Annotated in this window: 54 protein-coding genes and 1 tRNA gene (1 of these 55 cut by a window edge); 33 read left to right on the forward strand and 22 right to left on the reverse strand. The window is 68.6% G+C overall.

Annotation, left to right across the window (positions count from 1 at the left end):
- Positions 1-124: 124 nt before the first annotated feature.
- A tRNA-Ser gene (locus L8H00_RS15405) sits at positions 125-215 on the reverse strand.
- A 92-nt stretch (positions 216-307) separates the two neighbouring features.
- Here L8H00_RS15405 and L8H00_RS15410 point away from each other — a divergent pair.
- The 4 genes from L8H00_RS15410 to L8H00_RS15425 all read left to right on the forward strand — a co-directional run bounded on the left by L8H00_RS15410 (position 308) and on the right by L8H00_RS15425 (position 3,513).
- Positions 308-1,255 (forward strand): peptidylprolyl isomerase, encoded by a 948-nt coding sequence (locus tag L8H00_RS15410; RefSeq protein WP_242098193.1) that lies wholly within the window; start codon positions 308-310, stop codon positions 1,253-1,255.
- A 57-nt stretch (positions 1,256-1,312) separates the two neighbouring features.
- Complete coding sequence (locus L8H00_RS15415) at positions 1,313-1,717, forward strand: LysR family transcriptional regulator (protein ID WP_242098194.1); 405 nt, start codon at positions 1,313-1,315, stop codon at positions 1,715-1,717.
- Positions 1,718-1,771: 54 nt separating this feature from the next.
- Complete coding sequence (locus L8H00_RS15420) at positions 1,772-3,232, forward strand: NAD-dependent succinate-semialdehyde dehydrogenase (RefSeq protein ID WP_242098195.1); 1,461 nt, start codon at positions 1,772-1,774, stop codon at positions 3,230-3,232.
- 134 nt (positions 3,233-3,366) lie between these two features.
- On the forward strand, positions 3,367-3,513 hold the full coding sequence (locus L8H00_RS15425) for a lmo0937 family membrane protein (RefSeq protein WP_242098196.1): 147 nt from the start codon (positions 3,367-3,369) through the stop codon (positions 3,511-3,513).
- A 52-nt stretch (positions 3,514-3,565) separates the two neighbouring features.
- On the opposite strand, the gene L8H00_RS15430 is transcribed toward L8H00_RS15425, so the two are convergent.
- Positions 3,566-6,421 carry a M16 family metallopeptidase gene (locus L8H00_RS15430; RefSeq protein WP_242098197.1) on the reverse strand — a complete coding sequence of 952 codons (2,856 nt, stop codon included), beginning with the start codon at positions 6,419-6,421 and terminating at the stop codon, positions 3,566-3,568.
- Positions 6,418-6,993, reverse strand: coding sequence for a cytochrome b (locus L8H00_RS15435; RefSeq protein WP_242098198.1), 576 nt, complete (start codon positions 6,991-6,993; stop codon positions 6,418-6,420). The genes L8H00_RS15430 and L8H00_RS15435 overlap by 4 nt, the downstream gene beginning before the upstream one ends.
- Positions 6,994-7,076: 83 nt before the next feature.
- Between L8H00_RS15435 and L8H00_RS15440 the strand changes: the two genes are divergently transcribed.
- On the forward strand, positions 7,077-8,513 hold the full coding sequence (locus L8H00_RS15440; protein WP_242098199.1) for a glycosyltransferase: 1,437 nt from the start codon (positions 7,077-7,079) through the stop codon (positions 8,511-8,513).
- 306 nt (positions 8,514-8,819) lie between these two features.
- On the opposite strand, the gene L8H00_RS15445 is transcribed toward L8H00_RS15440, so the two are convergent.
- Both L8H00_RS15445 and L8H00_RS15450 read right to left on the reverse strand, forming a co-directional pair.
- Positions 8,820-9,716, reverse strand: a complete 897-nt coding sequence (locus tag L8H00_RS15445; RefSeq protein WP_242098200.1) for a glycosidase — start codon at positions 9,714-9,716, stop codon at positions 8,820-8,822.
- On the reverse strand, positions 9,713-10,480 hold the full coding sequence (locus tag L8H00_RS15450) for an SDR family oxidoreductase (protein WP_242098201.1): 768 nt from the start codon (positions 10,478-10,480) through the stop codon (positions 9,713-9,715). The genes L8H00_RS15445 and L8H00_RS15450 overlap by 4 nt, the downstream gene beginning before the upstream one ends.
- 135 nt (positions 10,481-10,615) lie before the next feature.
- On the opposite strand from L8H00_RS15450, the gene L8H00_RS15455 reads away from it, so the two are divergent.
- From L8H00_RS15455 to hslU, 4 genes are all read left to right on the forward strand, one after another.
- Positions 10,616-11,155 (forward strand): N-acetylmuramidase, encoded by a 540-nt coding sequence (locus L8H00_RS15455; protein ID WP_242098202.1) that lies wholly within the window; start codon positions 10,616-10,618, stop codon positions 11,153-11,155.
- 59 nt (positions 11,156-11,214) lie between these two features.
- On the forward strand, positions 11,215-11,481 hold the full coding sequence (locus L8H00_RS15460) for a 3TM-type holin (protein ID WP_242098203.1): 267 nt from the start codon (positions 11,215-11,217) through the stop codon (positions 11,479-11,481).
- 42 nt (positions 11,482-11,523) lie between these two features.
- Positions 11,524-12,087 carry an ATP-dependent protease subunit HslV gene (hslV, locus tag L8H00_RS15465; RefSeq protein ID WP_242098204.1) on the forward strand — a complete coding sequence of 188 codons (564 nt, stop codon included), beginning with the start codon at positions 11,524-11,526 and terminating at the stop codon, positions 12,085-12,087.
- Positions 12,088-12,168: 81 nt separating this feature from the next.
- The gene (gene hslU, locus L8H00_RS15470; protein ID WP_242098205.1) at positions 12,169-13,464 is read left to right on the forward strand and encodes an ATP-dependent protease ATPase subunit HslU; all 1,296 of its coding nucleotides are present in this window, start codon (positions 12,169-12,171) and stop codon (positions 13,462-13,464) included.
- 134 nt (positions 13,465-13,598) lie between these two features.
- Here the strand turns inward: hslU and L8H00_RS15475 are convergent, their stop codons facing one another.
- From L8H00_RS15475 to L8H00_RS15515, 9 genes are all read right to left on the reverse strand, one after another.
- The gene (locus L8H00_RS15475; RefSeq protein WP_242098206.1) at positions 13,599-14,009 is read right to left on the reverse strand and encodes a hypothetical protein; all 411 of its coding nucleotides are present in this window, start codon (positions 14,007-14,009) and stop codon (positions 13,599-13,601) included.
- Positions 14,010-14,034: 25 nt separating this feature from the next.
- Positions 14,035-14,769, reverse strand: a complete 735-nt coding sequence (gene gloB / locus L8H00_RS15480) for a hydroxyacylglutathione hydrolase (RefSeq protein ID WP_242098207.1) — start codon at positions 14,767-14,769, stop codon at positions 14,035-14,037.
- Entirely contained in the window at positions 14,769-15,203 is a 435-nt protein-coding gene (locus L8H00_RS15485) for a VOC family protein (protein WP_242098208.1), read from the reverse strand. The genes gloB and L8H00_RS15485 overlap by 1 nt, the downstream gene beginning before the upstream one ends.
- Before the next feature lie 91 nt (positions 15,204-15,294).
- Positions 15,295-16,086, reverse strand: a complete 792-nt coding sequence (locus L8H00_RS15490; protein ID WP_242098209.1) for a tetratricopeptide repeat protein — start codon at positions 16,084-16,086, stop codon at positions 15,295-15,297.
- Positions 16,083-16,805 carry an alpha/beta hydrolase gene (locus L8H00_RS15495; protein WP_242098210.1) on the reverse strand — a complete coding sequence of 241 codons (723 nt, stop codon included), beginning with the start codon at positions 16,803-16,805 and terminating at the stop codon, positions 16,083-16,085. Before L8H00_RS15495 ends, L8H00_RS15490 begins: the two co-directional genes overlap by 4 nt.
- Positions 16,806-16,826: 21 nt before the next feature.
- Positions 16,827-17,030 carry a helix-turn-helix transcriptional regulator gene (locus L8H00_RS15500; RefSeq protein WP_242098211.1) on the reverse strand — a complete coding sequence of 68 codons (204 nt, stop codon included), beginning with the start codon at positions 17,028-17,030 and terminating at the stop codon, positions 16,827-16,829.
- Entirely contained in the window at positions 17,027-17,431 is a 405-nt protein-coding gene (locus tag L8H00_RS15505) for a hypothetical protein (RefSeq protein ID WP_242098212.1), read from the reverse strand. The genes L8H00_RS15500 and L8H00_RS15505 overlap by 4 nt, the downstream gene beginning before the upstream one ends.
- 70 nt (positions 17,432-17,501) lie before the next feature.
- Entirely contained in the window at positions 17,502-17,756 is a 255-nt protein-coding gene (locus L8H00_RS15510; RefSeq protein ID WP_242098213.1) for a DUF6356 family protein, read from the reverse strand.
- A 34-nt stretch (positions 17,757-17,790) separates the two neighbouring features.
- Positions 17,791-19,221 carry a Mur ligase family protein gene (locus L8H00_RS15515; RefSeq protein ID WP_242098214.1) on the reverse strand — a complete coding sequence of 477 codons (1,431 nt, stop codon included), beginning with the start codon at positions 19,219-19,221 and terminating at the stop codon, positions 17,791-17,793.
- A 52-nt stretch (positions 19,222-19,273) separates the two neighbouring features.
- On the opposite strand from L8H00_RS15515, the gene L8H00_RS15520 reads away from it, so the two are divergent.
- The 4 genes from L8H00_RS15520 to L8H00_RS15535 all read left to right on the forward strand — a co-directional run bounded on the left by L8H00_RS15520 (position 19,274) and on the right by L8H00_RS15535 (position 26,342).
- Positions 19,274-20,092 (forward strand): LD-carboxypeptidase, encoded by an 819-nt coding sequence (locus tag L8H00_RS15520; RefSeq protein WP_242098215.1) that lies wholly within the window; start codon positions 19,274-19,276, stop codon positions 20,090-20,092.
- 498 nt (positions 20,093-20,590) lie between these two features.
- Complete coding sequence (gene thrS, locus L8H00_RS15525) at positions 20,591-22,597, forward strand: threonine--tRNA ligase (protein ID WP_242098216.1); 2,007 nt, start codon at positions 20,591-20,593, stop codon at positions 22,595-22,597.
- Between the two features lie 97 nt (positions 22,598-22,694).
- Positions 22,695-23,228 (forward strand): translation initiation factor IF-3, encoded by a 534-nt coding sequence (infC, locus tag L8H00_RS15530; protein WP_242098217.1) that lies wholly within the window; start codon positions 22,695-22,697, stop codon positions 23,226-23,228.
- A 237-nt stretch (positions 23,229-23,465) separates the two neighbouring features.
- Complete coding sequence (locus tag L8H00_RS15535) at positions 23,466-26,342, forward strand: TonB-dependent receptor (protein WP_242098218.1); 2,877 nt, start codon at positions 23,466-23,468, stop codon at positions 26,340-26,342.
- A gap of 24 nt (positions 26,343-26,366) precedes the next feature.
- On the opposite strand, the gene L8H00_RS15540 is transcribed toward L8H00_RS15535, so the two are convergent.
- From L8H00_RS15540 to mutS, 3 genes are all read right to left on the reverse strand, one after another.
- Positions 26,367-29,114, reverse strand: coding sequence for a [protein-PII] uridylyltransferase (locus L8H00_RS15540; protein WP_242098219.1), 2,748 nt, complete (start codon positions 29,112-29,114; stop codon positions 26,367-26,369).
- Between the two features lie 44 nt (positions 29,115-29,158).
- Positions 29,159-29,314, reverse strand: a complete 156-nt coding sequence (locus L8H00_RS15545; RefSeq protein ID WP_242098220.1) for a hypothetical protein — start codon at positions 29,312-29,314, stop codon at positions 29,159-29,161.
- Between the two features lie 111 nt (positions 29,315-29,425).
- Entirely contained in the window at positions 29,426-32,011 is a 2,586-nt protein-coding gene (mutS, locus tag L8H00_RS15550) for a DNA mismatch repair protein MutS (protein ID WP_242098259.1), read from the reverse strand.
- 146 nt (positions 32,012-32,157) lie between these two features.
- On the opposite strand from mutS, the gene L8H00_RS15555 reads away from it, so the two are divergent.
- The 3 genes from L8H00_RS15555 to L8H00_RS15565 are packed head-to-tail and all read left to right on the forward strand — an operon-like array spanning position 32,158 to position 35,139.
- Entirely contained in the window at positions 32,158-34,416 is a 2,259-nt protein-coding gene (locus tag L8H00_RS15555) for an NADP-dependent malic enzyme (protein ID WP_242098221.1), read from the forward strand.
- A 46-nt stretch (positions 34,417-34,462) separates the two neighbouring features.
- Positions 34,463-34,708 (forward strand): type II toxin-antitoxin system prevent-host-death family antitoxin, encoded by a 246-nt coding sequence (locus L8H00_RS15560; protein ID WP_242098222.1) that lies wholly within the window; start codon positions 34,463-34,465, stop codon positions 34,706-34,708.
- Entirely contained in the window at positions 34,708-35,139 is a 432-nt protein-coding gene (locus tag L8H00_RS15565) for a type II toxin-antitoxin system VapC family toxin (RefSeq protein WP_242098223.1), read from the forward strand. Before L8H00_RS15560 ends, L8H00_RS15565 begins: the two co-directional genes overlap by 1 nt.
- Positions 35,140-35,142: 3 nt before the next feature.
- On the opposite strand, the gene L8H00_RS15570 is transcribed toward L8H00_RS15565, so the two are convergent.
- Positions 35,143-35,931, reverse strand: coding sequence for an SDR family oxidoreductase (locus L8H00_RS15570; protein ID WP_242098224.1), 789 nt, complete (start codon positions 35,929-35,931; stop codon positions 35,143-35,145).
- Between the two features lie 10 nt (positions 35,932-35,941).
- Positions 35,942-37,102 carry an acyl-CoA dehydrogenase family protein gene (locus L8H00_RS15575; RefSeq protein ID WP_242098225.1) on the reverse strand — a complete coding sequence of 387 codons (1,161 nt, stop codon included), beginning with the start codon at positions 37,100-37,102 and terminating at the stop codon, positions 35,942-35,944.
- A gap of 137 nt (positions 37,103-37,239) precedes the next feature.
- On the opposite strand from L8H00_RS15575, the gene L8H00_RS15580 reads away from it, so the two are divergent.
- Both L8H00_RS15580 and L8H00_RS15585 read left to right on the forward strand, forming a co-directional pair.
- Positions 37,240-38,067 carry an SDR family oxidoreductase gene (locus L8H00_RS15580; RefSeq protein ID WP_242098226.1) on the forward strand — a complete coding sequence of 276 codons (828 nt, stop codon included), beginning with the start codon at positions 37,240-37,242 and terminating at the stop codon, positions 38,065-38,067.
- Between the two features lie 177 nt (positions 38,068-38,244).
- Positions 38,245-38,796 (forward strand): CHAP domain-containing protein, encoded by a 552-nt coding sequence (locus L8H00_RS15585; RefSeq protein WP_242098227.1) that lies wholly within the window; start codon positions 38,245-38,247, stop codon positions 38,794-38,796.
- Positions 38,797-38,848: 52 nt separating this feature from the next.
- On the opposite strand, the gene L8H00_RS15590 is transcribed toward L8H00_RS15585, so the two are convergent.
- From L8H00_RS15590 to L8H00_RS15600, 3 genes are all read right to left on the reverse strand, one after another.
- The gene (locus tag L8H00_RS15590) at positions 38,849-39,751 is read right to left on the reverse strand and encodes an alpha/beta hydrolase (RefSeq protein WP_242098228.1); all 903 of its coding nucleotides are present in this window, start codon (positions 39,749-39,751) and stop codon (positions 38,849-38,851) included.
- Positions 39,752-39,753: 2 nt separating this feature from the next.
- Positions 39,754-40,131 carry a putative quinol monooxygenase gene (locus tag L8H00_RS15595; RefSeq protein ID WP_242098229.1) on the reverse strand — a complete coding sequence of 126 codons (378 nt, stop codon included), beginning with the start codon at positions 40,129-40,131 and terminating at the stop codon, positions 39,754-39,756.
- Between the two features lie 101 nt (positions 40,132-40,232).
- Positions 40,233-41,690: an ATP-binding protein gene (locus L8H00_RS15600; protein WP_242098230.1), complete on the reverse strand. Its 1,458-nt coding sequence runs from the start codon at positions 41,688-41,690 to the stop codon at positions 40,233-40,235.
- A 99-nt stretch (positions 41,691-41,789) separates the two neighbouring features.
- Here L8H00_RS15600 and L8H00_RS15605 point away from each other — a divergent pair, with 99 nt between their 5' ends.
- The 15 genes from L8H00_RS15605 to L8H00_RS15675 all read left to right on the forward strand — a co-directional run.
- On the forward strand, positions 41,790-42,347 hold the full coding sequence (locus tag L8H00_RS15605) for a DUF1003 domain-containing protein (RefSeq protein ID WP_242098231.1): 558 nt from the start codon (positions 41,790-41,792) through the stop codon (positions 42,345-42,347).
- A gap of 27 nt (positions 42,348-42,374) precedes the next feature.
- Positions 42,375-43,118 carry a YebC/PmpR family DNA-binding transcriptional regulator gene (locus L8H00_RS15610; RefSeq protein ID WP_242098232.1) on the forward strand — a complete coding sequence of 248 codons (744 nt, stop codon included), beginning with the start codon at positions 42,375-42,377 and terminating at the stop codon, positions 43,116-43,118.
- A gap of 34 nt (positions 43,119-43,152) precedes the next feature.
- Positions 43,153-43,659: a crossover junction endodeoxyribonuclease RuvC gene (ruvC, locus tag L8H00_RS15615; protein ID WP_242098233.1), complete on the forward strand. Its 507-nt coding sequence runs from the start codon at positions 43,153-43,155 to the stop codon at positions 43,657-43,659.
- Positions 43,656-44,255, forward strand: coding sequence for a Holliday junction branch migration protein RuvA (ruvA, locus tag L8H00_RS15620; RefSeq protein ID WP_242098234.1), 600 nt, complete (start codon positions 43,656-43,658; stop codon positions 44,253-44,255). Before ruvC ends, ruvA begins: the two co-directional genes overlap by 4 nt.
- Positions 44,256-44,296: 41 nt before the next feature.
- Entirely contained in the window at positions 44,297-44,548 is a 252-nt protein-coding gene (locus tag L8H00_RS15625) for a type II toxin-antitoxin system ParD family antitoxin (RefSeq protein ID WP_242098235.1), read from the forward strand.
- Positions 44,541-44,849 carry a type II toxin-antitoxin system RelE/ParE family toxin gene (locus L8H00_RS15630; protein WP_277924499.1) on the forward strand — a complete coding sequence of 103 codons (309 nt, stop codon included), beginning with the start codon at positions 44,541-44,543 and terminating at the stop codon, positions 44,847-44,849. Before L8H00_RS15625 ends, L8H00_RS15630 begins: the two co-directional genes overlap by 8 nt.
- Positions 44,846-45,865 (forward strand): Holliday junction branch migration DNA helicase RuvB, encoded by a 1,020-nt coding sequence (ruvB, locus tag L8H00_RS15635; RefSeq protein ID WP_242098237.1) that lies wholly within the window; start codon positions 44,846-44,848, stop codon positions 45,863-45,865. The genes L8H00_RS15630 and ruvB overlap by 4 nt, the downstream gene beginning before the upstream one ends.
- Before the next feature lie 155 nt (positions 45,866-46,020).
- Complete coding sequence (locus L8H00_RS15640; RefSeq protein ID WP_242098238.1) at positions 46,021-46,500, forward strand: Hsp20 family protein; 480 nt, start codon at positions 46,021-46,023, stop codon at positions 46,498-46,500.
- A gap of 144 nt (positions 46,501-46,644) precedes the next feature.
- The gene (gene ptsP, locus L8H00_RS15645; RefSeq protein ID WP_242098239.1) at positions 46,645-48,918 is read left to right on the forward strand and encodes a phosphoenolpyruvate--protein phosphotransferase; all 2,274 of its coding nucleotides are present in this window, start codon (positions 46,645-46,647) and stop codon (positions 48,916-48,918) included.
- 85 nt (positions 48,919-49,003) lie between these two features.
- The gene (locus L8H00_RS15650) at positions 49,004-49,969 is read left to right on the forward strand and encodes a helix-turn-helix domain-containing protein (protein ID WP_242098240.1); all 966 of its coding nucleotides are present in this window, start codon (positions 49,004-49,006) and stop codon (positions 49,967-49,969) included.
- Positions 49,970-50,052: 83 nt separating this feature from the next.
- Positions 50,053-51,069: a hypothetical protein gene (locus tag L8H00_RS15655; protein WP_242098241.1), complete on the forward strand. Its 1,017-nt coding sequence runs from the start codon at positions 50,053-50,055 to the stop codon at positions 51,067-51,069.
- A gap of 16 nt (positions 51,070-51,085) precedes the next feature.
- Positions 51,086-52,051 (forward strand): tRNA lysidine(34) synthetase TilS, encoded by a 966-nt coding sequence (gene tilS, locus L8H00_RS15660; protein WP_242098242.1) that lies wholly within the window; start codon positions 51,086-51,088, stop codon positions 52,049-52,051.
- A 74-nt stretch (positions 52,052-52,125) separates the two neighbouring features.
- On the forward strand, positions 52,126-54,093 hold the full coding sequence (gene ftsH, locus L8H00_RS15665; RefSeq protein ID WP_277924500.1) for an ATP-dependent zinc metalloprotease FtsH: 1,968 nt from the start codon (positions 52,126-52,128) through the stop codon (positions 54,091-54,093).
- 66 nt (positions 54,094-54,159) lie between these two features.
- Positions 54,160-54,525, forward strand: a complete 366-nt coding sequence (locus L8H00_RS15670; protein WP_242098243.1) for a hypothetical protein — start codon at positions 54,160-54,162, stop codon at positions 54,523-54,525.
- 32 nt (positions 54,526-54,557) lie between these two features.
- Positions 54,558-55,618, forward strand: partial view of a glutamate-5-semialdehyde dehydrogenase gene (locus L8H00_RS15675; RefSeq protein ID WP_242098244.1) — the 5' portion only. 193 nt of this gene lie beyond the right edge of the window; the window shows 1,061 of its 1,254 coding nt (coding positions 1-1,061); it begins with the start codon at positions 54,558-54,560; the stop codon falls past the right edge of the window.

Raw genomic sequence — 55,618 nt, forward strand, 5'->3', positions numbered from 1 at the left:
ACTCTTACGGGCAATGTTTCACCAGATATGGAACTCTCGCCAGTACCGAATGGGCGCGCAAATGCCGCCAAATCGCGCGAGAATATGGTCGGTTCTCTGATCGGCGTCGTATGTTGTGTCTGAGTGGCGGAGCGGGAGGGATTCGAACCCTCGATACGCTTTTGGCGTATACTCACTTTCCAGGCGAGCGCCTTCGACCACTCGGCCACCGCTCCGCATTGTCATGCCCGGAAGGGGCGCACCTAGAGCGGGCGGTCGCCGAGCGCAAGCGGTTGCTTGGGGGGCGTGGGTGGGGCAGGTTGCGCGGATGATCCATCCCCGCCTGCTCGCCGCCGCCGCGGTCGTCACCGCCGCCGCCGCCATCGGTGGCGCGACGGCGGCCGTCACGGCCATCACCGCCGCGGCCGCACCCGCCCCGCCGCCCGTCCAGACGCCCCCGGTCGCCGCCGCGACGCCCGCCGATCCGGTGACGGCGGATTGGGTGGCGATCCCCGACGACGAACTGCTGGTGATGACGCTGGCGGGGAACCGCAGCGTGGCGATCCGATTGGCACCGCGGCAGGCGCCGACGCATGTCGCCAATGTCCGCGCGCTGGCGAAGGCGCGCTGGTGGGACGGGCTGAGCGTGTACCGCGTGCAGGAAAACTGGGTGACGCAGTGGGGCGACCAGAGCGAGGCCAAGCCGATGCCCGCCGGCGTCGCCGCGCGGCCCGCGGCCGAATATGACGCGGCGGCAGCGTTCGCGCCGGCGCAGCGTCTGGCGCGCGGCGACGCCTATGCGGCGGCCAGCGGGATCACCGCGGATGGCTGGCCGATCGCCACCGACGGCCGGGGCACGGTGTGGACGCCGCATTGCTATGGCACGGTGGGGGTGGCGCGCGACACGTCGCCCGATACGGGGACGGGCGCCGAGCTGTTCATGCCGATCGGCGGTTCGGCGCGGCGGCTCGATCGCAACTACACGATCGTCGGTCGCGTGATCGAGGGCGCGCAATGGCTCTCCGGCCTGCCGCGCAGCGACGCGCCGCTGGGCATGTACGCCAGCGCCGCCGAGCGGCTGCCGATCCTGTCGGTGCGGCTCGCGAGCGACATGCCGGCGGCCGAGCGGCCGCATTTCCAGTATCGCGCCGCCGACAATGCGCGCTTCGCCGCGATGATCGCCGCGCGCGCAAATCCGAAGCCGCCGATGGTGGGGCTGGGCGGCGTCGACGTGTGCGACGTGCCGCTCGCGGTGCGCCATGCGCCCGCCGGCTGAGCGCGCGGGGCGGGCGACCATGCGGTGCGCCCGTGCCCCGTTCCTGGCGGTCGCGCCATGATCGCCGGGCCGCTGAAGCTGAACGTCCAGATCCTGCGCGGCGCCGCGCCCGCGATCGGGCCCGGCAAGGCGATGGTGCTGGAGGCGATCGCGCGCACCGGCTCGATCTCGGCGGCGGGGCGCGATCTGGGCATGAGCTATCGCCGGATCTGGCTGCTGGTCGACAGTCTCAACCATGACTGGGTCGAGCGCGTGGTGGAGACGCGCGACGGCGAGGGATCGAAGCGCGGCGCGCGGCTCACCCCGTTCGGCCGGCGGCTGCTCGAGACGTACCGCGCGGTCGAGGCGCGGATGCTGGCGGCGGCGGCGGGCGAGGGGCTCGACTGGCTGCTGGCGATGATCCCGGCCGACGACCGCCACGCCGTTGCGGAGAAGGCATCGCCGCGCGCCGATCCCGCCTGACGCGGCGCCCCGCAGCGGCTATGAGGCGCGGCGAAGGGGCGACCGGAGGATATCATGACGGCATATGATGCGAGGCTCGGCCTCTATATCGCGGGCCAATGGCTGGGCGCGGAGGGCCGCGAGACTCAGCCCGTGCGCAATCCCGCGACCGGCGAGACGCTCGCCGATCTGCCGCTGGCAAATGCGGCGGATCTGGATGCGGCGCTGGCGGCGGCGGACCGCGGCTTTCGCGCCTGGCGCGCGACCGCGCCCGACGCGCGCGCGGCGGTGCTGATCCGCACCGCGCAACTGCTGCGCGAGCGCGGCGACCGGCTGGCGCGGATCGCGACGCTGGAGCAGGGCAAGATCCTCGCCGAGGCGAAGGGCGAGGTGGCGTTCGCGGCGCAGTTGCTCGAATTTCACGCGGGCGAGGCGCAGCGCATCTATGGCCGCGTGCTGCAGCGGCCGGCGGGCACGCGCAGCCTGGTGCTGCACCAGCCGGTCGGCCCGGTGGCGGCGTTCTGCGCATGGAATTTCCCGATCATGAACGTGGTGCGCAAGATCGCGCCGGCGCTCGCGGCAGGCTGTTCGATCGTCATCAAGCCGAGCGAGGAAACGGCGGGTTCCGCGGTCGAGGTGCTGCGCTGCTTCCAGGATGCGGGGCTGCCGAGCGACGTCGCGCAATGCGTGTTCGGCGTGCCGGACATGGTGTCGCGCCGGCTGCTCGCCTCGCCGGTGACGCGCAAGCTGAGCTTCACCGGATCGGTGCCGGTCGGCAAGCATCTGGCGAAGCTGGCCGCGGATACGATGATGGCGACGACGATGGAGCTGGGCGGGCACGGGCCCGTGCTGGTGTTCGACGATTGCGATCTGGAGAAGACGCTCGACACGCTCGTCGCGCACAAATTTCGCAACGCCGGGCAGGTGTGCGTCGCGCCCACGCGCTTCCATGTGCAGGAGGGGATCTACGACGCTTTCGCGCACGGCTTTGCCGAGCGGACGAAGCGGCTGCGCGTCGGCGACGGCTTGCGCGCGGAGACGCAGATGGGCCCGATGGCCAATCCGCGCCGGCCCGAGGCGATCGCGGCGATGGTGGCCGATGCGCGCGGGCATGGCGCGCGCGTGCTGGCCGGTGGCGAGACGGACAGGGGCGGAAACGGGCATGAGAACGGGAGCGAGGGCGGCTTCTTCTTCTCGCCCACCGTGCTGGCCGACGTGCCGCTGGAGGCGCTGGCGATGAACGAGGAGCCGTTCGGCCCGATCGCGCTGCTGCGCCCCTTCGCCACCGTGGACGACGCGATCGAACAGGCCAACCGGCTGCCCTTCGGCCTGGCCGCCTATTGCTTTACCGAGAATGGCCGGCGGCAGAACCTGCTCGGCGATTCGATCGAGGCGGGCATGGTGGCGATCAACTCGGTGCGGTTGAGCTGGCCCGACAGCCCGTTCGGCGGCGTGAAGGATTCGGGCCATGGTTCGGAGGACGGGCCCGAGGGCGTCGCCGCGCATCTCGTCACGAAGACGATCCACATGATGTGAGCGCCGCGCCGCGCCGCGCCGGGATCGTCCGCGCCGATGTGACGCTATCGTGTCACCTGCGGAACGTGTCCGCATCGCTGGCGTTTGTTCCGAGAGCCCGGCGCGGTCGCCCGGCGTAAAAGGGGAGCAATCCGATGCTTTGGACCATTGCCGTTATCCTGCTGATCCTCTGGCTGCTGGGGTTCGCGTTCCACGTCGCCGGTGGCCTGATCCACATCCTGCTGGTGATCGCGGTGGTCGTGGTGATCTTCCAGTTCATCACCGGGCGTCGCGGGGTCTGACGCGCCTGTTCCCCGACGGGCATCCGGTCCGTCGGGGAACGCCGCCCGCGCCCTATTTCGCGCTCTGGGGCAGCACCCGGATCGTGAAGCTCCTGCGCAGCGGCACCAGATAGCGCGCCACCGCCGCCTGAACCTGCGCCGCGGTCACCGCCGCGCGGGACGAGACGTAGCCGCGGATCGCCGCCAGCCGCGCGGGATCGTCCAGATCGCCGCGCAACACCGCCTGCCATCGCGCATTGTCGGTCATCGCCCGTTCCGCGGCGCTGACGCTGGTCGCCTTTGCGCGGGCCATCTGGTCGGCGCCGGGGCCATGCACGGCGATGTCGGTCAGGATCCGCGCCAGCGCCGCCTCGAAATCCGCGATCCGCCCGACCTGAAGCTGCGCGCCCGCGATCATCATGCCATAATGCGCGAGCGCCGGGGGCTGCGAATGGGTGACGAAGGGTGAATAGGTGCCGCCCTGCTGCTCGCGAAATTCCTCGGTCAACCGCGTCTGGACGATCGTGGCGGCCAGATCGAGCGCGCGGGCGGTCGGCACGTCGTCGAGGAACCCGGCGGTGGGCCAGGCGCGCGCGACGAACGCCTGATCCGCCGCGCCGCGGTGGCGAAGGACGATCGGTGCCCCCGGCGGCGCCTTGGCCACGATCGCGGGGCCGGGGAGCGGCACGTCGGTGCGCGGCGGCAGCCGCCCGAGCGTCGCGCCCACCGCCGCCACCAGCGCGTCGCGGTCCAGATCGCCGACCGCGCTCACCCGGATCGGCCCTTGCGCCAACGCGCCCGTCCAGAATCGTTCGAACGCGGGCAGGTCGAGCGCCGCGATCTCGGTGGGCGAGGGCAGGCCGCGAAAGCGCGCGTCGCCGCCATAGAGATCGGCGGTGCCGAACGCACCGAAGACGCTCGCCGGCTGGCTGTACGCGGTCTGGTAGCTTGCGGTCAGCCCATCCTTTAGCCGCTCGACCGGATTGGCGCGAAACCGGGGCTGGGTGAGGAACCCGGCGACCAGCTTCAGCGCCTGGCGCAGCTCGCTGCGCTGCGTCGGTCCCGACAGCAGCAGCGCGTCGGCGGTGGGCTGGACCCCGAACCCCACCTGATGCCCCGCCGTGGCGCGCGCGAGTTCGTCCGCGCTGAACGGCCCGATCCCGCCGGCCAGCAGCGCCGGCGCCGTCCAGAACAGGCCGGGGTCGCCGGGGCGATCGCTGAGCAGCCCATGGCCGACGCGCACGTCGAGCCGGATCCGATCCTTCTCGAACGCGGTCTTCTTCATGTCGAGCGTCACGCCGTTGCTGAAGCGGACGCGTTCGATGCCCAGATCGGCGATCATGGTGGACGAAACGACAGTCGCAGGCGTACCGGTGAGGACGAGATCGTCGAGCGACACCGGGCGCAGCCGTTCGGCCGCGACCGGCCCCACCGCGCGCGCGGCGGCCAGCGCTTGCACCACCGTCGCGGTTCCGCCCGTTACCGGCGTGGAGGACAGGAGCAGCAGCCGCGGATCGGGCGCGAGCAGCCGGCGGATCGCCGCGCCCACCACATCCGGGGTGAGCGTGCGGCGCTCGGCTGCGAACAGGTCGCGGTAGAAGCTGCGCGGGCCGCTCACGTCGCCGGCATCCACGTCGTTCACGAAGCCGGTGGCGAGCGCGGCCGAACCGATGGTCGGCGCGGTCGCGACCAACTGGTTCAGCACGCCCATCAGCGAGATCGCCTGCTGGTTGATCTCGGCCGGATCGGGCGGGCTGGCGGCCAGCGTGTTGAGCACGCCCATCGTCTCGTCGAGCGCCGCCTTCCACGCGCCGGGCCGCGGCGTGATCGCGATGCCGAGCTGATCCTCGACATGCGACCGGCTCGACAGGCCGACCGACGCGCCGATCAGTGCGCCGCCGCTCTGCGCCGCGGCGCCCAGGCGCTGGCGGATCACGCCCGCTGCCACCGCGTCGAGATATTGGCGCTGCTGGCGCGCGACCGTCCAGGGCCGGGCGTCATGCGGCGTCACATAGACGATCGCGGCGCTGTTGGGCGCCTGGGGATCGGACACCAGGGCGGCGGGCGCGGGCGGTTTTATGGGCGATCCATAATTGGGCTCGGCGGGTGGCGGTCCGGCGGCGGCCCAGCCGCCGAACGCGTCGCGCACGCCCTGTTCGAGCAATGCGGGATCGGCATCGCCCACCACCACGACCACCGCGCGCGACGGCCGATACCAGGTGCGATAAAAGGCCTTGAGCGCGGGCGCGGTGGCGCCGCCGAGCGTGGCCGCGGTGCCGCCCACGTCGCGCGTCGCCGCCTTGGTGCCGGCGAAGAGCAAGGGCTGGCTCGCCGCCTCGATCTTCATGGCGAGTGGCGGTTTGCGCTGCGCCAGTTCGGCGAGCACGACGCGCCGTTCGGTCGCGAGCAGCGCGGGGTCGATCGTGGCGCTGCGCATCATCTCGGCCAGCACGTCCATCGCCCGGCCGTAGGAGCGCGCATCCGCCTTCGGCAGATCGAGGAAATAGGTGGTCGCGCCGAGCGTGGTGAAGGCGTTGGTATCGCTGCCGAAGCTTGCTCCCAGCCGTTGCCACAGCCGGATGCCCTCGCCATCGGGATAATGGTCGGTGCCGCGGAACACCATATGCTCCAGCAGGTGCGTCCAGCCTTGTTGCGCATCGCGTTCCATCAGCGCGCCGGCATCGATCCGCACCCGCACCGAGACGCTGCCCGGCGGCGTGGTGCCGCGCCGCACCGCATAGCGCAGCCCGTTGGCGAGCGTGCCGGTGCGCCACGCCGGATCGGCGGGAATGTCGCTGCCCACGGACTGCCACGATGCGGCGGGCGCGGCGACCACCGGCGCCGGGCCGGCGACGGGCGGCGTCTGCGCGGTCGCGCCGACGGGAAGCGCGGCGCCGGCAAGCAGCAATGCGAAGCGCCGATGCCTCACAGGATCGGCTCGCGCCCCGGCCACATCCGCTGCAGCTCGCGGTGGCGATCGACGAACTGGTGCTTCAGCGCGCCCGCGACATGCAACCCGACCAGCGCATAGAGCGCCCATGCCGCATAGGAGTGAGTCGCGCCGAACAGGTCGTGGACGCGCAGCTTGGTCGCGGGATCGAGCGCCATGACCGCACCGATCCGCGGCCACGGCACCAGCCCGAACAGCGCCATCGGATGCGTGGCGGCATCCTTATAGGCCGAATCCATGATCCACCCGCTGAGCGGCATCACGAAGATCAGCAGATACAGCGCGCCGTGCACGATGCCCGACACGCGCCGCTCCCAATCCTGATAGCGCGTGGGAAAGGCGGGCGGCACATGGGTCAGCCGCCACAGCACGCGCAGGATCGCAAGGCCGAGGATCGTGATGCCGATCGACTTGTGCGTGTCGATCGCCGGCCGCACCGACGAATCGCCGAGATACGGCCACACCCAGGCGAGCGTCACGTTGGCGACGATCCCGGCTGCGATCACCCAGTGGAACAGCATCGCGATCCTTGTGTAGCGTCCGTCCGTCATCGCTGCCCCTCGCTGGCGCCCCATGGCCGGGGCGGCTAAGGGCCAGCCATACCGGGTTCAGCAGGAAATGGTAAAGCGCGCCGATGACCAGCCTCGCCGCCACGCTTCACGCCCGATCCCCGCGCCACTCGCCGCCCGCGGTGCCGCTCGCCAGCCGGTTGATCGGGGCGGTGGGGCCGATCCTGTTCTGCGCGCTGATCGTGCAGGCGTTCCTGCGCCAGGGGTTGGCGGTGTGGTCGATCGGCATCGTCTATATCCTTTACGACACCGCGCTGCTCGCCTTTACCGCGGTGAAGATCGCGCCGCTGCGCCACGGCCTGCCGGCGCGCGCCTCGGCGGCGGCGGTGCGGCCGACGCTCGCGGTCATCGTGGCGGCGCATAACGAGGCGGGCGTGCTCGCCGCCACGATCGCGCGGCTGGCGGGTCAGGCGGAGGCGCCCGATACCATCCTGATCGCCGACGACGGTTCGAGCGACGCCACGCCGCAGCTCTTCGCCAGCCGCTATGGCCTCGCCACCCCGCGCTATGGCGAGACGATGCGCGGGGGCACCGAGCCGAGCCTCGTCTGGCTGCGGCTGCGCCATGGCGGCAAGGCGCGCGCGCTGAACGCGGCGATGCTCGCCACCGACGCCGCGATCGTGCTGACGGTGGATGCCGACACACTGCTGGAGCCCGGCGCGATCGCCGCGATGCGCGCCGCCTTCGCCGCCGAACCCGAACTCGTCGCCGCCACCGGCGTGCTCGCCCCGATCTGCGGGCCGCATCTGTCGGGCCGGTTGTTCCAGTGGTTCCAGAGCTTCGAATACGTCCGCAACTTCCTGTCGCGCCATGCCTGGGAACAGCCCGGCTGCCTGTTGCTGATCTCGGGCGCGTTCGCCGCGTTCCGGCGCGACGCGGTGGTGGCGGTCGGCGGGTTCGATCCCGATTGCCTCGTCGAGGATTACGAGCTGATCCACCGGCTGCACCGCCATGCGGCCGAGGCACGGCTCGACTGGCGCGTGCGCGTGGTGGGCGGCGCGCTCGCGCGGACTGATGCGCCCGCCAGCATCCCCGCCTTCCTGAAGCAGCGCCGCCGCTGGTTCGGCGGGTTCCTCCAGACGCAGCACTGGAACCGCGACATGGTCGGCGATCGCCGCTTCGGCGCGCTCGGCACCGCGATGATGCCGGTGAAGACGCTCGACACGCTCCAGCCCATCTATGGCCTTGCCGCCTTTGCGATCCTGATCGGGCTGGTGGTGACGGGGCGTTTCGCGATCGCGCTGCCCATCCTGCTGGTGATGATCGCCAAGATCGCGGTCGACCTGACCTTCCATCTCTGGTCGCTCGGCATCTACAAGCGCTGGACCGGGCAGCGCGAGGGGCTGGGGATCGGCGCGGCACTAATCGCCGCGATCCTGGAGCCGTTCAGCTTCCAGCTGCTCCGTCATGCCGGCGCGGTGTGGGGCTGGCACGCGTTCCTGACGGGCCGCGGCGGCTGGGGCGTGCAGCGGCGCACCGCGATCGCGGGCGAGGGGGCGTGACCTTGGTTGTCGCGCGGGGCCGCTACGATGGGTGCCGGACGGCGGAGGGCTTTTCGCGCTAAGACGCTAAGACGCGAAGAGGGAACGCGGCATGGGTGTCGTCACATCATCTTGGAGCATGATGACCCCTCAGGCCGTTCGGGCTGAGCTTGTCGAAGCACCTTCTCCGCAGTCCCGCGTGCGTGTGCGAGACAGGCCCTTCGACAAGCTCAGGGCGAACGGAGTAGGGGAAGGTTTCCAAACCCAACCTCTTGGCGTCTTCGCGCGAACACCCCGCACCCGGCACCCCGCAACCCGCACCGCCCCTCAGCTCCGCCGCACCGAAGCCCGCGCCAGCTTGCGGTCCTCCAGCGAATAATAGAGCCAGGTCGTCCCGTCGGTGACGATCGCCGAGGCCGCAAAGGCGATGTCGGTGGCGCCGCGATCGGCGGCGGGGGGCGGCGTGATGAGCGGTTGCAGCCCGCGCGCCACCACCTTGGTGATGTCCCGGTCGAACGCCACCCAGCCGATCCGCCAGCGCGCGTCACGCGTCGCGCCATTGTAGAACATCACCGGCATCTCGGGATCGCTCATCAGCATCGGCCCCGTCGACAGATGCCAGTCGTCCCACGAATCCGCGCGCGGCTGGAACGGCGGCGTCTGCTCGGTCCACGCCTCGCCGACGCCCGCGCCCGTCGCCATGCCGACGCGCGACGCCTCGTCCGCGGCATATTCGTAGAACAGCCGCCAAGATCCGTCCGGCGCCTGCGCCAGCGTCGCTTCCTTGGTGTTGCCCTCCGAATCGCTGGAGGCGAGCGCCACGCCGGTCTTCGTCAACGAATGGATGTCCGGCCCTTCGGCGCGCGACAATTCGCCATGCGCCATGTCGGCGGTCACCGCGGTGTAGAGCACCGCATAGGAGCCGTCTTCGCGGCGCAGCACGGTCGGATCCTCGACGCCGCCGATGTCCACCGGCTCGGGGCCGGGCACGATGCACGGCGCGTCGTCCATCTGGAAGGTGCGGCCGTCCTGGCTCCAGCCCGCCCAGATCACGCCCGTGTCGGTGCGCGCCATCGTGGCCGAGGGCACCGCGCGCACCATGATGCCGAGCCGCCCGTCGGGTTCGGCCCAGACGAACGGGCTCATGTGATCGCGCTCGAGCAGCGCGGGCGGCCCGAGCAGCGTGACGGGCTCGATCGCCTCGGCGTTGAAATCGACGCTCATGCGCCCAGCGCCTGCATCAGCGACAGCCCACCATCGATCACGATGCGCGCGCCGGTGATATAGGTCGCCTGGTCCGACGACAGCCACACCGCCAGCGCGGCGACCTCGGCCGGGGTGCCGGCGCGCTTCATCGGGATGTTCGCCTCCAGCGACTGGCGATAGGCGGCGTCGGTCATCGCGCGTTCGTTCATCGGTGTCAGGATCATGCCCGGCTCGATCGCGTTGACGCGCATGCCGTTCGGCGCCTCCTCGATCGCCATCGTCTCGACGAGGTTGGTGAGTCCGCCCTTGGCCGCGCAATAATCCGCCCCGCCCGAGCGCACCGCATAGGCGTGGATCGACGAGATGTGGATGATCGAACCCGCGACATCGGGCTTGCGCGCGGTGATGAAGCGGCGCGAGGTGAGGAACGCGCCGGTCAGGTCGGTGTCGAGCATCCGCTGCCACTGGGCGAGCGTCATGTCGCGCACCTTCACGCCCGCCATGTTCAGCCCGGCGGAATTGACCAGCACCGAGGCCGGGCCGAACGCCTGTTCCACCGCGGTGAAGGCCCGCTCGACCGAATGTTCGTCGTTCACGTCCGCCTGCACCGTGATCGCGCGGCCGCCACCGGCGCGGACCGCATCCGCGGTGACGTCGGCAGCCTTGTCGTCCGAATGGTAGAGCACCGCGACATCGTCCTGCACCGCACCGAAGGCGGTCGCACATCCCGCGCCGATCCCCGATTCCGCCCCCGTCACCACCACGCACCTGCCAGCCATCATCATCTCCTCGTTTGACCATCGTAACGATCCGCGCGCGGCGCGGTTTCGTGGGCGGTGCCGGATGACGGATAATTCACCCTGCCCTACAGCGAACCGATATGGTTCATCATGACCGGTTTTTGCAGGAGACAGGCCATGGACGTGAATCAGGCGATCGACGCGATCATCGCGCGTGAGGGCGGTTATGGGAACGACCCGCGCGACCGGGGCGGCGCGACCCGATTCGGCATCACCCAGGCGACCGCGCGGGCCTGCGGCTATGCCGGCGACCTGCGCGTGCTGCCGCGCGAGACCGCGGTGGCGATCTACCGGACGTTCTATTGGTCGCGGCCGGGTCTGGACCGGGTGGCGACGCGCGCGCCCGATCTGGCGGTGACGCTGTTCGACACGGCGGTCAACATGGGCGTGGCCGTCGCGATCGGCTTCCTGCAACGCGCGCTGAACGCGCTCAACCGGGGCGCGGCGGACTATCCCGACGTCGCACCCGACGGCCAACTGGGGCCAGCGACGCTGGCGGCGCTCGACGGCTTTCTCGCGCATCGCGGCACGGGCGGGGCGGCGGTGCTCGGCAAGGCGGTCGAGGCGCTGAAGGGCGCGCGCTACGTGTCGCTCGCCGAGCAGCGGCCGGCGGACGAGGCGTTCCTCTATGGCTGGCTCGCGAACCGGATGGGATAGCGATCCTGCCTCCACTTCCTCCACTTCCTCCACTTCACCCCTGTCCGAAAGGCACGACGATGGACGATACCGACCCCGCCGACACCGATCGCTGGACCCGCCGCGCGCGGCCGAGCTTTCTCTACGTGATGTACGCGCTGCTGCTCTGGGCGATCCCGATGGGGTTCGTCGCCGCGGTGCGTCCCGCCATGGCCACGGCGATCGCGCGCGGCATGGCCGCCTATTGGGCGGCGATCCCAGAGCCGCTCTATGCGCTCTTCGGCACCGGCTATCTCGGCTATACCGTGGCGCGGACCTGGGGGAAGGCGGTGGGCGCCGAGAAGTGACGCGGTGTTGCACGGCGGCGGGCGCGTCCTACATCGCGGGGCATGAGTGAGAACAACCATGCCGCGCCCGTCTGGCACGGCACCACCATCCTGTCGGTCCGGCGCGGCGGCAAGGTCGTCGTGATCGGCGACGGCCAGGTCTCGATGGGCCAGACGGTGATGAAGCCCAATGCGCGCAAGGTGCGGCGGCTCGGCGACGGCAGCGTGATCGGCGGTTTCGCGGGTGCGACCGCGGACGCGTTCACGCTGTTCGAGCGGCTGGAGCGCAAGCTGGAACAGCATCGCGGCCAGTTGCTGCGCGCCGCGGTCGAGCTGGCCAAGGATTGGCGCACCGACAAATATCTGCGCAACCTGGAGGCGATGATGATCGTCGCCGACAAGGACGTGACGCTGATCCTGACCGGCAATGGCGACGTGCTGGAGCCCGAGGCGGGCGTGGCGGCGATCGGCTCGGGCGGCAATTACGCGCTCGCCGCCGCCCGCGCGCTGGTCGATTACGAGGCGGATGCCGAGACGATCTGCCGCAAGGCGATGGCGATCGCCGCCGAGGTGTGCGTCTATACCAACGACCGCTTGACCGTGGAAACGCTGGACAGCGTGACCTGAGCCTTCCCCCGGTCAGCCTCGGCGGGCGGCCTCCCTCTGCCGCAGCCGATTTCGACCTTGCCCGAAACGAACGGTAATCTGATGAACGAAGCCCTCACCCCCAAGGCCATCGTCGCAGCGCTCGATGCGCACATCATCGGCCAGGCCGACGCCAAGCGCGCGGTCGCGGTCGCGATGCGCAACCGCTGGCGCCGTCAGCAGCTCTCCGCCGACCTGCGCGACGAGGTGACGCCCAAGAACATCCTGATGATCGGGCCCACCGGCTGCGGCAAGACCGAGATCAGCCGCCGTCTGGCGAAGCTCGCCGACGCGCCGTTCGTGAAGGTGGAGGCGACCAAGTTCACCGAGGTCGGCTATGTCGGCCGCGACGTGGAGCAGATCGCGCGCGACTTGGTGGAGGAAGCGATCCGGCTTGAGCGCGAGCGCCGCCGCGCCGCGGTGAAGGACAAGGCGGAGGAGGCGGCGATGAAGCGGCTGCTCGACGCGCTGGTCGGCAAGGATTCGAGCGCCGCCACGCGCGAGAGCTTCAAGCAGCGCTTCGCCGACGGTCATCTCGATTCGACCGAGATCGAGATCGAGGTGGAACAGGCCCAGTCCACGCCGTTCGAGATCCCCGGCGGCGCGCCGCAGATGATAAACCTCGGCGAGATGATGAAGTCGTTCGGCGGTGGCCAGCCGCTGAAGCGCCGCAAGCTGACCGTGCCCTCGGCGTGGGAGAAGCTGGTGGAGGAGGAGGCGGACAAGCGCCTCGACCAGGACGACGTCGCGCGCACCGCCTTGGCCGATGCCGAGGCGAACGGGATCGTGTTCCTCGACGAGATCGACAAGATCGCGGTGAGCGACGTGCGCGGCGGATCGGTCAGCCGCGAGGGCGTCCAGCGCGACCTGCTGCCGCTGATCGAGGGCACCACCGTCGCCACCAAATATGGGCCGATGAAGACCGACCACATCCTCTTCATCGCCAGCGGCGCGTTCCACGTCGCCAAGCCCAGCGACCTGCTGCCCGAGCTTCAGGGCCGCCTGCCGATCCGCGTCGAGCTGAAGGGCCTGACCGAGAGCGATTTCGTGGCGATCCTGTCGGACACCAAGGCGTCGCTGCCCGCGCAGTACAAGGCGCTGATCGCGACCGAGGGTGTCCGCGTCGATTTCACCGAGGACGGCATCGCCGCGATCGCGCGCATCGCCGCCGAGGTGAACGCCGATATCGAGAATATCGGCGCGCGCCGGCTGCAGACGGTGATGGAGAAGCTGCTCGAGGAGGTGAGCTTCGATGCCGAAGACCGGCAGGGCACGCAGGTGACGGTGGACGGCGCCTATGTCGACGCGCAACTCGCCGCCCTCGCGCGCAACACCGATCTCAGCCGCTTCGTGCTCTAGGATGGGATCACGTCACCCTGTTCCGGTCGCCCCGAGCCCGTGTTGCAGGATAAGGCTCGGCCGCGGAGAGCGTGCTTCGACAAGCTCGGCACGAACGGAGGTCAGGGGATCAAACGAACGTCGTCCCCTGAACGTCACCGCCGATAGGGGATGAACGCGCCGAAGCTGCAACTGCCGTTCGGAAAGCGGCTGGTGCGGTCAACGGTGCGGGCGATGTCGCCGCGGCACAATTGGGTGGTGGGCGTGCTGGTGATGAGGATGTCGTCGTTGCCGACGCCCTCGCAGCCGCCTGCCGTATCCGTGCGGTATTTCAACCGAGGGCTGACCGTGTAGACGAGCGTCGATCCATAGGCCTGCACGTTGCTGCCCGAGCGCAACTGGATCTGGTCGATGCAGCTCGTGGGTTCGCCGGGGGTGAGGCCCGCCAGCGCGGTCGCGAGCTTCTGCTGCTGCGCCGCCTGATCCTGCGCGGCGCGTGCGCGCTCGCCGGGTGTCTGGACGCAGGCCGCGAGGCCGAGAAGGGGGAGCAAGACCATGGTTTTCATCGCAAACTCCTGTTCCCCCTCGCGCTCAACCCTTGAAGTCGTCCTTGGCTGCACGCAGCTCGGCAAATCGCTCGGGCGTCGTCGCGCGCAGGAACGGATTGGTCGTGCGTTCCAGCCCCATCGTCGTCGGGATCGTCGCCTCGCCCTCGGCACGCATCCCGTCGACCGCGATCCGGCGTTCGGCGATCGCGGCATTGTCGGGCTCCGCCGTCACCGCGAAGGCGGCGTTGGAGGCGGTATATTCATGCCCGCAATAGACCTTGGTGTCATCGGGCAGCGCGGCATAGCGCTGGAAATTGGCGAACATCTGCTCGGCCGTGCCCTCGAACAGCCGGCCGCAGCCCATCGCGAACAGCGTGTCGCCGGTGAACAGCGCGCCGAGTTCCTCGAAATGGAAGGCGATGTGTCCCGCCGTGTGGCCCGGCACCGCCATCACCTTGCCGGTGAAGGTGCCGAGACGGACGACATCGCCTTCGCCGATCATCGTGTCGAGCGTCGGGATCTTGGCCGCCTCGGCGCGCGGGCCGGTGACGGTGGCGCCCGCCGCCTTCATCGCCGCGTTGCCGTCGGTATGGTCGGGGTGCCAATGCGTCGTCCACACCTGCGAGACGTGCCAGCCGCGCGCCTTGGCCTCGGCGAGCACCGGGCCCGCGTCGCCCGGATCGACGACGGCGGCATCCGCGGTCGTCGGATCGTAGATCAGCCAGGCATAATTGTCCGCCAGCACGGGGACGCGGACGATCTCCAGATCCTTGGCCATCACCATTCCCCCGTGTTGGGCATCGACGACCAGGGCTCGGCGGGTTCGAGCACGCCGTCCTGCAGCAGCTCGATCGAGATGCCGTCGGGCGTGCGGACGAACGCCATATGGCCGTCGCGCGGCGGACGGTTGATCGTCTCGCCGGCGTCCATCAGCCGCTGGCAGGTCTCGTAGATATTCTCCACGCGGTACGCCAGATGGCCGAAGTTGCGGCCACCCGAATAGCTTTCGGGGTCCCAATTGTGGGTCAGCTCCACCTCGGCGTTCGCGCGCTCGCCCGGCGCGTTCATGTCCTCGGGCGTGGCGAGGAAGATCAGCGTGAAGCGGCCCTTCTCGTTCTCCATCCGCCGCACCTCCTTCAGCCCGAGCAGCGTGAAGAAGCGGATCGTCGCGTCCGGATCGGTGACGCGGATCATGGTGTGGAGATATTTCATGCACGAACTCCGGTTGGTCGAATCCGGAGTTAGGGAGCGCGGGGGTGCGATGCCAGCGAGCGGCGCGGATTTTGTGCGCTCAGCGCGTCGCCTAGGGCTTCGCCGCGGGGGTCGCGGCGGCTGCGGGAGCGACGGGCGCGGGGTTCGCGGCGGTGGCCGCGGGCACGTCGAACTGGCGCAGCGCCACCACCGCGCTGCGCCCGGCGGGGCCGTTGGGCTGGATCCGCGCCGCCTGCGCCCAGGCCTCGCGCGCTGCCGCCTCGTCATGGCCGAGCGCGGCGATGTTGCCCGCCTCGAGCTGGACCGAGGCGTCGTCCGCGGCGCGGCGCAGCGCCTGCGCGATATCCGCCCTGGCGCGCGGCAGATTGTCCATCCGCCGCGCGAGCGTGGCCGACAACAGCCAGGCCAGCGGATCGTCGCCGGCGTTCACCAGCGCGCGGTCGATATCGTCGCGCGCGGCCTCCGGATCGTTCGCGGCGACCAGCGCGCGGGCGCGGTCGAGCTGCGCCTCGCCCAATGCAAGCCCGGTGAGCGTGCCGGCATCCAGCGCCGCGTTCAGATCGGCGCGCGCCTTGTCGGGCGCGCCCGCCGCGAGCCACGCATTGCCCGCCTCGGCGCGGAAGGTGGCGGTGCGGGCGTCCCTGGCGAGATCGGCCGCCGCTTCGAATTCCGCCGCCGCCGCCGCCCAGTTCTTCTCGGCGGCAAAAGCGAGCCCCGCGCAGCCCCTGGCCGCGGCGCCCCCGCTCGCCCGCCAGCGCAGCGCCTCGGCGCGCGCGGCAGCGGGATCGGTCCGCGCCAGATCGACGCAGCGCTCGTACCGGTCGGCATGGGTGGCGAGCGGACCCGCCTGAAGCGCGGCGGCGGCGAGGATCGGGAATATCATGGGCGCGGCGTCACATCCTCGACCGCCCGGATGAGCATCGCGCGATCGGCGTCGCGCGACAGGCGGTGGTCGCCGTCCTTGACCAGCCACGTCTGCACATCCGCTGAACGGATCATCTCGGCGAGCCGCACCGTGCGCGCCCAGGGCACGTCGCGATCCTGCATTCCCTGGAGCAGCCGCACCGGACCGTCGAACGCGATGTCGCCGAACATCAGCCGGTTCGCCTCGCCCGACGACCAGAAGGCGCGGGTGTAGAGCGTCGGCTCGGGGCCATAAGGGTTCTCGCGTTCGAGCCGCCCCTCGGTCAGCAGCCGCATCTTCTCGTCGGTGGTGAAGCCCCAATCGGTGAAATCGGGCGCGGGCGCGATCCCGACGAGCGCCGCGATCCGCTCGGGGCGCGCCTTGGCCGCCAGCAGCATCAGCCACCCGCCCATCGACGATCCGACCAGCACCACCGGCCCCTCGACGAGTTCGTCGATCGCCGCGAGCACATCGTCGCGCCATCCCGCCAGCGTCTGGTCGGCGAAATCGCCCTCGCTCTGCCCGCAGCCGCCATAATCGAAGCGCAGAAAGGCGCGCCCCTCGGCCTTCGCCCAGGCCTCCAGCGCCAGCGCCTTCGCCCCCTGCATGTCGGAGGCATAGCCCGGCAGGAAGATGACGGTCGGGCCGGTGCCCGGGGTGAGGCGATAGGCGAGGCGGGGGCGGGGCGTGTCGGTCATGCAGCCGCCCTTAGCCGATCGTCAGCCCGCCGCCGAGGGGCTGACGAACACCTGTTCGATCGGGCGCCCGAACAGTTCGGCGATGCGAAAGGCGAGGGGGAGCGAGGGATCGTAGCGCCCCGTTTCGATCGCGTTGACGCTCTGGCGCGACACATCGAGCCGTTCGGCCAGGTCGCCTTGGCTCCAGCCGCGTTCGGCGCGGAGCTGTTTTAGATGATTGGTCATCGCGCGCGTCGCTCGATCGCGATGTTGATCCCCGCACCGATCCCGAGCCCTGCGAACCAGATGATCGGCCAGGTATAGGCGTACAGGTGCGGAACCAGCGCGAATCCTTCGAGAAAGCCCCAGATGGTGGAGATCGTCAGCGCGATGCCCGTGGCGATCAGCAATTGGCGTGCTTGCAGCATGCGGAGATATTCGTCGCGTTCCTCGACCAGATAGCGCGCCATGAGCCAGAAGAATCCCGACACCGCCAGGGCGGGAAGCACGCCGACGACATAGGCGATCGGCCCCGCGACGAGCCCGTGGCCGATCAGATAGATGGCGGGAAACAGCAGCGCGACATAGATGAGACTGAGCAGCAGCACACGTTGATTATAGCGTCGCTGGGCGGGGGAAAAGCGCATCACGGCCTCCTTCGTTGTGAAGGAGGCTTTACAGTCAAGCACGCTTGTCAGTCAAGCAGGCTTTCCACCGTCAGATGATATATTCCACCGTCTTCATCTGCGTCTGGTCGGCGCGCACCGCGCCGCGCTTGGCGACCATGCGGGCGTGGAGTTCGGCGACGGTGCGGCTGCCGCTCGTCTTGCAGAGCGCGGGGACGAAGGCGTGGAGCAGCGCGCCCGCGCCACCGACGATCATCTTCGCGCCGAAGCCGCTCGCCACCATGAAATGTTCGGTGAAGGTCTCGCCGACGGTTTCCGGATGGTCGAGGAACAGGCGGCGGAACATCGGCGGACCCTTTCGTTGGCGGGCCGCCACCCTATCACGGACGCGCGGATTCGCCACCCTTCGCGGCAAGCGCGGCCAGCATGTCGGCCGCCAGCAGCGGCAGCGTGTCGTCGCGCGCGCCCATCACCACGATGCGGTCGCCCGGCCGCGCCGCGGCGACCAGCGCGGCGGCGGCGGCGGCGCGGTCCGCGATGTGGCGCGCGTCGCCGCCGGCGCCCGTAATATCGGCGGCGATGTCCGCGCTGGTCACGTCGCGCGCGACGGTGCCGCCCTGATAGACCGGATCGGGCAGCACCAGCCGGTCGCCCGCCGCCATCCCGTCCACGAACGTCGCCACCAGCTCGCGGCGCATCGTGCGCAGCGGGCCATAGCCATGCGGCTGGAACAGCAGCAGCAGCCGGCCGGGAAAGGCGTGGAGCGTGGCAAGCGTCGCGGCGATCTTGTCCGGATTATGCCCGAAATCATCGATCACCGACACGCCGCCGGCATCGCCGACATGATCGAACCGCCGCCTGAGCCCGGTGAACCCCGCGATCGCGCCGACCGCCACGGCGAGCGGCACGCCCGCCGCGCGCGCCGCGCCCAGCGCGACCAGCGCGTTGGCGACGTTGTGGCGGCCGGGCACCGCAAGCGTCACGCGGTGCCGTTCGTCCCCGGCGACCAGATCGAACGCGATCGCGAACGGGGCCGGCACGAGCCGTTCGGCGACCAGATCGGCGGGCGCGTCGATCGCCACGCTCACCAGCGACTCCGCGGCCACCGTCTCCGCGATCCGCGCGGCCTCCGCGTCGCCGATATTGACCACCGCCACCACCGCCTTGCGAACGAAATCGCCGAAGAGCTGGCGCAACTCGTCCAGCCCCTTGTGGTCGAGGCTGACATTGTTGAGCGCGGCGATCGTCGGACGGTAGAGCGCGATCGATCCGTCGCTCTCGTCCACTTCGCTGACGAACGCCTCCCCCCGGCCGACGAGCGCGCTGGCGAACGGCGCGTCGGCGCTCGCGAAATTCTTCATCACCGCGCCGTTCATCACCGTCGGATCGCGGCCCGCTGCGTGAAGGATCCAGCCGATCATCCCGGTGACGGTCGATTTGCCGCTGGTGCCCGCCACGCCGATCGGCACCGCGCTCGCACCGAACAGCGCGGCCAGCGTCTCGGCACGGGTCGCGCGCGCGCAGCCGAGCGCGTCCGCGGCGACGATGTCGGGCACGCTCGCCTCCACCGCGGCGGAGGCGATCACGCGCTGGTCGGGCGAGGCCACGCCGCTGCCGTCCTGCGGAAAGAGTGCGATGCCGGCGGCGCGCAACGCGTCGAACTTGGCCGGCACGCGGCCCTGGTCGAGCCCGCGATCCGACCCCGCGACGACGGCGCCGCGCGCGCGCAGGATCATCGCCAGCGGCATCATCCCCGATCCGCCGATGCCGACGAGGAAACAGGAGGTGCCGGAAAGATTGCCGTCATGCATCGCGCTGCGCTATCGCGCGGCCGGGGCGCGGGCAAGTCGTGGGGATGGTGACATGAGGATCGGCATCGTCGCGCCCGCCAAGGCGATCCTGCCGATCGTCGAACCGCGCACGCTGGCGTTCGCCGCGATCACCTGTCCCGACGCGGAGATCGTCTTCCACCCGCAATGTTTCGAAAGCGACGGCGGCCATTTCGCCGGGCCCGACGCGCGCCGCGCCGCGGCCTTTCTCGAATACGCGAACGATCCGGGCTTCGACGCGATCTGGTTCGCGCGCGGCGGCTACGGGTCGAACCGCATCCTCGCCGAAGTCATGCCGCGCCTGGGGCCGGCGGCGCGCACCAAGACCTATATGGGCTATTCGGACATGGGGTTCCTGCTCGGTGCGCTCTATGCCGCGCGGATCGGTCGGCCGGTGCACGGGCCGATGCCGGTCGATATCGATCGCGACGGCGGCGATGTGTGCCTGGCGCGCGCGCTCGGCTGGCTGACGGCGCGCGACCGGCAGGGGCTGGAGCCGGGGCTGGGCACGCGGCCGGCGGCGGCATTCAACCTGTCGATCCTCGCCGCGCTGATCGGCACGCCCTATCTGCCCGACCTAACCGACCATGTGCTGCTGATCGAAGAGGTATCCGAGCCGCTGTACCGCATCGACCGGATGCTGTTCACGATGGCGCATGCGACGCAGTTGAAGGGGATCGCCGGCGTGCGGCTGGGCGCGATCAGCGAGGTGGTGGCGAACGACCCGCCCTGGGCCGAGACGCCCGAGACGATGATCCGCCGCTGGTGCGCCGAGATGCGCGTGCCGTTTCTGGGGAGCGCGGTGGTGGGGCATAGCAACATCAACCGGGTGGTGCCGTTCGGGGTGGCGTGAGCGACATGACATTAGCTTGATCGGATCACCAAATCCGTTCGTGCTGAGCCTGTCGAAGCACGCGCTCCCCGCGGGTGCCTTCGCAGTCGGTACAGGCCCTTCGACAAGCTCAGGGCGAACGGATCGAAGTAACGTCATCGGACTCTAAGGGGCGCCAGCGCAACCGTTCCCCGGCGAAGGCCGGGGCCCAGTTGGGAAGGCCATCGTGACGAAGCGCGCCCGTAGACACATCAAGTCCCCCAGATGGGCCCCGGCCTTCCCCGGGGAACGGTGGATCGGGGCTGTCCTACACGGCCGGTTTCCGTCAGGCTCCACCCATGAGCCCGTACCGAGTCCTTCCCGCCGCCGCCCCGCCCGCGCGAAGTGGAAACACCGTTTCCACGCCTCCACTTCCTCCACTTCGCGTCCTCCGCTTGGGGTCGTGACCGCGCGGCAATCCTTGCGTATACGACCCCGCGGCATCTGGCCGCACCGCAATCCCGATCACGAAAGTCCGTCATGTCCGCCCAATTGGCCGAGTTGTTCCGCATCACGCTGCCCGACGGTTCCGTCCGCGAAGTGGCGCCGGGAACCACCCCGGCGGACGTGGCCGCCGCGATCGGGCCGGGGCTCGCCAAGGCCGCGCTGGCCGCGCGCATCGACGGGCAGGTGCGCGACCTGAACCGTCCGTTCGAAGGCGACACGCAGCTCGCGCTCGTCACCGCCAGGGACGAGGCCGATGCGCTCGAACTCGTCCGCCACGATCTGGCGCACGTCATGGCCGAGGCGGTGCAGCATCTGTTTCCGGGCACGCAGATCACCTTCGGCCCGGCGACCGACGACGGATTCTATTACGACTTCGCCCCCAAGGACCGCCCCTTCACCGACGAGGATCTGCCCGCAATCGAGGCGGAGATGCGCGCGATCATCGCCCGCAACGAACCCTTCGTGCGCGAAGTGTGGAGCCGGCAGCAACTGATCGGCCGCTGGACCGAACAGGGCGAGCGCTTCAAGGCCGAATGGGCCGCCGAGCTGCCCGAGGGCGAGGAGCTGACGATCTACCGCCAGGGCGAATGGCTCGACATGTGCCGCGGCCCCCATATGGTCTCGACGGGCAAGCTCGATCCGCAGGCGTTCAAGCTGACGCGCGTCAGCGGCGCCTATTGGCGCGGCGACCAGAAGAACGCGATGCTCAGCCGCATCTACGGCACCGGCTGGCTGAACAAGAAGCAGCTCGACGCGCATCTGACGATGCTGGAGGAGGCCGCCAAGCGCGATCACCGCAAGATCGGGCAGGAGATGGACCTGTTCCACCTGCAGAGCGAGGCGCAGGGCTCGGTGTTCTGGCATCCCAAGGGTTTCGTCCTGTGGCGCCAGCTCGAGGCCTATATGCGCCGCCGGCTCGACGCTGCGGGCTATGAGGAGGTGAAGACGCCCCAGCTCATGGACGCGCGCCAGTGGGAACAGTCTGGCCATTGGGGCAAATATCGCGAGAACATGTTCGTCGTTCCCGACGAGATCCCCAATCCCGAGGACGAGGGTGCGATCCTGACCGGCGACGCCGATCTGATGGCGCTGAAGCCGATGAACTGCCCCGCGCACGTCCTGATCTTCCGCCAGGGGATCAAGTCCTATCGCGACCTGCCGCTGCGCCTGGCCGAATTCGGCTGCTGCCACCGCAACGAGCCGCACGGCGCGCTGCACGGCATCATGCGCGTGCGCCAGTTCACGCAGGACGACGCGCACATCTTCACCGCGGAGGACCAGCTCGTCGGCGAGGTGCAGGCGTTCTGCGAGCTGCTCGACAGCGTCTATCGCGATCTCGGCTTCGAGGATTATGCGGTGAAGCTGGCGCTGCGCCCCGAGAAGCGGTTCGGCTCCGATGCGATGTGGGACAAGGCGGAGGCCGAGCTGCGCGAGGCGGTGCTGGGCTCCAACCTGTCCGACGCGATCAAGGCGAAGTTCGAGGAACTGCCGGGCGAGGGGGCCTTCTATGCGCCCAAGCTCGAATTCCACCTGACCGACGCGATCGGGCGGACATGGCAGGTCGGCACGATCCAGTCCGATCGCGTGCTGCCCGAACGGCTCGATGCGAGCTATGTCGGCGCGGATGGCGAGCGGCATCGGCCGGTGATGCTGCACCGCGCGATCCTCGGCACGTTCGAACGCTTCATCGGCATCCTGATCGAGCATCATGCCGGGCGCTTCCCGCTCTGGCTGGCGCCAGTGCAGGTGGTGGTGGCGACGATCGTGTCGGATGCGGACGATTATGCCGGGCAGGTGGCGGCCGAGCTGCGCGCGGCGGGGCTGCGCGTCGAAACCGATCTGCGCAACGAGAAGATCAACTACAAGGTGCGCGAGCACAGCCTGGCGAAGGTGCCGGTGCTGCTCGTGGTCGGCAAGCGCGAGGCGGACGAGGGAACGGTCGCGGTGCGCCGGCTGGGCAGCCAGGGGCAGGAGATGCTGACGCTCGCGGCGGCGACGGCGCGCCTTGCGGACGAGGCCCGCGCCCCCGATATGCGATGAGGCGACGGCGCGGCTATCCGGAGCGCCCATTTTCGGCTATGGCTGCGCCCAAATACCAGTGTGAACAACCACAGGAGCAGAACCCATACGTCCTCCCATGATGCGCCGGCCGATGCAGGCCCCTGCCATGAACGGCCCGCGATTCAACGAATTCATCGTCAGCCCCAAAGTCCGCGTGATCGATCACGAGGGTGAGAATCTGGGCGTGATGTACACGCGCGAGGCGATCGAGCAGGCGGCCGAGCACGGCCTGGACCTGGTCGAGGTGTCGCCCAACGCCGATCCGCCCGTTGCCAAGTTCCTCGACGTCGGCAAGTTCAAATACGAGGCGCAGAAAAAGGCGAATCTCGCCCGCAAGTCGCAGAAGACGCAGGAGATCAAGGAGATCAAGATGCGTCCGAACATCGACGACCATGATTACGACACCAAGATGAAGAAGGTGAACGACTTCATCGGCGAGGGTGACAAGGTGAAGATCACCCTGCGCTTCCGCGGTCGCGAACTGTCGCACGGCCAGCTCGGCATGAACCTGCTGAAGCGCGTGCAGGACGACGTGGCGGAGGTCGCGAAGGTCGAGGCCTATCCGCGCATGGAAGGCCGTCAGATGCTGATGGTGCTCGCACCCAAGTGATACGCCGGGCCTGCGGCGATTCGCTGCGGGCCTGCAGAGCCTCGTTGTGATGGACGAAAAAACCCGCGGCGCGCGCGTGCCGCGGGTTTTTCGCGCTTGGCGGCCGGCATGTTGCATCCTTGCAACAATGGCTGGCAAATGACGGCTTCATGAAGTATTTGTCATGGACTAATAGGGCTAGCGTGGTCAGGGTCTCTCCAAACCGATAATTCAAAAAATACCGGGGAGCCTGAAACGATGCGAACGACCGCCCTTCTTCTGTCTGCGGCCACGATGGCGATTGCCGTACCGGCTTTCGCACAAGACGTTCCCTCGTCGCCGGCGCAGCCGCAGACGCAGCCCGTGTCGCCCACCGACGTGACGACCGCCGGCAATGTCGACCCCGCCGCGCCGTCGCGCTCGGTCAACGAAGGGGACATCATCGTGACCGCGACACGCCGGTCCGAGCGGCTGTCGAACGTGCCAATCGCAGTGTCCGCGGTGGGCCAGGCGGCGCTCCAGAATTCGGGCGGCAACGACATCCGCTCGCTGAACCAGCTCGCGCCGTCGCTGCTGATCTCGTCCACCGGCAGCGAATCGAATGCATCGGCGCGCATCCGCGGCATCGGCACCGTCGGCGACAATCCGGGCCTCGAAAGCTCGGTCGCGGTGTTCATCGACGGCGTCTATCGCAGCCGCACCGGCGTCGGCCTCAACGAGCTGGGCGAGATCGACCGGGTCGAGGTGCTACGCGGGCCCCAGGGCACACTGTTCGGCCGCAATGCATCGGCCGGCCTCATCAACATCATCACGCGCGCGCCGGAGTTCGACTGGCACGGCAACGGCGAATTCACCTACGGCAACTACAACCAGTTCCGCGAGGCCGCCGGCATCACCGGGCCGATCATCAAGGACGTGCTCGCGTTCCGCCTGGACGGCGTGGCCGTCAACCGCGACGGCTTCTACCGCAACGTCACCGCCGCCAATGGCAGCGAGGCCCGGATCAACGATCGCAACCGCTATTTCGTCCGCGGCCAATTGCTCTTCAAACCCACGGACTCGCTCAGCTTCCGCGTGATCGGCGACTATTCGCGGCGCAACGAAAGCTGCTGCGGCGCGGTCTATTACAGCCAGGCGGAAACCACCGACCCGACCGCGAACGCCGCGGGCGTCGCGCCCTATTTCGCCACGACCAACGCCGACCATGCGGTGGTGACCAACGCGTCGAACCGCATCGTCGACATCCTGCGCCGCCAGGGCGCGGCCTACCCGCTGGCCGGCAGCACCAGCAACCCGTTCAACCGCGAGGTCGCGGTGACGCCCGGCCAGACCTATCGGAACGTCACCAAGGATTATGGCGGATCGGTGCAGGCCGATTGGGATCTGGGCGGCGCGACGCTCACTTCGATCACCGCCTACCGCGAATACAAGGCCGGCAACGCCAGCGACATCGACTACACCAATATCGATCTCACGCACCGTGCCGCGGACGGGAATGCGTATCGCCAGTTCCATACGTTCACGCAGGAGGCGCGGCTCCAGGGTTCGCTGTTCTCGGGCAAGCTCGACTGGCTCGTCGGCGGCTTCTATTCGAAGGAGAATCTGAAGCTCGTCGACAATGCGGTCTTCGGTTCGCAATATGGTCAGTTCGCGGCCTGCCGCCTCGTGGCGACAGTCAGCCCCGTGGTGGCGCTCCAGAACCAGAACGCGCCGGGCTGCCTCAGCGCAGCGGGCCGGGCGACGCTCACCGGCGCGTTCGGCGCGGCGGGCGGGCTCATCACCTCGGCGCTCGACCGGCTGACGGGTGGTCCCGGCCTCGGCGGCGGCGTGAACAATGTCGGCGATTCGGGCTCGATCTACCGGCAGGACAGCGAGAATTATGCGTTCTTCACGCACAACATCCTCCACATCACCGACACGCTGTCGATCACCGGGGGGCTGCGCTACACGCACGAGCGCAAGGCGTTCAGCGCGAAGTTCAACAACAACAACACCGTCTGCCCGATCCAGCAGGCCGCACTCGCCCCGCTCACCATGTCGCAGAGCGGCGCGACCGCGTTCGCGCAAGGCATCGTGACGCTCACCTGCACGGGCAATTCGAGTTCGGCGCTGAACGCGCTCAATCCGTCCGACAGCTTCGGCGACGGCGAATTCACGGGCACCGCGGTGCTGTCGTGGAAGCCGACGCCCAAGCTGCTGACCTATGTGTCCTATGCCAAGGGCTACAAGGCGGGCGGCTATAATCTCGACCGGTCCGATCTGGGCGGCGTGAACGGCGTGCTTTCGGTGCGGTCCAATGCGGACGCGCCGGGCCTGCGCTTCAATTCGGAAAAGGTGAACAATTACGAGATCGGCGCCAAGTTCAACACGCCCGGTTTCACGCTGAACGTCGCGGCGTTCCGCGAGGAGTTCAAGGATTTCCAGTTGAATACCTTCAACGGCTCGATCTTCGTCGTGCAGAATATCGAGGCGTGCAAGGACAGCCTGAACGGCGCCGACAGCGACAACGGCTTCAACCCGGTAACCGGCGCACAGACCGGCGCTTGTGCCGTGAACCGGTCGGACAAGCCGGGCGTCGTGTCGCAGGGCGTGGAACTGGAGGCGACGATCAGCCCGATCCGCCAGGTGCAGTTCACCGCGGGCTACACCTATTCGCATGCCCGGTTCAGCCGCAATCTGGTCGGCAGCTCGACCACCGGCGAACCGCTCGACCGTGCGCTGTTCCTGCTGCCGGGCAGCCAATTGTCGAACGCGCCCGACAATGTCGTCACCACCTCGTTCGCGTGGACGCCCGATCTCGGCCACAACGGCCTTTCGGGGCTTCTCTATGTCGATAGCCGCCTGACGTCGGACTATAACACGGGCTCGGATCTGGCGCCCGAGAAGAAGCAGGATGGCTTCGCGATCGTGAATGCGCGCATCGGCCTGCGCGGCAAGAACCAGATCTGGGCGCTCGAAGTCTGGGCGCAGAATGTGTTCAACCAGAACTATATCCAGGTGGCGTTCAACACCCCGTTCCAGGGTGCGGGATCGTCGGCGAACGTCGCGGCGTTCGGCGGCACGGGCAATGCGCTTTATTCGGCCTTCCTCGCCGAGCCGCGCACCTATGGCATCACGCTGCGCGGGCGGTTCTGATGCGACGCGCGCTCGCCGCCCGGATCAGGCGGCGAGCGCGGGCGGCGTGCCGGCGGCGGCCTCCAGCAGCCGTTTCTCCAGCGTCTTGAGCCGCGCCGGCGCGACGATCGGATCGCCGGTCAGGTCGGTCAGGTAGAAGGTGTCGACCGCGCGCTCGCCATAGGTGGCGACATGCGCCGAATGGATCGTGACCTTCGACTGGAACAGCGCGTTGGCGAGCTGGCTGAGCAGGGCGGGCCGGTCGCGGGCATTCACCTCGATCACCGTGAACCGGTTCGAGGCGCGGGGATCGATCAGCACGTTGGGCACGATGTCGAACGCCTCGGCGCGCTTGCGCGGCAGCGGCTTGGCGACGAGCCGGTCGGCGAGCTTGCCGCGATTGGCGAGTGCATCCGCGATCGCGGTCTTCAGCCGTTCGAGCTGCGCGGTGTCGTCGAACGGGCGGCCGACCGGATCCTGGACGAGGAAATTGTCGAGCGCCATGCCGTCGCGCGTGGTGTGGATCCGCGCATCGATGATGTTGCCCCCCGCGACATGGATGGCGCCCGCGATCCGGTAGAAGAGGCCGGGATGATCCGCGGCATGGATCGTCACCAGCGTCGCGCCGCGCTGCGGATAGACCTGCACGTCGATCGCGAGCGGCGCGTCGCCTGCGCGCGCCATGAATTGGGCATTGTGCACCAGCACGTCGTCCGGCTCGGCGACCCAATAGGGCTCGGGCAGGCGGTGGACGAGCGCGGCGAAGCGCTCGGGGTCCCAGCCCAGCGCCTGTGCGAGCGCGGCCTGTTTGGCGGCCACCCGTTCGCTGCGCCCGCGCTGCTTGTGCCCCAGCCGCAGCACCTCTTCGGCGGATTCGTAGAGATCGGCAAGAAGCTGGCGCTTCCACCCGTTCCACACGCCCGGGCCCACCGCGCGGATGTCGACGATGGTGAGCAGCAGCAGCAGCCGCAGCCGCTCGGGGCTCTGCACCACGTCGCAGAAATCGAGGATCGTCTTGAAATCCGACAGATCGCGTTTGAACGCCGTCGCCGACATCAGCAGGTGATGGCGCACCAGCCATGACACGGTTTCCGTCTCGGCCGCGGTCAGGCCGAGCCGCGGGCAGAGCCGGCAGGCGACCTCCGCGCCCAGGATGGAATGATCGCCGCCCCGTCCCTTGGCGATGTCGTGGATCAGCACGGCGACGTAGAGTACCCGACGCGACACGATCTGGCCGAAGATGTCGGACGCGAGCGGATGATCGTCGCAGAGCAGCCCGCGCTCGATCCGGCTGAGCAGCCCGATGGCGCGGATCGTGTGCTCGTCCACGGTGTAATGATGGTACATGTCGAACTGCATCTGCGCCACGACGCGCCCGAAATCGGGCACGAAGCGGCCGAACACATCGGCCTCGTTCATCCAGCGCAGCACCGTTTCCGGATCGCGGGGGGATGCCAGCACGTCGAGGAACAGCGCGTTCGCGCGTGGATCGGTGCGGATCTCGTCGGCGAGTTTGGCATCGCGCGCGGCGGCGCGCATCGTGAGCGGGTGGATCTCCAGCTCGTAGCGGTCCGCCAGCGCGAACAGCTCGATCAGCCGGACGGGATCGGCGGCGAAGAAGCCGTCGTCGGGCAGGGCAAGGCGCCCGCGATCAAGTACGAACCCGTTCAGTCGCCCCGGCGCGCGTTGCCGGTGCGGCAGGCCGAAGCGCCGCCCGCGGCTGGCAAATTTCTCGTCCAGATGCGCGAGGAACACGCCCGTCAGATTCCCAACGGCGCGCGCCTGCAGGAAATAATATTGCATGAACCGCTCGACCTTCGACTTGCCCGGCCGATCGGAGAAGCGCATCCGATCGGCGATCTCGCGCTGCATGTCGAAGGTCAGCCGATCCTCGGCCCGCCCGGACAGCGCGTGGAGGTGGCAGCGCACCGCCCAGAGGAAATTGTCGGCGCGGTGGAACAGGCGATATTCGGCCTTGGTCAGCAGCCCGGTTTCGACGAGCTGCGCGGCGCGCTGCACGTCATAGATATATTTCCCGATCCAGAACAGCGCGTGCAGGTCGCGCAGGCCGCCCTTGCCCTCCTTCACATTTGGTTCTACGACATAGCGGCTGTCGCCCATCTTGCGATGGCGCACGTCGCGCTCCGCCAGCTTGTCGGCGATGAACTTGCCGGCGGTGTCGGCCTGCACCTCCGCCTTGAAGCGACGTGCGGCGTCCGCATAGAGATCGCGGTCGCCCCAGACGTAGCGCGCCTCCAGCAGCGCGGTGCGCACCGTGATGTCGGCCTTCGCCTGACGGATCATCTCGTCCAGCGACCGGCTGGAATGGCCGATCTTCAGCCCCAGATCCCACAGCGTGTAGAGCAACGACTCGATCACCTGCTCGGCCCAGGGCGTCTGCTTGCCGGGGGTGAGAAAGCCGATGTCGACATCCGAATGCGGCGCCATCTCGCCGCGGCCATAGCCACCCACCGCGATCAGCGTCAGCCGCTCGCCGCGCGTGGGATTGGCGAGTGGATGGAGACGGGCCAGCGTGAAGTCGAGCGCGGCGCGCAGCAGCCGGTCGGTGAGATAGGCCTGCGCACCCGCGATCTCCAGCCCGCGCGAGGGATGTTCGATCAGCCGCCGCGCGATCTCGGCGCGGCCGGCGTCGAGCGCGGTCTTGAGCACCGGCACGGCGGCCCGGCGCAGCGCGACGCTACCCGGCGCATCCAGCGCGGCGAGCGTATCGGCCAGCGCGCGATGATCGACGATCGCGCGGCGGTTCGGGATCGGATCGAAACGAAGCGGCATGGCCCTGCGATAGAGGCTCCCGCGCCCGGCGTCTAATCGCCCGGTCAGGCGGGCTGCGGATAGCCGCTCGCCCCGCGCACGCGTTCCGACAGCAACGCGATCGGCATCGCCATATGCGCGACGAGCGCGGTTTCGCCGCGCTGCTCCATCAGGTCGGATGCGCGCAGCATCAGGTCGAGCGCCTGAAGATAGGTGTCCATCGGCTTGCAATCCTGAAAGAGCGTCGGCGCGCGCCTTATCGGCGTCCTCCGACGCGTCAACGGCTTAACCACGATTATGTCTGCCCGTCACCCCGCAAGGCGATGGCGGGGTCATTCGTCCCGGGCGAGCGCGCTCAGACGGTACAGCGTGTCGAGCGCCTCGCGCGGGGTGAGGGCGTCGATATCCAGCGCTTCCACCTCGCGGCGGATCGCGTCGCATTCGGACTGCGCGCTCTCGACCGCCTGCGCCGCTGCGGCGAAGAGCGGCAGGTCGTCCAGCCCCGCCGCGAGGCCGCCCGTCTTGGCACGCCCCGCCTCCAGCTTGGCGAGCACCGCCTTGGCGCGGGCGACCGCCGTGGGCGGCATTCCCGCCAGCCGCGCGACCGCGATGCCATAGCTGCGATCGGCGGGCCCCTCGGCGAGTTCGTGGAGCAGCACCAGCTCGCCCTTCCATTCGCGCGCGCGGACGTGATGGAGCGACAGCGCGTCGCAGCGCTCGGCCAGCCGGGTCAGTTCGTGATAATGCGTCGCGAACAGGCAGCGGCAGCGATTGTTCTCATGGATCGCCTCGACCACCGCCCAGGCGATCGCGAGCCCGTCATAGGTCGAGGTGCCGCGGCCGACCTCGTCCAGGATCACGAAGGATCTGGGCGTCGCCTGTGCGAGGATGGCCGCCGTTTCTACCATCTCGACCATGAAGGTGGAGCGCCCGCGTGCGAGATTGTCCGACGCGCCGACACGACTGAACAGGCGATCGACCAGCCCCAGCGTCGCGCTGGCGGCCGGGACATAGCTGCCCGCCTGCGCCAGCACCGCGATGCAGGCGTTCTGCCGCAGGAAGGTCGATTTGCCGCCCATATTGGGTCCGGTGACGAGCCACAGCCGCGACGATTCGGACAGCGTACAGTCGTTCGCCACGAAACGCCCGCCGCTGCGCGCCACCGCCGCCTCCACGACCGGGTGGCGCCCGCCCGTGATGTCGAAACAGGCGTGATCGACCAGAGCCGGGCGAGCCCAGCCGCCTTCGGTCGCCCGTTCGGCGAGGCCCGCGGCGACGTCGAGCCGGGCGAGCGCATCCGCGGTGGCGGCGATGCTCTCGCGGCTCGCCAGCGCGGCAGCGGCCAGATCCTCCAGATGCGCGGCCTCGGCGGCGAGCGCGTGCGCGCCGGCTTGCGCCACCCGCGCCGCCACGTCGTGGAGCGACGGCGTGTTGAAGCGCACCACGCCGGCCAGGGTCTGGCGGTGGGTAAAGCCGCTATCGGGCTTCATCAGCGCATCGGCGGCGCGCGCGGGTACCTCGACATGATAGCCGAGCACGCCGTTGTGGCGGATCTTGAGCACCGCGATGCCGGTGTTCGCGCGGAATTCGGCCTCGAGCGCCGCGATCGCCCGCCGCCCACCCGCGCCGGTGTCACGCAGATCGTCGAGCGCCACGTCATAGCCGCCGGCGATATAGCCGCCGTCCGACGCGTCGATCGGCGGCGCGGGTACGAGCGCGCGTTTGAGCAGGTCGATCAGGCTGCCATGGCCGCGCAGCCGGGGGACGATCGATCGCAGCAGTGCCGGCGGTTCGGCGACCCCGTCCAGCCGCTCGCCCAGCGCCCAGGCGCCGTCCAGCCCATCGCGCAACTGGCCGAGATCGCGCGGCGAGCCGCGACCGGCGGCGATCCGCCCGATCGCGCGGCCGATATCCGGCAGCGTGCGCAGCGTCGTGCGCAGCCGCTCGCGCAGGCCCGCATCGTCGTGGAGATAGGTGACGAGATCGAGCCGCGCCTCGATCGCCGCCCGGTCCATCAGCGGCGCGCCGACGTCGCCACCGAGCATCCGCGCGCCCGCACCCGTCACGGTGCGGTCGACCGCATCCAGCAGGCTGCCCTTGCGCGTGCCGCCTACCGTGCAGGTCAGCTCCAGACTCTCGCGCGTCGCGGCGTCGATCGCCATCACCTCCGCCGTGCGTGCCGCGCGCGGGGGGCGGAGAAAGGGCAGCGCGCCCTTGGCGGTATGATCCAGATAGGCGACGAGCCCGCCGGCCGCCGACAGCGCAGCGCGGCCGAACTGGCCGAAGCCGTCGAGCGTCGCCACGCCGTACAGCCGCAACAGCCGTGCCTCGCCTTGGCCGCTGTCGAAATCGGCGCGCGGGCGAAGCGTGGTGGCACGGTCCGCGCCCATGCCGCCTTCGCTGGCGATCACCTCCGCCGCACCCAGCCGAGCGAGTTCGGCGTCCAGGCCGCCGGCATCGGTCTCGACGATCTCGAACCGGCCGGTGGAAACGTCGGCGGCGGCGATCGCCACGCCGCCCGCCGCTTCGCCGATCGCCACGCACCAATTGTCGGCGCGCGAATCGAGCAGCGCCTCCTCGGTCAGCGTGCCGGCGGTGACGACGCGCACGATCGCGCGCGACACGAGCGTCTTGCCGGCGCGTTTCTTGGCCTCCGCCGGGCTTTCGGTCTGTTCGGCGATCGCGACGCGGTGGCCGGCCTTGATGAGCCGCTGGAGATAGGCGGTCGCGGCATGGACGGGCACGCCGCACATCGGGATCTTCTCGCCGTCATGTTCGCCGCGCGCGGTCAGCGCGATGTCGAGCACGGCGGCGGCCACGCGGGCATCGTCGAAGAACAGTTCGAAGAAATCGCCCATCCGGTAGAACAGCAGGCAATCCTCGGCCTCGGCCTTCAACGCCAGATACTGGGCCATCATCGGCGTGGGGGGAGGGGAGGCCATGCCCGCTGATACATCGCCCGCCCCGTCGTTCAACCCGCCACCGCCGCTACGGCTTCAGCAAGGGTGACGAAGCGGGGTGCGCGCCGTAAAGACCGTTCATCTCCCCAGCCGTGCGAGGCCCCATGTCCGACGAAAACAACCTGCAATTCTCCGAACGCGAGGCGTTGCTGTTCCATTCGGAGGGCCGCCCCGGCAAGATCGAGATCATCGCATCCAAGCCGATGGCGACGCAACGCGACCTCGCGCTCGCCTATTCGCCGGGCGTTGCGGTGCCGGTGCGCGCGATCGCCGACGATCCCGCGACCGCCTATGATTACACCGCCAAGGGCAATCTGGTCGCGGTGATCTCGAACGGCACCGCGATCCTGGGCATGGGCAATCTCGGCGCGCTGGCGTCCAAGCCGGTGATGGAGGGCAAGGCCGTGCTCTTCAAGCGCTTCGCCGACGTCGATTCGATCGATATCGAGCTGAAGACGGAGGATGTCGATCGCTTCATCGACGCGGTCGAACTGATGGAGCCGAGCTTCGGCGGCATCAACCTCGAGGACATCAAGGCGCCCGAATGTTTCATCATCGAACAGTCGCTTCGCGAGCGGATGAACATCCCGGTCTTCCATGACGACCAGCACGGCACCGCGATCATCGTCGCCGCCGGGCTCATCAACGCGTGCCGCCTGACGGGGCGGCGGCTCGACGAGATCCGGATGGTGGTGAACGGCGCGGGCGCGGCGGCGATCGCCTGTACCGAGCTCGTGAAGGCGATGGGCGTGCGCTCCGATCATGTCATCATGTGCGACAAGACGGGCGTGATCTATCAGGGCCGCGACGACGTGAACCAGTGGCAATCCGCGCATGCCGCCGCGACCACGCGTCGCACCCTGACCGAAGCGCTCGAAGGCGCCGACGTGTTCCTGGGCCTGTCCGCAGGCGGTGCGCTCAAGCCCGAGATGGTCAAGGATATGGCCAAGGCACCGATCATCTTCGCGATGGCCAATCCCGAGCCCGAGATCCGCCCCGAACTCGCGATGGCCGCGCGGCCCGACGCGATCGTGGCGACGGGCCGTTCGGATTATCCGAACCAGGTCAACAACGTGCTCTGCTTTCCCTTCATCTTCCGCGGCGCGCTCGACGTGCGCGCGACGGGCATCAACGATGCGATGAAGATCGCCGCCGCCAATGCCATCGCCGAACTGGCGCGCGAGCGCGTTCCCGAGGAGGTCGCGCTGGCTTATGGCGTCAGCCACAGCTTCGGCCCTGCCTATATCATTCCCGCACCGTTCGATCCGCGGCTGATGGAGGTCGTGTCGATGGCGGTAGCCCGCGCGGCGATGGATTCGGGTGTGGCGACCAAGCCGATTCTCGACATGGAGGCGTATCGCCAGTCGCTGCGCGCGCGCCTCAACCCCACGACATCGGTGCTGACGCTCGCCTATGAGGGTGCGCGCGCACATCCCAAGCGCGTGATCTTCGCCGAGGGCGAGGAGGAGGTGGTGCTGCGCGCCGCGATCGCGTTCCGCGAGGGCGGCTATGGCACGCCCGTGCTGGTCGGCCGCGACGATGTGCCCGATCGGCTGCGCGCGCTGGGCGTCACCGATCCCGAGAGCTTCGAGCTGCACAACAGCCGCGTCTCGCCGCTGGTGCCGCGGATGGTCGATTTCCTCTACGCCCGACTGCAGCGCCGCGGCTATCTGCGCCGCGACTGCGAGCGGATGGTGAACCAGGATCGCAACATCTTCGGCGCGCTGCTGCTGCAGCTCGGCGAAGGCGATGCGATGATAACCGGCATCACGCGCACCTATGCCGAGACGATGCGCCAGATCAAACGCGTGATCGACCCGGTGCGCGGCAAGGCGCCGTTCGGTATCCACCTGCTGGTGGGGCAGAGCCACACCGTCTTCATCGCCGACACCGCGATCAACGAGCGGCCGAGCGCCGAGGAACTCGCCGATTTCGCCGAGCAGACCGCCGCGGTCGCACGCCGAATGGGCCACGAGCCGCGCGTCGCGTTCCTCAGCTATTCCAACTTCGGCAACCCCAAGGGCTTCTGGGTCGACAATGTGCGCGATGCGGTGGGTGTGCTGGACGGGCGCCGCGTGAGCTTCGAATATGACGGCGAGATGGCGCCGGACGTGGCGCTGAATCCCAAGCAGCTCGCCAACTACCCGTTCGCGCGGCTGTCGGGGCCCGCCAACGTGCTCATCATGCCCGGCCTCCAGTCGGCGCATATCTCGGCCAAGCTGCTGCGCGAATTGGGCGGCGATTCGGTGATCGGGCCGATGCTGATCGGCATGGAAAAGCCCGTCCAGGTCGCGCCGATGACCAGCACGGCGAGCGAGCTGGTGACGCTCGCGGTGCTCGCCGCGGGAGGGATTGCGCGGTGACGGCCACGGGTCCATATCTGACTAGGTAATTGGTCAGGAGGCGGTGATGGTGACAGTGGCATTGGCCGATGCGAAGGCACGGTTGAGCGAGCTGATCGAGCGCGTCGAGGCGGGTGACACCGTGTCGATCACCAAGCGCGGCAAGCCGGTCGTTCGGCTGGTCCCGGAGACGCCCCCGCGCAAACCGATCGATTTCGAAGAGATGCGGCGGGTGCGCGCACTGTCCAAGCCTTATGTCGATCCCGACGGTCTCTCGTTCGTCTCTCGGATGCGCCTCGAAGATCGGCTTTGATGCCGCTTTATCCCGATACGTCGATCCTCGTCAGCGCGTACACCGAAGAACTATATTCGGAGATTGCGGAGAATTGGCTTCGTTCCTCGGCCGATGAAGAGATGATGGCCAGTCTCTGGTGTGAAATGGAGATGGCGTCGGCGCTGGGAGCCAAGACGCGGGCTGGCATCATCGCTCCTGCCGAACGGCAGCGGCTGTTGATGATCGTGCGCAGTCTGCTGCGCGACAGTATGACTCTGATTTCAGTCGAACCACGGCATTTCGCGTTGGCTGCGGACTTGCTCGCCCGCAGTACGAAGCCGCTGCGTGCTGCGGACGGCTTGCACTTGGCGATCGCCGCCGATGCGGGTGCCACGCTGTGGACGCTCGACGGCCCGATGGCAGCGGCCGGGCAGGCGCTTGGTCTCGACGTGCGCCTGCTCGCCCGCTGACCCTCACGCGTCGATACTTGTCCCCAGCGCCGCGTTCACCAGGCCCCCATCGACGGTGATCGTGTCGCCCACCACATAATCGCCCGCGCGGCTCGCCAGGAAGATCGCGGTGCCGGCCATATCCTCGTCCACGCCGATGCGCTTGGCGGGGATGCCCTTGGCGATCGTCTCGCCATGGTCGCGCGCGGCCTTGTTCATCTCGCTGGCAAACGCGCCGGGGGCGATCGAGGTGACGTTGATCGAATCCTGCACCAGCCGCGCCGCCATCCGCTTGGTGAGGTAGATCAATGCCGATTTGGAGGCGTGATAGCTGTACGTCTCCCACGGGTTCAGCCGCTGGCCGTCGATCGAGGTGATGTTGATGACCTTGGCCGGGCGTTCGCGCGACGCCGCCGCCTTCAGCGGCGCGTAGAGCGCCTGCGTCAGGAAGAAAGGCGATTTGACGTTCAGGTCCATCACCTTGTCCCAGCCGATCTCGGGAAAATTCTCGAACGGCTCGCCCCAGGCCGCGCCCGCATTGTTGACCAGGATGTCGAGCCCGTCCTCCACCGCCGCGAATTGCTCGGCCAGTGCCTTGCAGCCGGCGACGCTCGAGACGTCCTGGGGCAGGGGGATGCAGTTGGGTCCGAGCTGCGCGGCGGTTTCCTCGCAGGCGGCGGCCTTGCGCGACGAGATATAGACCTTCGCGCCCTGCGCGATGAAGCCCGCCGCGATCATCTTGCCGATCCCGCGCGAACCGCCGGTGACGAGCGCGACCCGGCCGTCGAGGCGGAAGAGGTTGGTCGTGTCCATGATTGCTCCTTTAGCCGCCGCGCTTGATGGTTTCGCGGGCGATGATGATCTGCTGGATCTGGCTGGTGCCTTCGTAGATGCGGAACAGCCGCACGTCGCGGTACAGCCGTTCGATGCCGTAATCGGCGATATAGCCCGCGCCCCCAAAGATCTGCACCGCGCGGTCCGCCACGCGACCGACCATCTCCGACGCGTAATATTTGGCCGCGGCGGATTCGAGCACCACGTCGCGCTCCGCATCCTTCGCCATCGCGGTTTCCAGCACCAGCGCGCGCGCGGCGAGCGCCTCGGTCTTGGAATCGGCGATCATCGCCTGAATCAGCTGGTGCTCGGCGATCGGCTTGCCGAACTGCTTGCGCTCGCTCGCATAGGCGACGCAGTCCGCGATCAGCCGCTCGGCGACGCCCACGCACACGGCCGCGATGTGCAGCCGGCCGCGATCGAGGACGCGCATCGCGATCTTGAAGCCTTCACCGTCTGCGCCCAGCCGGTTCGCAGCGGGGACGGCCACGTCGTCGAAGATGACGTCCGCGACCTTCGCGCCCTTTTGCCCCATCTTCTTTTCGGGCTCGCCGATCGACACGCCCGGCAGATCGCGGGGCACGAGAAATGCCGACACGCCGCGTGCGCCCGGTGCGTCGCCGGTGCGCGCCATCACCGTGAACAGGTCCGCCTTGTCGGCATTGGTGATGTAGCGTTTGGTGCCCGACAGGCGATAGACGTCGTTGCCTTGGGCATCCTTGGCCTTCACCGCGCGCGTCTTCACCGATCCGGAATCGGACCCGACATCGGGCTCGGTGAGCGCGAAGCTGGTGATGATCTCGCCGCTTGCGATCCGCGGCAGCCACTTAGCCTTCTGTTCGGGCGTACCCGCCATGACGAGGCCCTGGCTGCCGATGCCCACATTGGTGCCGAAAGTGGAACGAAAAGCGGGCGTCGTTCGACCCAGTTCGATCGCAACGCGTACCTCTTCGATCATGGCCAGCCCCAGGCCGCCATAATCTTCGGCGATCGACAGCCCGTACAGCCCCATGTCGCGCATCTCGGCGATCACCGCGGCGGGGATCGCGTCGTTCGCCTCCACCTCCGCCTCCAGCGGGCGGAGCCGTTCGGCGACGAAGCGGCGCACCGTGTCGATCAGCGCGTCGAAGGTTTCGGGATCAAGGGGCATGGCGGGTTCCGTGACGATGTTCCAGGGCGTGGGTAGAGCGCTGCGGGATTGCCCGCAAGCCAAACCGCACGTTCGAACGACCGCCGATTGACCGGCAGACATGCCATACTATGATTGGCAAAAGCGAGGAGAGTGGAATGCGGTTGTCGGGCAGGAACGCGGTGGTGACGGGCGGCGCATCGGGCATCGGGCGCGCCACCGCGCTCCGCTTCGTCGACGAAGGTGCGCAGGTCTTCGTCGGCGATATCGATGCGGAGGCGGGGCAGGCGCTCGCCGACGAATCGAACGGCCGGATCGTCTTCCACCGCACCGATGTGACGCAAGAAGGCGACATCGTCGCGCTGCTGGCGCTGGCCGACGCGGCGGGCGGCCTCGACATCCTGTTCAACAATGCCGGCGCCGGCGGATCGCGCGACCCGATCGATACCATCTCCGCCGACGACTGGGACCGGACGCAGGCGTTGCTGCTGCGCTCGGTGGCGCTCGGCATTCGCCACGCGGCACCGTTGATGGCCAGGCGCGGCGGCGGGGCGATCGTCAACACCTCCAGCGTGTCCGCGCTCGGCAGCGGCTATGCGCCCACCGCCTATTCGACCGCCAAGGCCGGGGTACTTCATCTGACGCGGCTGGCGGCGGCCGATCTGGCCAGGCATGCGATCCGGGTGAACGCCGTCGTCCCCGGCTTCATCGCCACCAACATCTTCACCAGCGCGCTGGGCATCGACGCCGCCGGCAAGGCCAGGGCGGACGGCGTCATCGCGCATGTCGCTGCGGACGCGCAGCCGATCCGCCGCACCGGCCGCCCTGAGGACATCGCCGCCGCGGTCGCCTATCTGGCGAGTGACGATGCGTCGTTCGTGACGGGAACGCATATCGTGATCGACGGCGGCCTGACGATCGGCACGCGCGCGAGCTGGGATGCCAGCCAGCCTTCGCTCTTCTCGATTCTGGAGAGCATCCGCTGAGATTCGACCGGTTCGGCGGGTCGGCGATACCCCGAAACAACGGTCACCCGCCTCGTTTCAACCCGGCCATCGCCCCGCAAACACGCTTCGTCGGATAAGGTTCCCGCGGGGCTTTCCAAAAAAATCGCGCGCCTCTAGCCAAAATTCATCGCTTTCACCGACCTTTCGGGGGGGTCCATGAATTTCAAGGCTTTGGCAGCGCGTTTTGCGCTGGTGGTATCGTGCGGCCTGATGACGGCCGCTCCGGCTGCCGCCCAGTTCTGGCAGTGCGCGCCCTATGCCCGCGAGATTTCGGGGATCGATATCCGCGGCAACGCGAACACCTGGTGGGGCCAGGCCGCCGGCCGCTACGATCGTGGCCATGCGCCCAAAGTCGGCGCCGTTCTCGCCTTTGCCGCCAGCCACCGGATGCGCGTCGGCCATGTCGCGATGGTGTCGAAGATCGTGAACGACCATGAGGTGCTTCTCACCCACGCCAACTGGTCGCGCCCCGGCAAGGTCGAAACCGACGTCCGTGCGGTCGACGTGTCCACCAATGGCGACTGGTCGATGGTGAAGGTCTGGTATGCGCCGCAGGGCGATCTGGGCACGAGCGCCTATCCGACCAACGGCTTCATCTATTCGGGCCATGCGCCCAAGGGCAGCGATCTCGACGCGCCCGTCGTGCTGGCGCAGCATGGGCCCACCGATCCGCGCGGCATCTTCACGCTGGCCAACACGCCCGAATAATCTGGCGAACAAGCCGGCACCGCCGCGATCGGGGCGGTGGATGCGAGCGGGGTTACCAGGGCGCGGGCATTGCGCGATCGAGGAACGCCACGCTGTCTCGCAGCACGGGGGCCTTTCCGCGAAACGGCACGGATAGCGCCATGACGACGTTCTCGTGGCTGATTCCCGGATAATCGATATGAGTCACCCGCCCGCCTAGCTGCGCGATCCGCGCGGTGAGGTTGACGGCGTTGTGCGCATGGACCTGCACGTCGTCGCCGGCCGAGATCAGCAGCATCGGCGCGGCATTACCGCGGGCGAAGTGCAGCGGCTGGGTCATCTGGGGATTGGCGACGCCCTGCATCGCATCGATCGATCGCTTCACGGTGAAGGGATAGAAGTCATAGGGGCCGCACAGCCCCACTGCCGCCTTGACGATCCCCGGATCGACGCCCTCCGCGCGCAGCCAGCGCGGATCGAGCGTCAGCATCGCGACGGTATAGGCGCCTGCCGAATGCCCGGCGAGCGCGATCCGCGCCGGATCGCCGCCATAGGACGCGACATGGTCCCGCGTCCATTTCACCGCCTGCGCGCCGTCCTGGAGAAAGGCGGGGAAGCGCACCTGCGGCACCTTGCGGTAATCGGGCACCACGACGACGAAGCCCGCTTTGGCATAGGCGCGCGCGGCAAAGGCATAGGCGCCGCGCGATCCGTTCACCCAGCCGCCGCCATACCAGAAGATCACCACCGGCAGCGGCTTCGCCCGCGCGCCTGCCGGCCGCCAGACGTCGAGCGCTTGCCCATGATCGCCGAACGGCACCGCGCGCGCGACCCTGTCCGCGCCCACGCCGCCACCCTCCAAACCATCGAGAAAGCTCAACAATCCCGGCGGCGAGGTAAGCGCCGCGGCGGCGCCGGACCCGGCGAGCAGCAGCACCGCCGCGATGGCCGCTACGCGGGCCGGGCGCCCCCGCATCGTCAGACGAGCCGCCGCAGCCGGGTGATGGCGAACGGCTTGCCGAGCAGCTTGGCCATGGTCGGCCGCGCCGCCGCCATCGCCGGCGAGGAGAGGTGTGCCGCCAGATCCGCCTCGCTCGTCCAGCTCTCGAAGGTGAGGAACCGGCCCGGATGCGCGATGTCCTCGTGCAAATGATAGGACAGGCAGCCCCGATCCTGCGTCGCCCCTTGCGCGAAGGGGATCAACGCGTCGCGCAGCGCCGCCTCCTGGCCCTTCTTGGCGACCAGCTCGGCGATCACGTAGAGCGAACCGTCCTGCGCCCTGGCCACTTGCGCCCAAGGCAGCATCGCGGCGATACCCGCCACCGCCGCCCCGGCCACCACCGTTCTACGTGACACCTTCGTGTCCTTCGCATCCATTGTCCTGCTCCTGTCCTATCGTGGCGGACGTTGAAGCATGGCGCGGGCAGGCTGGCAAATCGTCCGTGCGCAGGCTTCCCTCAGGCCGCTTCGGCCGCCTGCGTCGTCCAGCCGAGCCGGGGGATCGTGATCGAGCGTTTGCCGGTCAGGTCGGTGCGGCACACGAAGAGCTCGCGCTGCTCGATATAGCCGATCAGGCGGCGCACGCGGCCGAGCGAGCTGGTGCCATAAGTCTCGGCGATCTGCGCGTCGGACGGGCAGGGTGCGCCCTCGCGTGCGGCGCGGGCGACCAGCAGGAACGCGCCCAGCATATCGTCGGGCAGACCGCCCGCCACATCGAGCGCGGTGGTCCATGCTTCGTCGGCCAGATCGAAGATGCCCGCCCGCGCGCAACTGAGCCGCCGGGTGAAGCCCGCGAGATCGAGCGGCGGCCGCGCCAGATCGGCCATCCGGCAGCGCACCTGGAAATCCTGGAACAGCACCGAGGGCGGCCGGAGCGCCGCCTCGGCATCGGCCACGATCGCGCGCATCACCTCCGCGACGATCGCCTCCACCTCCTGCGGGTCGCGCTCGGTGGCGGTGAGCGGCTCGGGAACGCTGCGGCCGAGCTGCGCGATCACGCGGTCGGGCGGCACCGCCATCGGCCGGCTGTCGAAGGCGAATCCGGGCTGATCCACCACCGGCTCGGGCGCGAAGAGCAGGTCCTTCATGTCCTCGGGCGGGGTCGCGGTGGGCAGGGGCGTGAGCTTGGGGCTGCCGCTGCGCGCGGACGTCTCGACCGCGCCGATCCGCACCGTGATCGGCCGCCGCGACACCGCAGGGCCGAGCGCCAGGAAGGTGCCGCGCTGCAGATCGCGGATTGTCTCCGCCTGGCGACGATCCATGCCGAGCAGATCGGCGGCGCGCGCCATGTCGATGTCGAGAAAGGTGCGGCCCATCAGGAAATTGGAGGCCTCGGCGGCGACGTTCTTGGCCAGCTTGGCGAGGCGCTGCGTCGCGATCACGCCGGCAAGGCCGCGCTTGCGCCCGCGGCACATCAGGTTGGTCATGGCCGACAGCGATGCGCGGCGCACCTCTTCGGTCACCTCGCCCGCGGCGGCCGGCGCGAAGAGCTGCGCCTCGTCGACCACCACGAGCGCTGGGTACCAATGTTCGCGCGGGGCATCGAACATCGCCGACAGGAAGGCGGCGGCACAGCGCATCTGCCCTTCGACCTCCAGCCCTTCGAGGCTCAGCACGACCGACGCGCGATGTTCGCGCAGCCGTGTGGCGAACCGCGCGATCTCGCGTTCGCTGTAATCGCCCGCCTCGATCACGACATGGCCGTAAGCGCCGCTGAGCGTCACGAAATCGCCCTCCGGATCGATCACGACCTGCTGAACCTGGCCTGCCGAGCGTTCGAGCAGGCGGCGCAGCAGATGCGATTTGCCCGATCCGGAATTACCCTGGACGAGCAGGCGCGTCGCGAGCAGCTCCTCCAGGTCGATCGGCACCGAACCGCCGCGCTCGTCGCTCCCCATGTCCACGCTTACCGTCATGGGGGTGCGTTTGCAGGCCGGCGACCGGGCGGGCAAGGGGTTTGCGGCGCGCTGCCGCCGTCCTAAGGGGCGGCGAGACACGCGATCAGGGGAAACGCCATGGCCTCGGCCGTCCGCATATCGGCCACCGCGCTCGCGGAGATGGCGCATCGCCTGCTCGGCAAGAAGCCCGCCGAACTCGACGAGGAGGAGCGCCGCGTCCTCGCCGGGATCGAGTCGGGGCGCACCGTCAGCCGCGACGCCGCTGACGTCGCCGATGAACGCTCCGATTTCGGCGATCGGTTGTCGGACAAGGTCGCGGCGATCGGCGGTTCGTGGGGCTTCATCATCGCCTTCACCGTGGTGCTGCTCGGCTGGATGCTGCTCAATTCGGACGTGCTCGCGCATTTCGGCGCGGCGTTCGACCCCTACCCCTATATCTTCCTCAACCTGATGCTCTCGACCGTGGCCGCGATACAGGCGCCGGTCATCATGATGAGCCAGAACCGGCAATCGGCGAAGGACCGCCTGGCCGCCAGCCTCGACTACGAAACCAACCTGCGATCGGAGCTCGACATCCTGCGCGTCCACGAGAAGCTGGATCATATCGTGCTCGACCGGCTTGCCGCGCTGGAGGCCAAGATCGACGCTCTGGCGAAATCCACGCCCACGTCCTAAAGCCGGCCATCATTCAAAGAGGCGTCGATGGCAGGCCATTCCAAGTTCAAGAACATCATGCACCGCAAGGGTGCGCAGGATAAGAAGCGTTCGGGCATGTTCTCGAAGCTGAGCCGCGAAATCACCGTCGCGGCCAAGATGGGCCTGCCCGATCCCGACATGAACCCGCGCCTGCGCGCTGCGGTGAACGCCGCCAAGGCGCAGTCGATGCCCAAGGACAATATCCAGCGCTCGATCGACAAGGCGTCGAAGGGCGATGCCGAGAATTACGAGGAAATCCGCTACGAGGCGTTCGGCCCCGGCGGCGTGTCGCTGATCGTCGAGACGCTGACCGACAACCGCAACCGCACCGTGACCAACGTGCGCACCGCGATTTCCAAGAACGGCGGCAATCTCGGCGCGCCGGGTTCGGTGAGCCACGCGTTCGACCGGATGGGGCTGATCTCGTACCCGGCGCGCGCCGGCGATGCGGAAAAGGTCTTCGAAGCGGCGCTGGAGGCCGGCGCCGAGGACGTGACCTCCAGCGAGGACGGCCACGAGATCTGGACCGCGGTCGGCGATCTGCACGAAGTCTCGAAGGCGCTCGAGCCGGTGCTGGGCGAGGCGGAGGGGGCCAAGCTCGCCTGGCGCCCGCAGACGATGGTCGAGGTCGACGAGAACGACGCCGCCACGCTGTTCAAGCTGATCGACGTGCTCGACGACGACGATGACGTGCAGACCGTATGGGGCAATTACGAAGTGTCCGATGCGGTGATGGAGAAGCTAGGTTGACGCGGCTCGGAGCGTTGGCGGGAATGACGGCCGCGTGATGATCCTCGGCCTCGATCCGGGTCTCGGCACCACGGGCTGGGGCGTGATCCGGGCCGAGGGCAACCGGCTGACGCATGTCGCCAACGGCCAGATCAGGACGGATCCGTCGATGGCGCTGCCACGTCGCCTGTCCGCGCTCTATGCCGCGCTGATCGACGTGATCCGTGCCGAGCGCCCGGCGGGCGCGGCCGTGGAGGAGGTGCTCGGCAATTCGAACCCGCAATCGACGCTGAAGCTGGGGCAGGCACGCGGCGTGGTGCTGCTGGCGGCGGCGGGGGCGGGGCTGCACATCGGCGAATATCATCCCTCGACTGTGAAGAAGGCGGTGGTCGGCACAGGGGGCGCTGAGAAGAGGCAGATCCAGGCGATGATGGGGGTGCTGCTGCCCGGTGCGAAGCTGGCAGGGCCGGATGCGGCGGACGCGCTGGCGGTGGCGATCTGCCACGCGCATCATCTCGCCAGCGCCGAGGGCATGGCGCGGCGCGCGCGGGTGACCGCATGATCGCGCATCTGAAGGGGCGGCTCGATTCGACCGGGATCGACCATGCCGTGATCGATGTCGGCGGCGTCGGCTATCTGGTCGGTGCATCGAGCCGCACGCTCGCCGGCATCGGTCCGGTCGGCGAGGCGGTGATGCTGCATACCGAGATGCTGGTGGGCGAGGATTTTCTGCGCCTGGTCGGCTTCTCCAGCGCGGGTGAGCGCGACTGGTTCCGCCTGTTGACGGGCGTGCAGGGCGTGGGCGCGCGCGTCGCGCTCGCGATCCTGTCCGCGCTGGAGCCTGCCGATCTGGGTCGTGCGGTGATGGCGCAGGACAAGGCGACGGTGGCGCGCGCGAACGGCGTCGGCCCTAAACTCGCCGAGCGGATCGTGCGTGAGTTGAAGGACAAGGTGGGCGGCATCGCGATCGGCCCGGCCGGGGCGAGTGTCGTGGCGCCTGTAGGCGGTGCGGCGGCGGATGCGGTCTCGGCGCTGCTGAACCTGGGGTTCCGCCCGGCCGAGGCCGCGAATGCCGTGGCGGCTGCCGAGGAGGAATTGGGCGCGGGCACCGGCTTGGATGCGCTGGTGCGGCTGGCGCTTCGCAAGGCGGCGAAGTAGTCGCGCTGGACGGCCCATGCACGGGGGACTATATCGGGAACATGGCGCAGCTCCACGTCTCCCTTCCGCCTGAACTTCAGCGCTACGTCGATGGCCGCGTATCCGCCGAGGGGTTCGTGGACCCCGCTGCCTATCTCCGCGACTTGGTCGAACGCGATCAGGGTCTCTATCAGGCGGATGTTCGGCGGCTCCAGGCGTTGATCGACGAAGGTATCGCTTCGGGAATCATCGATCGCGAGCCTGAGGATGTCTTGCGGGACATCGTGACGGAGATCGCCGACCCGCATGGGTAGAGTTCGGCTGACCGCCGTGGCGACGCGGGATCTGCGGCAGATCAGGACCATCGGTATTCGGGATCATGGTGCAACGGCGTCCGCGGCGCATATGAGTGGCTTCGAACGCCTCGTCCGGCTGTTGCGCGACAATCCTCGGGCGAGGCAGGAGCGCCCCGGATTCCATCAGGACGATATCCGCAGCTTGTCGCACCATCCGCACCGGATATTCTACCGCATCGACGACGAGGAAAATGTTTTGATCGTTCGTATCATCCATCACGCACGCGACGTCGTTCGTGCGTTTCGGGACAGGCCTTGACCGACGATCGCCTCCTGACCGCCGCCCGCAAGCCCGAGGATGTCGACGCGGCGCTTCGCCCCAAATCGCTCGACGAATTCGTCGGGCAGAAGGCGGCGCGAGAGAATCTGCGCGTGTTCATCCAGGCGGCGCGCGAGCGCGGCGATGCGCTCGATCACGTGCTGTTCTTCGGGCCGCCCGGCCTCGGCAAGACCACGCTCGCGCAGATCGTCGCGCGCGAAATGGGGGTGGGGTTTCGCGCGACGTCGGGGCCCGTCATCGCTAAATCGGGCGATCTGGCGGCGTTGCTGACCAATCTCGAAGACGGCGACGTGCTGTTCATCGACGAGATCCACCGTCTCCAGCCCGCCGTCGAGGAGGTGCTTTATCCCGCGATGGAGGACCGCGCGCTCGATCTGATGATCGGCGAGGGGCCGTCCGCACGGTCGGTGCGGATCGACCTGCCGCGTTTCACCCTCGTCGGCGCGACCACGCGGCAGGGGCTGCTCACCACGCCGCTGCGCGACCGGTTCGGCATTCCCGTGCGGTTGCAATTCTACACCATCGAGGAACTCACGCGCGTGGTGACGCGGGCGGCGGGGCTGCTGGGGCTCGCCATCGCTCCCGACGGTGCGGTGGAGGTCGCGCGGCGGTCGCGCGGTACGCCGCGGATCGCGGGGCGGCTGCTGCGGCGGGTGCGCGATTTCGCGAGCGTGGCGGGGCATGACGTGGTCGACGCCAAGGCTGCCGACTCCGCGCTCAACCGGCTGGAGGTCGACGCGCTCGGGCTCGACGCGATGGACCGGCGCTATCTGACGATGATCGCCGACATCTATCGCGGTGGGCCGGTGGGCGTGGAGACGCTGGCCGCGGGTCTGAGCGAGCCGCGCGACACGATCGAGGAGGTGATCGAACCCTATCTGATCCAGCTCGGCCTCGTCGCGCGCACCGCGCGCGGGCGTTGCCTGAACGCGGGCGGCTGGAAGCATCTCGGGCTCAATCCACCCGCCGGATCGCAGGATGGACTGTTCGACTAAGACAGCGAAAAAAGCGGTCGGGATGCTTGACCGGGGCGATCGTAAACCTAGATTTTTTCTGCCGGGCGCCGCTGGTGGGCCCGGTGGGACATAGAGGGTGCCGGCTCCCTCCGGCGCTTCTCACGCCCAGATTGCTTCATCAGGAGGGTTTGGAAATGAGAACCGGATTTGACTTCACGCCCTATCGGCGTTCGTCCGTGGGGTTCGATCATCTCTTCGATCTACTCGAAACGGGTGCGCGCGGCGAAACCGCGGACGGCTATCCCCCGTTCGACATCGCGACGGATGGCACGGACCGTTACTGGATCACGCTGGCGGTGGCAGGCTTTCGCCCGGACGATATAGAAATCGTCGCGCAGCAGAATCAGCTCACCGTCATCGGCAAGCGTGCCGACGACGAGAACAAGGCCCAGTATATCCACCGCGGGATCGCCGCGCGTCCGTTCGAACGGCGTTTCCAGCTTGCCGATCATATCGAGGTGGGAGAGGCCGGTTTCGCAAACGGCTTGCTTACCATCCAGCTGAAGCGCGTCGTCCCCGAGGCGATGAAGCCGCGCAAGATCGCGATTCGTGATGGATCGGCGACGAACGACCGTATCGAAGCGCCGTCCGAAGAGCTTCGCGAGGCGGCATGATCCGGTAAGTTTGACCCACCGGCATCGATCGCGAGGATCGGCCGGTGGGTCGCTTCGGCGCGCTTCACCGCGCTGCCCGTTTTCACGCGCGTATCGATCCAAATCCGCATGACACTGCGCCCGCGCGCCTGCTACGCTTCCCTCATGCCCGTATCCGCCGCTGCCTCCGCCCGCGAGATCCTCGTCCGTCTGCACGACGTGATGGCGGCGCGCAGCCCGGCGCAATCCAAGCTCAATTCGGTCGTCGGCATCATCGCCGAGGCGATCGGCAGCGAGGTCTGCTCGATCTATCTGCTGCGCGAGGGGGTGCTCGAACTCTTCGCCACCCGCGGGCTCGATCAGGACGCGGTGCACGTGACAAAGCTGGCGCTGGGCGAGGGGCTGGTGGGCACCATCGCCGAGCAAGTGGAGGTGCTGAACCTCGACGAGGCGGCAAGCCATCCCGATTTCGCCTATAAACCCGAAACCGGCGAGGATCGCTATCACAGCTTCGCCGGCGTCCCCATCATCCGTCGCGAACGCGCGGTGGGGGTGCTCGCGGTGCAGCACAGCGATCCGCGCCGCTATGCCGATGTGGAGATCGAGGCGTTGCAGACGGTGGCGATGGTGCTCTCCGAACTCATTGCCAATGCCGGGCTGATCGATACCGCCGCCAGCGGGCAGGACCGCGTCCAGTCCACGGCCGCCGTCCGGATCGCGGGGCAGAAACTGGTCGACGGCATGGGATCGGGCCATGCCGTGTTCCACCAGCCGCGGATCACGATCGAACATACCGTCGCCGAGGACATCGATGCGGAGCGCCACCGCGTCTACGCCGCGTTCGACAAGATGCGCCAAGGCATCGACAAGATGGCGCGCGAGGCCGAATTCGGCGTGGCGGGCGAGCATGTCGAGGTCATCGAGACCTACAAGATGTTCGCTTATGACGAGGGTTGGGCGCGGCGGATCAACGAGGCGATCGATTCCGGATTGACCGCGGAGGCGGCGATCGAGCGCGTGCAGCAGCGCACCCGCCAGCGGATGCGCCAGATCGACGATCCGTTGCTCGCCGACCGGATGCACGATCTGGAGGATCTGTCGAACCGGCTGTTGCGGATCGTCTCGGGGCAGATGGGCACCGCCGCCCAATTGGGGCTGCGCCAGGATACGATCCTGATCGCGCGCAATCTGGGCCCTGCCGAACTGCTCGAATATGACAAGCGCCGTCTGAAGGGCGTGATCCTGGAAGAGGGATCGCTGACCGCGCATGTCACGATCGTCGCGCGGGCGATGGGCGTTCCCGTGCTCGGTCGCGTTCGCGACGTGCGGCGGCTGATCGCGGAGGGCGACCTGCTGTTGCTCGACGTGATCGAAGGCAATGTGTTCGTGCGCCCGTCGCTCGCGATGGAGGAAGCGTTCGAGGCGCGTCTGCAGTTGCGGCAGAAGCGTAAGGCTGCGTTTGCCGCGCTGCGCGACGTGCCGCCGGTGACGAAGGACGGGCACCGGCTGACGCTGCTGGTGAATGCGGGGTTGCGCGACGACGTCGCGGCACTCGACGTGACGGGCGCGGATGGGATCGGGCTGTTCCGCACCGAATTCCAGTTTCTCGTTTCGGCGACGCTGCCGCAGCGCGAGCGCCAGCAGCGTCTCTACAAGGAGGTGCTGGATGCCGCCGGCGACCGGCCGGTGGTGTTCCGCACGGTCGATATCGGCGGCGACAAGGCGCTCCCCTATCTGAAGGAGGAATCGGGCGTCGAGGAAAACCCGGCGATGGGCTGGCGGGCGCTGCGCCTGAGCCTGGAGCGCGACGGGCTGATGAAGGTGCAGGCGCGCGCGCTGATCGAGGCGGCGGCCGGACGGACATTGAACGTCATGTTCCCGATGGTGAGCGAGCCATGGGAATTCGACGAGGCCAAGGCGCTGTTCGAATCGCAGCGTGCCTGGATGGCGCAGCGCGGAGGCAAGGGCCCGGCGGAGGTCCGCTATGGTGCGATGCTCGAAGTGCCCGCCCTGGCGGAGCAGCTCGACATCCTGTTGCCCAAGCTGCAATTCCTGTCGGTCGGCACCAACGATCTGACGCAGTTCCTGTTCGCCGCCGATCGCGCGAACCCCAAGCTCGCCGAGCGTTACGACTGGCTCAGCCCCTCGATCCTGCGTTTTCTCGCACGGCTGGTGGGGCCGTGCCGCGACGCGGGCGTCACGCTCGCGGTGTGCGGCGAAATGGGCGGCCGGCCGCTGGAGGCGATGGCGTTGATCGGCCTCGGGATTGAGCGCCTGTCGATCACGCCGGCGGCGATCGGGCCGATCAAGGCGATGGTGCGGTCGCTCGATCGCGGTGCGCTTCGTGGCTTCATGGCGACTCTGCTGGCCGCCCCGCCGCGCGATCCCCGAGCCGCGCTTGCGGCATGGGCGGCGGAGAATGGGGTGGAGACCGCCTGAAGCACGACCAAAGGTTTGTAGAGCGCGTTGACACGCCCCCGGTGCTCTGGGAGACGTGGCCACGAGAGCGCGAGCGGAGACAGGAATGGACGAGGTCGAACCCGGCGAGCCGATACCGGGCGCGCCGCCCGTGCGCGCCGGTGACCTGCTGCGCCAGGCACGCGAAGCCCAGGGGCTGAGCATCGCCGAGGTCGGGCAGCGCACCCGCATTCCCCTGCGTCATCTCGAAGCGATCGAGGCGGGCGACTATGTCGGTCTGCCGTCGCCCACCTATGCGGTCGGCTTTGCGCGCGCTTATGCGCGTGCGGTCGGTGCGGATGCGGTCGCGATCGGGGCGATGGTGCGCGCCGAGGTCGATCTGCTTGGTCGCCGCATTCCCGAATATGAACCCTATCAGATGGCCGACCCCGCGCGGGTGCCGTCGCGCGGGGTGGCGATCGTCGGGCTGGGCCTGGCGCTGGCGGTGCTGATCCTGGTGGGACTCTGGTATGGAACCGACCTGTTCCGGCAGGGCGCATCGGCCCCGGCTTCGGTCGCGAGTGCGCCCGCCGTCGTGGCGCCCGTTCCCGCCGCGCGCCCCAGTCCCATCGCGCCCACCGGCGGCCAGGTGGTGCTGACCGCCCGGGACGAAGTGTGGATGCGCGTCTATGATGCCGACAACAAGACGCTGTACCTCGGCACGATGAAGCAGGGCGAATCCTACACCGTGCCCGCCGATGCCAAGGATCCGATGATCAACGTCGGCCGGGCGGACAAGCTGACCGTAACGCTGAACGGTTCAGCGGTGGCCCCGCTCGGCACGGGCGAGCATGCGATCAAGGACGTGAAGGTGAGTGGCGCCGCCATCGCCGCGCGCGCCGCCGGTGCGGCGCAGCCGACATCCGGCGCATCGCCGACGCCCACCGCTACGTCGTCTCCGACACATGATGCCGGGCGGACGAAGACCGCGAAGCGGAGTGCGCCCGCCAAGCCCAAGCTGAGCGAAACGCAGCGTGCGAACCTCGATGCCGCGGCATCGCCGCCACCGCCTGGAAACGCTTCGACGCCTTGAGGGTCTAGGACGTGTAAAGGCTGGCGACAGGCATCGGCTTGTCGCTATAGCGATGGCCTCATCGACACCGGGGGGTGTATCCCATGCGTAGCGTATTCTCGATCGTCCTGCTGGCCGGAACCGCGCTGATGCCGGTGGCGGCGAACGCCCAATCCAATGTCGAGGGCCGTGTCGGCAAGCTCGAGAGCGAGATGCGCGCGGTGCAGCGCAAGGTGTTTCCGGGCGGCGCGGGGCAGACGCTCCAGCCCGAGATCGTCGCCCCCGATCGTCCGCGCGGCGATCTGGCCGGCACGCCCGCCTCGAGCCCGCTGGCCGACGTGACCGCGCGCGTCACCTCGCTCGAACAGCAGATGGCGACGCTGACCGGGCAGAGCGAGCAGAACGGCTACAAGCTCCGGCTGCTCCAGGAACAGTTCGACACCTACCGCCGCGCCACCGATGCCCGGTTGGCGACGCTCGCGGCCGGCGCTTCGCCCGACGCCGGGCCGGCGGGGCTTTCCTCGCCCGACTCGCCCACGCCGCGCGACATGCCCACGCCGCGCTCGGCGAGCCCGCGCGCCACACGGGACGCACCGGCGCGGGACGATGCCGCGCCTTCGGCGATCGACCGGCCCGCGCGCGCCACCGGCGCGGCCTCCCGGCCTACACCCGTTTCCACCACGCCGGCGCGGGCGAAACTGGTCGATGCGGTGGAGCGGCCATCCAGCGGCGACACGCCCGAGGACGAATATCTCTACGGCTATCGTCTCTGGCAGGCCAAACTCTACCCGGAGGCCGAGGCGCAGTTGAAGAAGGTGGTGACGGATTATCCGAAGAACCGCCGCGCGAGCTATGCGCAGAATCTGCTCGGCCGCAGCTATCTCGATGATGGCAAGCCCAGCCTCGCTTCGATGGCCTTTTATGAGAATTACAAGAAGATGCCCGATGGCGAGCGCGCGCCCGAGAGCCTGTTGTATCTCGGCAAGGCGCTGATGACGCTGAAGAAGCCCGCCGATGCGTGCAAGGTCTATGGCGAACTCGACGATGTGTATGGCGCCAAGCTGTCTGCCGCGATGAAGGCGGACATGGTCAAGGGACGCGCCGCCGCCAAGTGCGACTGACCTGAAGGCGAGGCGCGTGAGCACCGATACCGACCGCTTCCTTGCAGATCTGACGCGGGTGTGCGGTGAAATGCCGCCGGGTCTGCTTCTCGCCGTCTCGGGCGGCCCGGACAGCATGGCGATGCTGGCGCTGGCGCACGGTGCCGGCGTGCCGGGCATAACGGTCGCGACGGTCGACCACCGGCTGCGCGACGAGTCGGTCGGGGAGGCGGCGATGGTCGCGGCGCAATGCGCGACGCTGGGGCTGCCTCATGCGACGCTCGTCCCCGATGCCCCGATCGAGGGCGCCAGCCTTCAGGCGCAGGCGCGTGCCGTCCGCTATGCGCTGCTCGCCGCGCAGGCGCGCGCGATCGGCGTGGCGTGCATCGCGACCGCGCATCATGCGGACGATCAGGCCGAGACGTTCCTGATGCGAGCGGCGCGCGGGGCGGGGCTGGCGGGGTTGGCCGGCGTTCGCGCCCGCACGCCGATCGACGGGATCGCCGTCGTCCGCCCGCTACTCGAATGGCGCCGCGCCGAATTGCGCGCGATCGTGCGCCGCGCGGAACTGCCGTTCATCGACGATCCGTCCAACCACGATCTCCGCTACGACCGCACCCGATTCCGCGCGCTGCTCGATGCGAACGAGTGGCTCGATCCGCCACGGCTGGCGCGGTCCGCCGCCGCGCTCGCGGAGGCGGATGCCGACCTGCGGGCCGTGGCCCAATGGTTGTGGTCGACGCGCGCGCAGGGGCGGGAGGACGTCCGGCTTTCGGTCGAGGGCCTGCCGCGCGAACTGCGCCGCCGGCTCGTCCGCCGGGCGATCGGCGAGGTTCGCGCCGCCCATGGCATCCTGCGTCCCGAATGGTCCGATGCCGCCAACATCGAGTCGTTGCTCGACGCGCTGGAACGCGGCAGCCAGGCGACGCAGGCGGGGCTCGTGGCGAGCACGCGCGGCGAGACGTGGCGCTTCCGCGTCGCCCCGCCGCGCCGGGCGCATTGAGTGACGGGCGCGTGCATCTGTTCCATTGCCATTAACCTGCGCGCGCTTATCTTGGGTGCTCGGAAAGGTACTCCATGAACGACAACGACAAGCCCGGCTCGAGCGACAATGGCGGCGGGGGGGGCAATCCCTGGATGAAGAGCCTGCTCATCTGGGTGGGAATCCTGCTCGCGCTGGCGATGTTCGTCACGATGTTCGACGGACGCTCGGCGACAGCTGGCGGCAACACGATCGCCTATTCGGCCTTCCTCGACAAGGTGGACGAGGGAACGGTCAAGGACGTCAACATCTCCAAGGACATCATCACCGGCACGCTTTCGTCGGGCGAGAAGTTTCGCGCCTATCCGATCTACGACGCCGGGCTGGTGCCCAAGCTGCGCGAGAAGAACGTGTCGATCTCGGCCAAGCCCGAGGATGGCCCGTCGATCTGGATGGTGCTGCTCTACCAGTCGCTGCCGTTCCTGCTGTTCCTCGGCATCGCCTTCTTCGTGCTGAAGCAGATGCAGAAGAATTCGGGCTCGGGCGCGATGGGCTTCGGCAAGAGCCGCGCGAAGATGCTGACGCAGAAGGAGGGCAAGGTCACCTTCGACGACGTCGCGGGTATCGACGAGGCGCGCGAGGAACTGGAGGAGATCGTCGAGTTCCTCAAGGACCCGACCAAGTTCGCGCGGCTGGGCGGCAAGATCCCCAAGGGTGCGCTGCTCGTCGGTTCGCCCGGTACGGGCAAGACGCTGCTGGCGCGCGCGATCGCGGGCGAGGCGGGCGTGCCGTTCTTCACCATTTCGGGTTCGGATTTCGTCGAGATGTTCGTCGGCGTCGGCGCGAGCCGCGTTCGCGACATGTTCGAACAAGCCAAGAAGAGCGCACCCTGCATCGTCTTCATCGACGAGATCGACGCGGTCGGCCGGCATCGCGGCGCGGGGCTCGGCAACGGCAATGACGAGCGCGAACAGACGCTCAACCAGTTGCTGGTCGAGATGGACGGGTTCGAGGCGAACGAAGGCATCATCATCATCGCAGCGACCAATCGCCCCGACGTGCTTGATCCCGCTTTGCTCCGCCCGGGCCGCTTCGATCGCCAGGTCGTGGTGCCGCGTCCGGATATCGAGGGCCGGATCAAGATCCTGGAAGTTCATATGAAGAAGACGCCGCTGGCGCCTGACGTCGATGCTCGCGTCATCGCGCGCGGCACCCCCGGCTTTTCGGGCGCGGATCTCGCCAACCTCGTCAACGAGGCGGCGCTGACCGCGGCACGCAAGGGCAAGCGCCTGGTCGCGATGGCCGAGTTCGAAGAGGCCAAGGACAAGGTCATGATGGGCGCGGAACGCCGCTCCATGGTGATGACCGACGACGAGAAGCGGATGACCGCCTATCACGAGGCGGGGCATGCGATCGTCTCGATCCACGAGCCCGCATCGGATCCGATCCACAAGGCCACGATTATCCCGCGCGGCCGTGCGCTCGGCATGGTGATGCGGCTGCCCGAGCGGGATAGCTACAGCTATCACCGCGACAAGATGTACGCCAATCTGGCGGTGTCGATGGGAGGGCGCGTGGCCGAAGAGGTGATCTTTGGTTACGACAAGGTGTCGAGCGGCGCATCGTCCGACATCCAATATGCCACGGGTCTGGCGCGCGACATGGTCACCAAATGGGGCATGTCGGACAAGGTCGGGCCGGTCGAATATGCGCAGCCGGAAGGCGAGTCCTTCCTCGGCTATTCGTCCAGCCAGCCGGTGCGCATGTCGAACCAGACCGCGCAACTGATCGACGACGAGATCAAGACGATTGTCGAAGGCGGCCTCAACCGCGCCAAGCAGTTGCTGAGCGATCATATCGACCAGCTTCATACGGTGGCCGGTGCGTTGCTCGAATTTGAGACGCTGACGGGTGACGAGATCAAGCGCCTCATCGCTGGCGAGGACATCGGCCGTCCCGATCCGGGTGCGACGACGCGTTCGGTGCCGGCGGCCGGCACGTCGATCCCGAAGACCCGCCGTCCGCAGGGGCCCTTCGGCAACCCGGCGCCCGCCGGCGCGTGATGCCGTTCATGGCGGCGACACCTCGGTTTCGGTAATCACCGCCGGAACCGAGGTGGAGTGTTTTCGATGAAGATGATGGGTATCGCGGGGCTTGCGCTCGTTCTGGCTGCCGCGCCCGCGAGCGCGGCGATCACGGTGCAGAACTTCCTGACCCGCGCCGATGCGTTGAAGGCGCAAGGCCCCATGGCGCTGATGGCGCCCGACTTTCCTGTCCTGAAAGGCGAAGCGCAGGCGGCCACCGCGCAGCTCAAGGCGGAGCGCGATGCACGCAAGGCTGCGGGCAAGCCGCCGATCGCCTGCCCGCCGGAAGGTCAGTCGATCGGGATCATGCAGATGCTCGACGGCCTTGCCGCCTTGTCGCCGGCCGAAAAGCGGCTGCCGCTGAAGGACGGCTATGCCAAGGTCCTGGCCAAGACCTATCCCTGCCATTGAGCGGACGGCATGGGTCATGCTAGCCCGGCACGATGGATGTGGACGCCGTTGAACTGATCGCCGCCATGGCCGAGCGCGCGCGCATCGCTGCGGCAGTGCTCGCGACGATGAGCGATTCGGCCAAGGCGCGCGGCCTCGAGGCAGCGGCCGATCGCGTGCGCGTCGCGGCGGCCGATATCCTCGCCGCCAATGCCGAGGATGTGGCGGCGGCGCGGACGGCCGGCGTGTCGGCGGCGCTGTGCGACCGGTTGACGCTCGATCCGGCGCGGATCGCCGCGATGGCGGACGCGATCGCGACGGTCGCGACGCTCGACGATCCCGTGGGTCAGGTGATCGACGCGCGTACGCGGCCCAATGGGCTGATCCTCACGCGCACCCGCGTGCCGATCGGGGTAATCGGGATCATCTATGAAAGCCGGCCCAACGTGACGGCCGATGCGGCGGCCTTGTGCGTTCGTTCGGGCAACGCGGTGATCCTGCGCGGCGGAAGCGAGGCGGTGCGCAGCAACCGCGCGATCCACGCCGCGCTGGTGGAAGGGCTGGCAGCGGCCGGTCTGCCCGTCGACGCGGTGCAGCTCGTGCCGATCACCGATCGCGCGGCGGTGGGCGCGATGCTGGCGGCGGAGGGCGCGATCGACCTGATCGTGCCACGCGGCGGCAAGAGCCTCGTCGCGCGCGTCCAGGCCGAGGCGCGCGTGCCCGTCCTCGCGCATCTCGACGGGATCAATCACGTCTATGTCGATGCCTCGGCCGATCCGGCGATGGCGGCGGCGATCGTGGTCGACGCCAAGATGCGGCGCACCGGCGTCTGCGGCGCGATGGAGACGCTGCTGATCGATCGCGCCTATCCGCATGCGTCGGCGTTGATCGCGGCGTTGTCGGCGGCGAGGTGCGAGGTGCGCGGGGACGCCGCGGTGTGCGCCATGGCCGATGTGGCGGCGGCGCAAGCGGCGGATTGGGACACCGAATATCTCGACGCGATCGCGTCGGTGGCGATCACCGACGGGGTCGAGGGGGCGATGGCGCATATCGCACGCCACGGCTCGCATCATACCGATGCGATCGTGGCGGAGGATGCTGCGGTGGCCGAGCG

Origin of the sequence: Sphingomonas sp. CROZ-RG-20F-R02-07 (assembly GCF_022662335.1) — a bacterium.
In the GTDB taxonomy this organism is placed as follows: Bacteria; Pseudomonadota; Alphaproteobacteria; order Sphingomonadales; family Sphingomonadaceae; genus Sphingomonas.

What these genes read in the sequence shown, in the direction of transcription:
- L8H00_RS15560 (WP_242098222.1), top strand. Translation starts at nt 34,463, where the DNA reads ATGGTGACAGTGGCATTGGCCGATGCGAAGGCACGGTTGAGCGAGCTG.
- L8H00_RS15610 (WP_242098232.1), top strand. Translation starts at nt 42,375, where the DNA reads ATGGCAGGCCATTCCAAGTTCAAGAACATCATGCACCGCAAGGGTGCG.
- L8H00_RS15515 (WP_242098214.1), bottom strand. Translation starts at nt 19,221, where the DNA reads ATGCATGACGGCAATCTTTCCGGCACCTCCTGTTTCCTCGTCGGCATC.
- thrS (WP_242098216.1), top strand. Translation starts at nt 20,591, where the DNA reads ATGTCCGCCCAATTGGCCGAGTTGTTCCGCATCACGCTGCCCGACGGT.
- L8H00_RS15535 (WP_242098218.1), top strand. Translation starts at nt 23,466, where the DNA reads ATGCGAACGACCGCCCTTCTTCTGTCTGCGGCCACGATGGCGATTGCC.
- L8H00_RS15520 (WP_242098215.1), top strand. Translation starts at nt 19,274, where the DNA reads ATGAGGATCGGCATCGTCGCGCCCGCCAAGGCGATCCTGCCGATCGTC.
- L8H00_RS15440 (WP_242098199.1), top strand. Translation starts at nt 7,077, where the DNA reads ATGACCAGCCTCGCCGCCACGCTTCACGCCCGATCCCCGCGCCACTCG.
- L8H00_RS15640 (WP_242098238.1), top strand. Translation starts at nt 46,021, where the DNA reads ATGAGAACCGGATTTGACTTCACGCCCTATCGGCGTTCGTCCGTGGGG.
- L8H00_RS15420 (WP_242098195.1), top strand. Translation starts at nt 1,772, where the DNA reads ATGACGGCATATGATGCGAGGCTCGGCCTCTATATCGCGGGCCAATGG.
- L8H00_RS15670 (WP_242098243.1), top strand. Translation starts at nt 54,160, where the DNA reads ATGAAGATGATGGGTATCGCGGGGCTTGCGCTCGTTCTGGCTGCCGCG.
- L8H00_RS15500 (WP_242098211.1), bottom strand. Translation starts at nt 17,030, where the DNA reads ATGACCAATCATCTAAAACAGCTCCGCGCCGAACGCGGCTGGAGCCAA.
- L8H00_RS15580 (WP_242098226.1), top strand. Translation starts at nt 37,240, where the DNA reads ATGCGGTTGTCGGGCAGGAACGCGGTGGTGACGGGCGGCGCATCGGGC.
- hslV (WP_242098204.1), top strand. Translation starts at nt 11,524, where the DNA reads ATGAGTGAGAACAACCATGCCGCGCCCGTCTGGCACGGCACCACCATC.
- L8H00_RS15585 (WP_242098227.1), top strand. Translation starts at nt 38,245, where the DNA reads ATGAATTTCAAGGCTTTGGCAGCGCGTTTTGCGCTGGTGGTATCGTGC.
- hslU (WP_242098205.1), top strand. Translation starts at nt 12,169, where the DNA reads ATGAACGAAGCCCTCACCCCCAAGGCCATCGTCGCAGCGCTCGATGCG.
- L8H00_RS15410 (WP_242098193.1), top strand. Translation starts at nt 308, where the DNA reads ATGATCCATCCCCGCCTGCTCGCCGCCGCCGCGGTCGTCACCGCCGCC.
- L8H00_RS15555 (WP_242098221.1), top strand. Translation starts at nt 32,158, where the DNA reads ATGTCCGACGAAAACAACCTGCAATTCTCCGAACGCGAGGCGTTGCTG.
- L8H00_RS15600 (WP_242098230.1), bottom strand. Translation starts at nt 41,690, where the DNA reads ATGACGGTAAGCGTGGACATGGGGAGCGACGAGCGCGGCGGTTCGGTG.
- L8H00_RS15460 (WP_242098203.1), top strand. Translation starts at nt 11,215, where the DNA reads ATGGACGATACCGACCCCGCCGACACCGATCGCTGGACCCGCCGCGCG.
- L8H00_RS15590 (WP_242098228.1), bottom strand. Translation starts at nt 39,751, where the DNA reads ATGCGGGGGCGCCCGGCCCGCGTAGCGGCCATCGCGGCGGTGCTGCTG.
- L8H00_RS15540 (WP_242098219.1), bottom strand. Translation starts at nt 29,114, where the DNA reads ATGCCGCTTCGTTTCGATCCGATCCCGAACCGCCGCGCGATCGTCGAT.
- L8H00_RS15435 (WP_242098198.1), bottom strand. Translation starts at nt 6,993, where the DNA reads ATGACGGACGGACGCTACACAAGGATCGCGATGCTGTTCCACTGGGTG.
- L8H00_RS15545 (WP_242098220.1), bottom strand. Translation starts at nt 29,314, where the DNA reads ATGGACACCTATCTTCAGGCGCTCGACCTGATGCTGCGCGCATCCGAC.
- ruvA (WP_242098234.1), top strand. Translation starts at nt 43,656, where the DNA reads ATGATCGCGCATCTGAAGGGGCGGCTCGATTCGACCGGGATCGACCAT.
- L8H00_RS15425 (WP_242098196.1), top strand. Translation starts at nt 3,367, where the DNA reads ATGCTTTGGACCATTGCCGTTATCCTGCTGATCCTCTGGCTGCTGGGG.
- L8H00_RS15655 (WP_242098241.1), top strand. Translation starts at nt 50,053, where the DNA reads ATGCGTAGCGTATTCTCGATCGTCCTGCTGGCCGGAACCGCGCTGATG.
- gloB (WP_242098207.1), bottom strand. Translation starts at nt 14,769, where the DNA reads ATGGCCAAGGATCTGGAGATCGTCCGCGTCCCCGTGCTGGCGGACAAT.
- L8H00_RS15625 (WP_242098235.1), top strand. Translation starts at nt 44,297, where the DNA reads ATGGCGCAGCTCCACGTCTCCCTTCCGCCTGAACTTCAGCGCTACGTC.
- ftsH (WP_277924500.1), top strand. Translation starts at nt 52,126, where the DNA reads ATGAACGACAACGACAAGCCCGGCTCGAGCGACAATGGCGGCGGGGGG.
- L8H00_RS15650 (WP_242098240.1), top strand. Translation starts at nt 49,004, where the DNA reads ATGGACGAGGTCGAACCCGGCGAGCCGATACCGGGCGCGCCGCCCGTG.
- L8H00_RS15570 (WP_242098224.1), bottom strand. Translation starts at nt 35,931, where the DNA reads ATGGACACGACCAACCTCTTCCGCCTCGACGGCCGGGTCGCGCTCGTC.
- L8H00_RS15415 (WP_242098194.1), top strand. Translation starts at nt 1,313, where the DNA reads ATGATCGCCGGGCCGCTGAAGCTGAACGTCCAGATCCTGCGCGGCGCC.
- L8H00_RS15605 (WP_242098231.1), top strand. Translation starts at nt 41,790, where the DNA reads ATGGCCTCGGCCGTCCGCATATCGGCCACCGCGCTCGCGGAGATGGCG.
- L8H00_RS15485 (WP_242098208.1), bottom strand. Translation starts at nt 15,203, where the DNA reads ATGAAATATCTCCACACCATGATCCGCGTCACCGATCCGGACGCGACG.
- mutS (WP_242098259.1), bottom strand. Translation starts at nt 32,011, where the DNA reads ATGATGGCCCAGTATCTGGCGTTGAAGGCCGAGGCCGAGGATTGCCTG.
- L8H00_RS15455 (WP_242098202.1), top strand. Translation starts at nt 10,616, where the DNA reads ATGGACGTGAATCAGGCGATCGACGCGATCATCGCGCGTGAGGGCGGT.
- ptsP (WP_242098239.1), top strand. Translation starts at nt 46,645, where the DNA reads ATGCCCGTATCCGCCGCTGCCTCCGCCCGCGAGATCCTCGTCCGTCTG.
- infC (WP_242098217.1), top strand. Translation starts at nt 22,695, where the DNA reads ATGATGCGCCGGCCGATGCAGGCCCCTGCCATGAACGGCCCGCGATTC.
- L8H00_RS15445 (WP_242098200.1), bottom strand. Translation starts at nt 9,716, where the DNA reads ATGAGCGTCGATTTCAACGCCGAGGCGATCGAGCCCGTCACGCTGCTC.
- L8H00_RS15475 (WP_242098206.1), bottom strand. Translation starts at nt 14,009, where the DNA reads ATGAAAACCATGGTCTTGCTCCCCCTTCTCGGCCTCGCGGCCTGCGTC.
- L8H00_RS15510 (WP_242098213.1), bottom strand. Translation starts at nt 17,756, where the DNA reads ATGTTCCGCCGCCTGTTCCTCGACCATCCGGAAACCGTCGGCGAGACC.
- L8H00_RS15450 (WP_242098201.1), bottom strand. Translation starts at nt 10,480, where the DNA reads ATGATGGCTGGCAGGTGCGTGGTGGTGACGGGGGCGGAATCGGGGATC.
- L8H00_RS15565 (WP_242098223.1), top strand. Translation starts at nt 34,708, where the DNA reads ATGCCGCTTTATCCCGATACGTCGATCCTCGTCAGCGCGTACACCGAA.
- L8H00_RS15630 (WP_277924499.1), top strand. Translation starts at nt 44,541, where the DNA reads ATGGGTAGAGTTCGGCTGACCGCCGTGGCGACGCGGGATCTGCGGCAG.
- L8H00_RS15490 (WP_242098209.1), bottom strand. Translation starts at nt 16,086, where the DNA reads ATGATATTCCCGATCCTCGCCGCCGCCGCGCTTCAGGCGGGTCCGCTC.
- L8H00_RS15495 (WP_242098210.1), bottom strand. Translation starts at nt 16,805, where the DNA reads ATGACCGACACGCCCCGCCCCCGCCTCGCCTATCGCCTCACCCCGGGC.
- L8H00_RS15505 (WP_242098212.1), bottom strand. Translation starts at nt 17,431, where the DNA reads ATGCGCTTTTCCCCCGCCCAGCGACGCTATAATCAACGTGTGCTGCTG.
- L8H00_RS15575 (WP_242098225.1), bottom strand. Translation starts at nt 37,102, where the DNA reads ATGCCCCTTGATCCCGAAACCTTCGACGCGCTGATCGACACGGTGCGC.